Annotated in this window: 47 protein-coding genes (1 of these 47 running past the window's edge); 16 read left to right on the forward strand and 31 right to left on the reverse strand. The window is 71.5% G+C overall.

Going from position 1 to position 57,671, the window contains the following annotated elements; translation table 11 throughout:
* Positions 1-231: hypothetical protein (locus tag AC060L_RS26285; RefSeq protein ID WP_483801394.1), on the forward strand; the 231-nt coding region annotated here is incomplete at its 5' end.
* A gap of 164 nt (positions 232-395) precedes the next feature.
* Here AC060L_RS26285 and AC060L_RS26290 read toward each other — a convergent pair.
* The 3 genes from AC060L_RS26290 to AC060L_RS26300 form a co-directional block, all read right to left on the reverse strand.
* Entirely contained in the window at positions 396-1,226 is an 831-nt protein-coding gene (locus tag AC060L_RS26290) for a DUF3710 domain-containing protein (protein WP_483801395.1), read from the reverse strand.
* A gap of 96 nt (positions 1,227-1,322) precedes the next feature.
* The gene (dut, locus tag AC060L_RS26295) at positions 1,323-1,790 is read right to left on the reverse strand and encodes a dUTP diphosphatase (protein ID WP_483801396.1); all 468 of its coding nucleotides are present in this window, start codon (positions 1,788-1,790) and stop codon (positions 1,323-1,325) included.
* Positions 1,787-2,326, reverse strand: coding sequence for a PaaI family thioesterase (locus tag AC060L_RS26300; RefSeq protein WP_483801485.1), 540 nt, complete (start codon positions 2,324-2,326; stop codon positions 1,787-1,789). Before AC060L_RS26300 ends, dut begins: the two co-directional genes overlap by 4 nt.
* Before the next feature lie 109 nt (positions 2,327-2,435).
* Between AC060L_RS26300 and AC060L_RS26305 the strand changes: the two genes are divergently transcribed.
* Entirely contained in the window at positions 2,436-2,882 is a 447-nt protein-coding gene (locus AC060L_RS26305) for a DUF3093 domain-containing protein (protein ID WP_483801397.1), read from the forward strand.
* A gap of 203 nt (positions 2,883-3,085) precedes the next feature.
* On the opposite strand, the gene AC060L_RS26310 is transcribed toward AC060L_RS26305, so the two are convergent.
* The 4 genes from AC060L_RS26310 to AC060L_RS26325 all read right to left on the reverse strand — a co-directional run bounded on the left by AC060L_RS26310 (position 3,086) and on the right by AC060L_RS26325 (position 7,129).
* Positions 3,086-3,382: a DUF4193 domain-containing protein gene (locus AC060L_RS26310; RefSeq protein WP_483801398.1), complete on the reverse strand. Its 297-nt coding sequence runs from the start codon at positions 3,380-3,382 to the stop codon at positions 3,086-3,088.
* A gap of 497 nt (positions 3,383-3,879) precedes the next feature.
* A complete protein-coding gene (locus tag AC060L_RS26315) occupies positions 3,880-4,860 on the reverse strand; it encodes an acyl-ACP desaturase (protein ID WP_483801399.1) in 981 nt (326 codons plus the stop codon).
* 258 nt (positions 4,861-5,118) lie between these two features.
* Positions 5,119-6,423, reverse strand: coding sequence for a sensor histidine kinase (locus AC060L_RS26320; protein WP_483801400.1), 1,305 nt, complete (start codon positions 6,421-6,423; stop codon positions 5,119-5,121).
* Between the two features lie 52 nt (positions 6,424-6,475).
* Entirely contained in the window at positions 6,476-7,129 is a 654-nt protein-coding gene (locus AC060L_RS26325) for a response regulator transcription factor (RefSeq protein ID WP_483801401.1), read from the reverse strand.
* A gap of 453 nt (positions 7,130-7,582) precedes the next feature.
* On the opposite strand from AC060L_RS26325, the gene AC060L_RS26330 reads away from it, so the two are divergent.
* A complete protein-coding gene (locus AC060L_RS26330) occupies positions 7,583-7,765 on the forward strand; it encodes a hypothetical protein (RefSeq protein ID WP_483801402.1) in 183 nt (60 codons plus the stop codon).
* Between the two features lie 288 nt (positions 7,766-8,053).
* On the opposite strand, the gene AC060L_RS26335 is transcribed toward AC060L_RS26330, so the two are convergent.
* Both AC060L_RS26335 and AC060L_RS26340 read right to left on the reverse strand, forming a co-directional pair.
* On the reverse strand, positions 8,054-8,857 hold the full coding sequence (locus tag AC060L_RS26335) for an inositol monophosphatase family protein (RefSeq protein ID WP_483801403.1): 804 nt from the start codon (positions 8,855-8,857) through the stop codon (positions 8,054-8,056).
* A gap of 95 nt (positions 8,858-8,952) precedes the next feature.
* Positions 8,953-10,089 carry a ferrochelatase gene (locus AC060L_RS26340; protein ID WP_483801404.1) on the reverse strand — a complete coding sequence of 379 codons (1,137 nt, stop codon included), beginning with the start codon at positions 10,087-10,089 and terminating at the stop codon, positions 8,953-8,955.
* 199 nt (positions 10,090-10,288) lie between these two features.
* Here AC060L_RS26340 and AC060L_RS26345 point away from each other — a divergent pair, with 199 nt between their 5' ends.
* Positions 10,289-11,530 (forward strand): MFS transporter, encoded by a 1,242-nt coding sequence (locus tag AC060L_RS26345; RefSeq protein ID WP_483801405.1) that lies wholly within the window; start codon positions 10,289-10,291, stop codon positions 11,528-11,530.
* 175 nt (positions 11,531-11,705) lie between these two features.
* Positions 11,706-13,022, forward strand: coding sequence for a D-arabinono-1,4-lactone oxidase (locus AC060L_RS26350; RefSeq protein WP_483801406.1), 1,317 nt, complete (start codon positions 11,706-11,708; stop codon positions 13,020-13,022).
* A 31-nt stretch (positions 13,023-13,053) separates the two neighbouring features.
* On the opposite strand, the gene AC060L_RS26355 is transcribed toward AC060L_RS26350, so the two are convergent.
* Positions 13,054-14,103: a hypothetical protein gene (locus AC060L_RS26355; protein WP_483801407.1), complete on the reverse strand. Its 1,050-nt coding sequence runs from the start codon at positions 14,101-14,103 to the stop codon at positions 13,054-13,056.
* Positions 14,104-14,646: 543 nt separating this feature from the next.
* On the opposite strand from AC060L_RS26355, the gene sepH reads away from it, so the two are divergent.
* A complete protein-coding gene (gene sepH, locus AC060L_RS26360; RefSeq protein WP_483801408.1) occupies positions 14,647-15,750 on the forward strand; it encodes a septation protein SepH in 1,104 nt (367 codons plus the stop codon).
* Between the two features lie 132 nt (positions 15,751-15,882).
* Here sepH and AC060L_RS26365 read toward each other — a convergent pair whose 3' ends face one another.
* Entirely contained in the window at positions 15,883-16,740 is an 858-nt protein-coding gene (locus AC060L_RS26365; protein ID WP_483801486.1) for a sulfurtransferase, read from the reverse strand.
* A 187-nt stretch (positions 16,741-16,927) separates the two neighbouring features.
* Here AC060L_RS26365 and AC060L_RS26370 point away from each other — a divergent pair, with 187 nt between their 5' ends.
* On the forward strand, positions 16,928-17,704 hold the full coding sequence (locus AC060L_RS26370) for a VOC family protein (protein WP_483801409.1): 777 nt from the start codon (positions 16,928-16,930) through the stop codon (positions 17,702-17,704).
* A gap of 39 nt (positions 17,705-17,743) precedes the next feature.
* On the opposite strand, the gene AC060L_RS26375 is transcribed toward AC060L_RS26370, so the two are convergent.
* From AC060L_RS26375 to AC060L_RS26390, 4 genes are all read right to left on the reverse strand, one after another.
* Complete coding sequence (locus AC060L_RS26375; RefSeq protein ID WP_483801410.1) at positions 17,744-18,403, reverse strand: thymidine kinase; 660 nt, start codon at positions 18,401-18,403, stop codon at positions 17,744-17,746.
* Positions 18,404-18,468: 65 nt separating this feature from the next.
* On the reverse strand, positions 18,469-19,659 hold the full coding sequence (locus AC060L_RS26380; RefSeq protein ID WP_483801411.1) for an alkaline phosphatase family protein: 1,191 nt from the start codon (positions 19,657-19,659) through the stop codon (positions 18,469-18,471).
* A gap of 8 nt (positions 19,660-19,667) precedes the next feature.
* Complete coding sequence (locus tag AC060L_RS26385) at positions 19,668-20,255, reverse strand: DUF5998 family protein (protein ID WP_483801412.1); 588 nt, start codon at positions 20,253-20,255, stop codon at positions 19,668-19,670.
* 105 nt (positions 20,256-20,360) lie between these two features.
* On the reverse strand, positions 20,361-23,156 hold the full coding sequence (locus tag AC060L_RS26390; RefSeq protein WP_483801413.1) for a bifunctional acetate--CoA ligase family protein/GNAT family N-acetyltransferase: 2,796 nt from the start codon (positions 23,154-23,156) through the stop codon (positions 20,361-20,363).
* 224 nt (positions 23,157-23,380) lie between these two features.
* Here AC060L_RS26390 and AC060L_RS26395 point away from each other — a divergent pair, with 224 nt between their 5' ends.
* The 4 genes from AC060L_RS26395 to AC060L_RS26410 all read left to right on the forward strand — a co-directional run bounded on the left by AC060L_RS26395 (position 23,381) and on the right by AC060L_RS26410 (position 28,516).
* A complete protein-coding gene (locus AC060L_RS26395; protein ID WP_483801414.1) occupies positions 23,381-23,662 on the forward strand; it encodes an HPr family phosphocarrier protein in 282 nt (93 codons plus the stop codon).
* Between the two features lie 116 nt (positions 23,663-23,778).
* Positions 23,779-24,519 carry a GNAT family N-acetyltransferase gene (locus tag AC060L_RS26400; protein ID WP_483801415.1) on the forward strand — a complete coding sequence of 247 codons (741 nt, stop codon included), beginning with the start codon at positions 23,779-23,781 and terminating at the stop codon, positions 24,517-24,519.
* Positions 24,520-24,608: 89 nt separating this feature from the next.
* Positions 24,609-25,355, forward strand: a complete 747-nt coding sequence (locus AC060L_RS26405) for an SAM-dependent methyltransferase (RefSeq protein WP_483801416.1) — start codon at positions 24,609-24,611, stop codon at positions 25,353-25,355.
* A gap of 98 nt (positions 25,356-25,453) precedes the next feature.
* Positions 25,454-28,516: an NACHT domain-containing protein gene (locus tag AC060L_RS26410; RefSeq protein ID WP_483801417.1), complete on the forward strand. Its 3,063-nt coding sequence runs from the start codon at positions 25,454-25,456 to the stop codon at positions 28,514-28,516.
* A gap of 70 nt (positions 28,517-28,586) precedes the next feature.
* On the opposite strand, the gene AC060L_RS26415 is transcribed toward AC060L_RS26410, so the two are convergent.
* From AC060L_RS26415 to AC060L_RS26425, 3 genes are all read right to left on the reverse strand, one after another.
* A complete protein-coding gene (locus tag AC060L_RS26415) occupies positions 28,587-29,843 on the reverse strand; it encodes an RtcB family protein (protein ID WP_483801418.1) in 1,257 nt (418 codons plus the stop codon).
* Between the two features lie 433 nt (positions 29,844-30,276).
* The gene (locus AC060L_RS26420; RefSeq protein ID WP_483801419.1) at positions 30,277-31,665 is read right to left on the reverse strand and encodes a M16 family metallopeptidase; all 1,389 of its coding nucleotides are present in this window, start codon (positions 31,663-31,665) and stop codon (positions 30,277-30,279) included.
* Entirely contained in the window at positions 31,662-33,020 is a 1,359-nt protein-coding gene (locus AC060L_RS26425) for a M16 family metallopeptidase (RefSeq protein WP_483801420.1), read from the reverse strand. Before AC060L_RS26425 ends, AC060L_RS26420 begins: the two co-directional genes overlap by 4 nt.
* Before the next feature lie 248 nt (positions 33,021-33,268).
* Between AC060L_RS26425 and AC060L_RS26430 the strand changes: the two genes are divergently transcribed.
* The 3 genes from AC060L_RS26430 to AC060L_RS26440 all read left to right on the forward strand — a co-directional run bounded on the left by AC060L_RS26430 (position 33,269) and on the right by AC060L_RS26440 (position 38,359).
* A complete protein-coding gene (locus AC060L_RS26430) occupies positions 33,269-35,719 on the forward strand; it encodes a DNA gyrase/topoisomerase IV subunit A (protein ID WP_483801421.1) in 2,451 nt (816 codons plus the stop codon).
* 147 nt (positions 35,720-35,866) lie between these two features.
* Positions 35,867-36,769 carry a sucrase ferredoxin gene (locus AC060L_RS26435; protein WP_483801422.1) on the forward strand — a complete coding sequence of 301 codons (903 nt, stop codon included), beginning with the start codon at positions 35,867-35,869 and terminating at the stop codon, positions 36,767-36,769.
* A gap of 333 nt (positions 36,770-37,102) precedes the next feature.
* Positions 37,103-38,359: a C40 family peptidase gene (locus AC060L_RS26440; protein WP_483801423.1), complete on the forward strand. Its 1,257-nt coding sequence runs from the start codon at positions 37,103-37,105 to the stop codon at positions 38,357-38,359.
* A gap of 231 nt (positions 38,360-38,590) precedes the next feature.
* Here AC060L_RS26440 and AC060L_RS26445 read toward each other — a convergent pair whose 3' ends face one another.
* The 6 genes from AC060L_RS26445 to AC060L_RS26470 all read right to left on the reverse strand — a co-directional run bounded on the left by AC060L_RS26445 (position 38,591) and on the right by AC060L_RS26470 (position 45,883).
* Entirely contained in the window at positions 38,591-40,363 is a 1,773-nt protein-coding gene (locus tag AC060L_RS26445) for a solute symporter family protein (protein ID WP_483801424.1), read from the reverse strand.
* A complete protein-coding gene (locus AC060L_RS26450) occupies positions 40,360-40,743 on the reverse strand; it encodes a DUF485 domain-containing protein (protein ID WP_483801425.1) in 384 nt (127 codons plus the stop codon). The genes AC060L_RS26445 and AC060L_RS26450 overlap by 4 nt, the downstream gene beginning before the upstream one ends.
* A 298-nt stretch (positions 40,744-41,041) precedes the next feature.
* A complete protein-coding gene (locus AC060L_RS26455) occupies positions 41,042-41,803 on the reverse strand; it encodes a response regulator (protein ID WP_483801487.1) in 762 nt (253 codons plus the stop codon).
* Positions 41,804-41,896: 93 nt separating this feature from the next.
* Positions 41,897-43,096 carry a sensor histidine kinase gene (locus AC060L_RS26460; RefSeq protein WP_483801426.1) on the reverse strand — a complete coding sequence of 400 codons (1,200 nt, stop codon included), beginning with the start codon at positions 43,094-43,096 and terminating at the stop codon, positions 41,897-41,899.
* Between the two features lie 12 nt (positions 43,097-43,108).
* Positions 43,109-43,597 (reverse strand): DUF1453 domain-containing protein, encoded by a 489-nt coding sequence (locus AC060L_RS26465; protein WP_483801427.1) that lies wholly within the window; start codon positions 43,595-43,597, stop codon positions 43,109-43,111.
* Positions 43,598-43,771: 174 nt separating this feature from the next.
* Positions 43,772-45,883 (reverse strand): DNA gyrase/topoisomerase IV subunit B, encoded by a 2,112-nt coding sequence (locus tag AC060L_RS26470; protein WP_483801428.1) that lies wholly within the window; start codon positions 45,881-45,883, stop codon positions 43,772-43,774.
* A gap of 507 nt (positions 45,884-46,390) precedes the next feature.
* Between AC060L_RS26470 and AC060L_RS26475 the strand changes: the two genes are divergently transcribed.
* Complete coding sequence (locus AC060L_RS26475; RefSeq protein WP_483801429.1) at positions 46,391-46,621, forward strand: DUF7455 domain-containing protein; 231 nt, start codon at positions 46,391-46,393, stop codon at positions 46,619-46,621.
* A 155-nt stretch (positions 46,622-46,776) separates the two neighbouring features.
* On the opposite strand, the gene AC060L_RS26480 is transcribed toward AC060L_RS26475, so the two are convergent.
* The 7 genes from AC060L_RS26480 to AC060L_RS26510 form a co-directional block, all read right to left on the reverse strand.
* On the reverse strand, positions 46,777-47,676 hold the full coding sequence (locus AC060L_RS26480; protein WP_483801430.1) for a S1 family peptidase: 900 nt from the start codon (positions 47,674-47,676) through the stop codon (positions 46,777-46,779).
* A 196-nt stretch (positions 47,677-47,872) separates the two neighbouring features.
* A complete protein-coding gene (locus AC060L_RS26485) occupies positions 47,873-49,495 on the reverse strand; it encodes an RNA polymerase sigma factor (protein WP_483801431.1) in 1,623 nt (540 codons plus the stop codon).
* Between the two features lie 518 nt (positions 49,496-50,013).
* Complete coding sequence (locus AC060L_RS26490) at positions 50,014-50,946, reverse strand: FadR/GntR family transcriptional regulator (RefSeq protein WP_483801432.1); 933 nt, start codon at positions 50,944-50,946, stop codon at positions 50,014-50,016.
* Positions 50,947-51,050: 104 nt separating this feature from the next.
* Positions 51,051-51,785 (reverse strand): hypothetical protein, encoded by a 735-nt coding sequence (locus tag AC060L_RS26495; protein ID WP_483801433.1) that lies wholly within the window; start codon positions 51,783-51,785, stop codon positions 51,051-51,053.
* 4 nt (positions 51,786-51,789) lie between these two features.
* Positions 51,790-53,091: an ATP-binding cassette domain-containing protein gene (locus tag AC060L_RS26500; protein WP_483801434.1), complete on the reverse strand. Its 1,302-nt coding sequence runs from the start codon at positions 53,089-53,091 to the stop codon at positions 51,790-51,792.
* Positions 53,092-53,312: 221 nt separating this feature from the next.
* Positions 53,313-54,056: an NUDIX hydrolase gene (locus AC060L_RS26505; RefSeq protein WP_483801435.1), complete on the reverse strand. Its 744-nt coding sequence runs from the start codon at positions 54,054-54,056 to the stop codon at positions 53,313-53,315.
* A gap of 121 nt (positions 54,057-54,177) precedes the next feature.
* Entirely contained in the window at positions 54,178-56,133 is a 1,956-nt protein-coding gene (locus tag AC060L_RS26510) for a glycogen debranching N-terminal domain-containing protein (RefSeq protein WP_483801488.1), read from the reverse strand.
* Positions 56,134-56,832: 699 nt separating this feature from the next.
* Here AC060L_RS26510 and AC060L_RS26515 point away from each other — a divergent pair.
* Positions 56,833-57,671, forward strand: the 5' portion of a protein-coding gene (locus AC060L_RS26515; protein ID WP_483801436.1) for an alpha/beta fold hydrolase. It continues 472 nt past the right edge of the window; the window shows 839 of its 1,311 coding nt (coding positions 1-839); its start codon is at positions 56,833-56,835; its stop codon lies off the right edge, out of view.

Consider the following 57,671-nt stretch of genomic DNA (forward strand, 5'->3'; position numbering starts at 1 on the left):
ATCTCCAACCCCAGTCATAAGACCGAGGCCGGGGATGTCAACATATCTGGCGTTGACTTTTGGCACGCTGTTGAGTTCTCAAGGAACGGAGACTTCCTTCGAGCTGCTCTCGCAGTCCCTCCGGGCCTTTCGTTCTTTCGTGTTTCAAGCTTATCAGATGTTTCCCGCGCCGTTTCCGGCTTCGAATTTCATTCCGATTTGCTTTCGCCTTTCGGCGCTCCCGAACTCTAGCAGAGTTTCTCGACCCGTTTTCCCCGCTCGAATCGGAATTCGAAACGGAGCCGCGCGGTCGGCGGGGCAACTCGGAGAACATTACGCAGCGGGCGGCCGAGAGTCAAACCGGCCCCGGACAGCTGCGCTGTCCGGGGCCGGCCGACACGGATGAGGCGGGTGTGTCACCGAACCTCGGTGATCTCCGGCCCACGCGCGAACGGGCTCAGCGAGGTGTCGCCGAAGCGCGAGGCCTCGCGCTCGGGCGCCCCGACGCCGCCGTCCGCAACCATCTGGGCGTCCTCGGGCAGCTTCAGCACGATCGGGTCGCGGGGCGCCATCGGCGTCTCGCCACGGACCACCACGGTCTGCCGGAACACCTGCTCCAGCACCTCGGCGGCCTCCGGCTGCACGGCGGCCTGGCCGGAGATGACACCGCGCAGGAACCAGCGCGGACCGTCACAGCCGACGAAGCGGACCAGCTGCACGCCCTGCGTGCCGTCCGGCAGCTGCACCGGAACCTGGGCTCGCAGGTGCCAGCCGAGCGAGCCCTCCTCCTCCTCGACGAGGCCGCCCTGACCGCTGATGCCGCCGGCGATCTCCTCGCGGACCTCGCCCCAGATCCCCTCGGACCGGGGTGCCGCGAAGGCCTGCAACTGGATGGCGCTGTTGCCGAGCACCAGTGTGGCGGCCACGATCGCGTCGCCGGCCACCTCGACCCTCAGCTCCATGCCCTCGACACCGGGGACCAGCAGACCGCCCAGGTCGACCCGGCCATCGTGCGGGCTCTCCAGCTCGGAGAAGTCCCACGGACCGTCCGGGCGCGGGGCCGGCGGCAGACCGACGCGGTCGGCCGGGTCCACCTCCTCCGCGGACTCGTCGCCGGACTCCTCGGCGTCGGTCAGCGTCTCGCTCTCGGCGGAACCTTCGACGTCATCGGCCGTCTCGTCGGCGCTGGTGGCGTCTTCGGCGAGCTGCTCGACAGCGTCCTCGCTCTTGTGGCGACGACGGAACACGGTCACTGTCCTTCCCGGTCCAAGACCGATGCGAATACCTGCTCGGCTACCTGTGTGGGTCAACTGCCGGGCCGAGGCGGCCCGAGCGGCGGCATGCTAAACCGCAGCGTGGCCACCGGTCGACCCGAACCCGCCCTCGGCGCGCGCTGACCCGGGCAGTTCGGCCACCTCGTGGAAGCGGGCCTTTTCGACCTGCTGGATCACCAGCTGAGCGATCCGGTCCCCACGTCGGAAGCTGACCCGCTCGCGCGGGTCCAGGTTGACGACGATCACCTTGATCTCACCACGGTACCCGGCATCGACCGTCCCTGGGGCGTTCACGAGCGCAACTCCGCAACGAGCTGCCAGTCCCGACCGCGGGTGTACGAACGCGGCGTAACCGTCGGGCAACGCGATGGCGACACCGGTCGGCACCACCGCCCGCTCACCGGGCTCCAGCTCGGCGTCGATGGCCGCGAACAGGTCGGCTCCGGCGTCGCCGGGCTGCGCGTAGGCGGGCAGCGGCAGCTCCGGGTCGAGTCGGCGGATCAGGACGTCCAGCTGCGGACGGGCAGTGGTACTCACGGGTTCACCTCGAAGGCTCTGGCGCGCTTGAACAGGTCGGGGTCGTCCAGAGCGGCTTTGATGTCCTCGGGACGACCGTGCGTGGTGAAGTGTTCCAGCTTCACCTGGATGAAGAGCGCCTGCGCCTTGATCGCCACCGGCCCGTCCGGTCCGCCGATCCGGCCCTCGCCGGCGCAGTAGAGCTTGCGGCCGTGCATGCCGGTGGCCCAGGCACTGATGTGCAGCACCGAGTCGACCGGCACCGGGCGCACGAAGTCGGCCTCCAGCCGTCCGGTGACGGAGGCGGTGTGCAGGATCCAGTTGAGCGAGCCGAGCGTCTCGTCCATCGCGGTGACCAGGATCCCGCCGTGGGCCAGCCCGGGACCGCCCTGGTGCAGCGGCTTGACGGTGAACTCGGAGACGACGTCGATGCCCTCGCCGGCTCGGACGTCCATCTGCAGGCCACTGCTCTGCTGCGGTCCGCAGCCGAAACAGTGGTGGTAGTGCGAGCCCAGCAGCATGCCGGGGGCTGGGGCCTCGGGGTGGCGGACGGGCATGACGGCGTCGTCCGGCGGGGTGGTGGGGGAGCTCGGTGCGGTCACGGATCAGACCCTACTCACCAGTAGCCCCGATGCAATGGCCGACTCCTCATGGGGCTGGGACACAATGACCCGCATGTACGACGAACGCCTCACCGCACCCCGCTCCTGGTGGCTGCTGCCGGTCGGCGCCGGCCTCTCGCTCGCGCTGATCCTGCTGAAGTTCGGCGCAGTGCCCGGGCTGATCGGCCTGCTGATCGGGGCGGTGGCCGGGGCGGTCGCGCTGAGCAGCTACGGCTCGGCCCGGATCCGGGTGGTCCAGGGCTCGCTGGTGGCCGGCCAGGCGCGGATCCCGGTCTCGGCACTGGGCGAGTCCCAGCCGCTGGACGCCGCGCAGGCGGTGGCCTGGCGCTCGGTGAAGGCCGACCCGCGCGCCTTCATGCTGCTGCGCAGCTACGTGCGCACCGCGCTCCGGGTGGAGGTCACCGACCCGGCCGACCCGACGCCGTACCTGTACCTCTCCACCCGGAACCCGGAGGAGCTTGCCGCCGCGATCAGCGCGGCGCGCGGCTGACGCGGCGCCGGACCGACGGCGGACAGCACGGAAGGGACGGCCCGCGAATCGCGGGCCGTCCCTTCCGTCTTCGTGTGCGGCCGCGTCAGCGGTCGCGGGTACGGCCTCCGGGCCGGTTGCCCGGCCCGGTCGGGGCGGTGTGCCGGGCCGACGCCCGGCGTGCCGCACCGGGGTCGCTGGCCCGGACCAGGGCCGCCCGAGGCTCAGTCGCAGTCCTTGCAGAAGGCGTTGCCGTCCTTCTCCCTGGCCAGCTGGCTGCGGTGGTGCACCAGGAAGCAGCTCATGCAGGTGAACTCGTCGGCCTGGCGGGGCAGCACCCGGACGGACAGCTCCTCATTGGAGAGGTCCGCGCCGGGGAGCTCGAGGCCCTCCGCCGCGTCGAACTCGTCGACGTCGACCGTGCTGGTCGACTTCTCGTTCCGGCGCGCCTTCAGTTCCTCGATGCTGTCCTCGTTGAGGTCGTCATCGGTCTTGCGCGGGGTGTCGTAGTCCGTTGCCATGTTTCGCTCTCCCCCTCTGGGTGTGTGCGGTATCTCCAGCGCACCTAACGCATGAGGGGCCGGTCTTGTGCCCGACCCGAGGCCGAGATTGTGCCTTACTTCAAGCCCTGTTACTCAATCGACACTCACCGGCGGTCCCGAGCGGGTGATCGGGGGTGCCTTCGAGGGCCTCGCAGACAGTGGCCACCAGGGGGCGGCCGACCGTCCTCATCGAATACGGATGGTGATGGTACGCCCTGTCAGGCCACTGCGCCAGGGCACCCCCGCCCAGGTCGGGGCGGTTTTTCGGAGTGAGCGGAACGGAATGATCCCCACCGGTTCCGGCTACGCTGAGCAATGATCGAGAACTGACAGGCCATCACTCTGCGAGATCATCCGAACGGGTGCCGAGTCCGACTGTGACCTTGGTCACCTTGCGGTATTTATCGGACGAAAAGGTCGGAACCATCCCACTCGAACGGACGTGAGAACGCCCTCGACCTGGCCCCGGTGCAGCCTCAGCCGGCCTTCTTCGCCGCGTTCGCCGCCCGCCGGGCGAGCAGCGCGGCCTGCCGCTCGTCGAACTTGGTCGCCTGGGCGTCCAGACCGTCCAGGAAGAACCCGAGCTCCTCCTGGGCCTGCCGGCCGGCCGGACCGAGACCGGTCACCTCCATCACCTTGAGCTTGCGCAGCACCGGCTGCAGCACGTCGTCGTGGTGGATCCGCAGGTTGTAGATGCCGCCGATGGCGATCTGCGCGGCCGCGCGCTCGAAGCCCGGCATCCCGTGGCCGGGCATCCGGAAGTCGGTCACCACGTCACGAATGGCCTGCATGGCCAGATCGGGGGCGAGCTCCAGTGCGGCCTTCAGCAGGTTCCGGTAGAAGACCATGTGCAGGTTCTCGTCGTTGGCGATCTTGGCCAGCAGCTGCTCGCAGAGCGGGTCGCCGGCGAAGTGGCCGGTATTGCGGTGCGAGATCCGGGTGGCGAGCTCCTGGAAGGCGACGTAGGCCACCGAGTGCAACATGCTGTGCGCGTTGTCGGACTCGAAGCCGGCCTCCATGTGCTCCATCCGGGCCCGCTCCAGCGCCACCGGATCGACCGCACGGGTCGCCAGCAGGTAGTCCCGGATGGCTATGCCGTGCCGGCCCTCCTCGGCCGTCCAGCGGTGCACCCAGGTCCCCCAGGCGCCTTCACGGCCGAACATGGTGGCGATCTCGTGGTGGTAGCTCGGGAGGTTGTCCTCGGTCAGCAGGTTGACCACCAGCGAGACCCGGCCGAGCGGGGTGACCTGGGACTGCTCGACGTGCCACGCCTCGCCGCCGAGCACGCCGTCGAAGTCCCGCCCCCGGCTCCACGGGACGTACTCGTGCGGCATCCATTCCTTGGCGACTGCCAGGTGCCGGTTCAGCTCGCCCTCGACGACCTCTTCCAGGGCGAGGATCAGCCGGGCGTCGGTCCATGCGGTCGAGCCGGTGCGCTGGGCGGGTGCGATGGTCACGGCGGATGCTCCTGAGAGAAGGGCCACTTACGAGTACGTAGGTTACGCCTACGGATGCGTAGGTTACGACACCGTAAGTTGTTCGCACCGGAAATGACAAGCACCCTGGCCAGCCACTTCGTGCAGGTGTTCGTGCAGGTGAAGGGCTGACACAGGGTGCGTGTCGGGTGCGTGCGGGGCGCTGGGCGCCGGTTGGACGGTCGGGGCCGGTGGGGAGGTCGGGCTGCTGCCGGGGCGGCTGCGGCCCGGCACCGGGTTTCAGGCGCCGGGGATCCGGACCCGCATGGTCAGGCCGCCGCCGGGGCGGGGCATCGCCTCGATCGACCCACCGTGCGCGCGGACCACCGAGCGGACGATCGACAGACCGAGACCGACGCCCTTGTCGCTGCGGGTCCGCTCGGCTCCCTTGACCCGGCGGAACGGCTCGAAGATGTGCTCCAGCTCGTAACCGGGCACCACCGGGCCGGTGTTGCTGACCACCAGCTCGCCGATCCCGCCGGGGCCGGGCGCGCTGGTGATCTCCACCCAGCCGCCAGCCAGGTTGTACCGGACGGCGTTCTGCAGCAGGTTGAGCGCGATCCGCTCCAGCAGCACGCCGTTGCCCGAGACGTTGACCGGGTGCAGCTCGGAGCGGACCTCGACCTCGCGGTCACCGGCCTCCGACCGGGTCTGCTCGATCGCCCGGACCGCCACCTCGGACAGGTCGACCGGTCGCCGGTCGATCAGTTCGTTGTCGCTGCGGGCGAGCAGCAGCAGCCCCTCGACCAGCTGCTCACTGCGCTCGTTCGTGGCCAGCAGGGTCTTGCCGAGCTGCTGCAGGTCGGCCGAGGTGGCCGGGTCGGAGAGCTGCACCTCCAGCAGCGTGCGGTTGATCGCCAGCGGGGTGCGCAGCTCATGCGAGGCGTTGGCGACGAAGCGCCGCTGCGAGTCGAACGAGCGGTCCAGCCGGTCGAGCATCTCGTCGAAGGTGTCGGCGAGCTCCTTGAGCTCGTCGTCGGGGCCGTCCAGCTCGATCCTGCGGTGCAGGTCGGAGGTGGCGACCTCGCGTGCGGTGCGGGTGATCCGGCCCAGCGGCCGCAGCACCCGGCCGGCCATCGCGTAGCCGGCGGCGAAGGCGATCACCGAGAGCACGACCAGGACGGTGAGGGTCCTGCGCAGCAGCGCGTCGAGCTCGGCGTGCGCCCGGGCGGCCTGCAGGTTCTGCATGTAGGTGTTGAACTGGTCGCCGCTGATCTGCACGTTGCCGAGGGTGAACCTGATCGACGGATCGACGTTCAACGGCGGCAGCAGCTGATCGTTGAAGGTCTGCCGGACCACCCAGTAGGTCAGCAGCACCAGGACCACGCCGGCCATCAGGAACACGCCGCCGTAGAGCAGCGTGAGCCGGATCCGGATGGTCGGCCGGAAGGGCAGCCAGGCCAGTCCGTCACCGGGCCGGTAGCCGGACACGGACAGCGGCTCGGCGGGGCGCGGCGGTTGATCGGGGCGTGGCGGGTGGTCCGGGCGCGGCGGCACCGTTCGGGAACTGCCGGGGGACCCGCCGAGCGTGGGCGGGTTGGTCATGAGGTCGTCCCTTGGGATGGAAGAGGACTGTGCGAGGAAGTGTGACTGGTGCTCAGATCCGGTAGCCGGAGCCGGGCACGGTGACGATCACGGGCGGATCGCCGAGCTTGCGGCGCAGCGTCATCACGGTGACCCGCACCACGTTGGTGAACGGGTCGGTGTGCTCGTCCCAGGCCTTCTCCAGCAGCTGTTCGGCCGAGACCACGGCGCCGCCGGCCCGCATCAGGACCTCCAGGACGGCGAACTCCTTGGGTGCCAGCTGGATGGACCGGCCCTCGCGGAGCACCTCGCGGCGGCCCGGGTCGAGGGTGATGCCGGCCCGGTCCAGCACCGGCGGCAGCGGTACGGTGGCGCGCCGTCCGAGTGCGCGCACCCGGGCGACGAGTTCGCTGAAGGCGAACGGCTTCGGCAGGTAGTCGTCCGCGCCGATCTCCAGGCCCTCCACCCGGTCGCTGATGTCGCCGGAGGCGGTCAGCATGATCACCCGGGTGGCCAGGCCCTGTTCGACGATGCTGCGGCACACGTCGTCGCCGTGCACCAGCGGCAGGTCCCGGTCGAGCACCACGACGTCGTAGTCGTTGACCGCGATCCGCTGCAGCGCGGCCTCGCCGTCGTACACCACGTCGACCGCCATGGCCTCCCGGCGCAGGCCGGTGGCCACGGCTTCGGCGAGCAGCTGCTCGTCCTCGACGACAAGAACCCGCACAGCGGTTGTCCCTTCTCTGGGGCGCGCGCCGCGGGATCCCAGGGTCCCGCGCGCGGGCCTGCGACTCCGACGGTGCCTCCATCCTGCCTCGAAGCCGGGTAAAGCAACGGTAAGCCGACCCCGCAGGGGCCCCTGACCGGCGGCCGACCGAACGCACTGGCGGCGGGTGAATGTGACGAGGGCAACTTTCTCCGCCACCGGAGGTTTCCCCGCCCTGCCACGGGGGAGGACGAATGCACACCCGCGATCACGCCGTCAGGCCATCGCACCCACCCGCCGCGTGTTCATCCGCACCGGCTGGGAGATCGCGGTCCACGGAGCGGCCCTCTGAGGTCGCAGCCGCGCCGACACCGGAGCCAGCCGACCGGTCAGGCGCAGCCGCTGGGCCACCGCATCCTCCCGTCCGGGGAACGCCCGACCGCGCACGTCCGACACCGCAAGGGGGTCTGCCGCATGGACGCCTTCACCGCCGGAATCCTGCAGCGCATACAGAACGCAGAGCAGGACCTGCACCGCGCCCTGGAATCCGGGGACGATTTCCTGGCCGAAGTGGAACAGTCCGAACTGGACGACCTGCGCCGCATCGCCGCCGACCACGGCGTCGACCCGGTGCACGCTCTGCCCCGCAGCGCCTGACCCGGCGCTCCACCCGGGCCGGTCGACCGGCCCCCAAGACCTCCCGAGCCCCCGTCGCGACCAGCGCCGGGGGCTCGGTGCTTCAGCCCACCGTGTGAGACCCAGGGCCTGTCCGGACAGGGCCTAGGCCGTGTCTCATAATTCCCGCCGGGCGCGCGACGCCGGGCATCCCGCCTGGACGCACCGGCGAAACGCCCAAGTACGACCCAGTACGAGGACGCTTCGCCGGCACGCCCAGCCGGGCGCCCAACGCCGCGCGCTGATCCGACGCGAATTATGAGACACGGCCTAGTCGTGCCAGGCGCCCAGCTCGTCCAGCCGGCTCTGGAGCTGCTCGAAGAGGCCGGGCGGGGCGGCCACCGTCAGCTCGCGCGAGGCCGGCGCGCCGACCCGGCCGCCGGTCAGCATGCCCGCCTCGCGCGCGATCAGCGCGCCGGCCGCCAGGTCCCAGGGGGCCAGCCCGCGCTCGTAGTAGCCGTCCAGCCGGCCGACCGCCACGTCGCAGAGGTCCAGCGCCGCCGCACCGCCGCGCCGGATGTCACGCAGTTCGGGCATCAGCCGGTGCAGCACCTCGGCCTGGTGCACCCGGGCCGACTGCACGTAGTTGAAGCCGGTGGCCACCAGGGCCTGGCCCCACGGCGCGGCCGGGCGGCCGCCGAGCGCCCGGCCGTCCAGCCGGGCACCGCGGCCGAGCACGGCCTGGAACAGCTCACCGCGGGCCGGCGCCGCGACCACGCCGACCACCACCTCGCCGTCCAGCTCGGCCGCCACGCTGACGGCCCAGTTGGGCAGCCCGTAGAGGTAGTTCACGGTGCCGTCGAGCGGATCGACGACCCAGCGCACACCGCTGGAGCTCGGGCGCTCGGTGCCCTCCTCCCCCAGGTAGCCGTCCTGCGGCCGGCGGCCGGTGATCAGCTCGACGATCAGCTTCTCGGAGGCCAGGTCCATCTCGGTCACCACGTCCACCGGGCTGCTCTTGGTGGCGGCGACGCCGAGGTCCGCCGGCCGGCCGTCGCGCAGCAGCGCACCCGCCTGCCGGGCGGCCTCCAGCGCGAGGTCGAGCAGCTCGTCGAGCAGGGTCTGATCAGGCACAACGACATCCTTCGGAGTCCGGCCGGCAGCTCTTGTCGCAGCGCTGCCGGCAACTTTCATGAGTGGGTCGGCCGTTGCGGGTGAGGCGCGGCCGGTCAGCCCTGCGCGGCGGCGGGTCGCGGGGCGCGCGGGTTCGGGCAGCAGGTCGCGGCGCACAGGTCGTGGCTCGGGCCGAGGGCGCCCAGCGCGCAGCGGGTGACCGCGGCGCCGCGCTCGGTGGCCGCGCGCTCCAGCAGCAGCTCGCGCACGGCGGCGGTGAAGCGCGGGTCGGCACCGACGGTGGCGGCGCGGGCCACCGGCAGGCCCAGCTCGGCGGCCTTCGCGACGGCCTCGGTGTCGAGGTCGTACTTGACCTCCATGTGGTCCGAGACGAAGCCGATCGGGACCATCACCGCGGCCGGTGCGCCGGCGTCCCGCAGCTGGGCCAGGTGGTCGCAGATGTCGGGCTCCAGCCACGGGATGTGCGGGGCCCCGCTGCGGCTCTGGTACACCAGCTCCCACGGGCGGTCGGCGACCCCGGTCGCCGCTGCCACGGCGGCGGCGATCAGCGCGGCCACCTCCAGGTGCTGTGCCACGTACGCGCCGCCGGGAGTGTCGCGGGCCGGGTCGTCGGGCGCGCCCGAGCTCGCCGCCATCGCGGTGGGGATCGAGTGGGTGGTGAAGGCCAGCCGCGCACCGGCCCGGGTCTCGGCCGGCAGCTCGGCGAGCGCGGCCAGCGTGGCCTCGATCATCGGCTCGACGAAGCCCGGGTGGTTGTAGAAGTGGCGCAGCTTGTCGACCGTGAGCTCGGGGCCGCCCTCTGCGGCCAGTGTGGCGAGTGCGTCGGCGAGGTTCTCCCGGTACTGGCGGCAGCCCGAGTAGCCGGCGTACGCGCTGGTGGCGAGCACGGCGATCCGGCGGTGGCCGTCCGCGGCCAGCTCGCGCAGCGTGTCCACCAGGTAGGGGGCCCAGTTCCGGTTGCCCCAGTAGACCGGCAGGTCCAGGCCGTGCTCGGCGAAGTCCTTGCGCAGCGCGGCGAGCAGCTCGCGGTTCTGCGCGTTGATCGGGCTGACGCCGCCGAACAGGAAGTAGTGCTTGCCGACCTCGGCCAGCCGTTCCTTCGGGATGCCACGGCCACGGGTGACGTTCTCCAGGAACGGCACCACGTCCTCGGGTGCCTCCGGGCCACCGAAGGAGAGCAGCAGCAGGGCGTCGTACGGGGCGGGGTCGAGGTGCGTGTGCGCGTCGGGCATGCATCGATCCTGCCACTGCGCCACGGGCCCGGACCGGCGGGGCCGCGCGGGCCGACCGGATCTCCGGTCACCGGTATCTCGGTTGCCAGGCTTCGTAAGCTGTATGAGGGAACGATGTTCCTTACCTACCGTGTGCTCATGCGTGCCCTCATGCGTGCACCAGCGGCACACCGCATTCACCGCAGCCATCGGAGCCGTCTTGCTGTCCAGCTACCGCCAGATCTTCACCGCGCCGGGCAGCCTGGCCTTCTCCGTCACCGGCTTCATCTCCCGTCTGCCGATCTCGATGACCGGGATCGGCATCGTCACGATGCTCTCCCAGTTGCGCGGCTCCTACGGTGTGGCCGGTGCGGTGTCGGCCACCATGGCGCTCTCGGCCGCCGCGCTCGGCCCGCAGATAGCCCGGCTGGTGGACCGGCACGGCCAGCGCCGGGTGGCGCTGCCCGCCACCGCGCTGATGACGCTGGCCACCGTCGCGCTACTGCTCTGCGCGCGGTTCGGCGCACCGGACTGGGCGCTCTTCGTCTGCGCGGTCGGCATGGGCCTGCTGCCGAGCACCGGCGCGCTGGTCCGTGCTCGCTGGGCGCACCTCTACCGGGACGATCCGGCGAAGTTGCACACCGCGTACTCGCTGGAGTCGGTGGTCGACGAGATGATCTTCATCGTCGGGCCGATCCTGTCGATCGGGCTGGCCACCTCGCTCTTCCCGGAGGCCGGCGTGATGATGGCCGGGCTGCTGTTGGCCGTCGGCGTGGTGCTCTTCACCGCCCAGCGGCGCACCGAACCGCCGGTGCACCCGGCGGCCCACCACGCGGGCGGCTCGGCGATCAGTTCGACCGGGCTGCGGGTGCTGGTGCTGACCTTCGTCGCGACCGGTGCGATCTTCGGCTCGGTCGAGGTGGTCACGGTGGCCTTCGCCCAGGAGCAGGGGCACACCTCGGCGTCCAGCCTGGTGCTGGCCGTCTACGCGCTCGGCTCGGGGCTGGCCGGCATGGTCTTCGGCGCGCTGCGGCCGCGCGGCACGCTCGCGCGGCGGTTCCAGTCCGGTGTAGGTGTGATGGCGGTCAGCCTGGTGCCGCTGGTGCTGGTCGCCATGTTCTGCACCGGGGTCGCGGGCCTGTTCGCGCTGGCCGGGGCGCTCTTCATAGCCGGGCTCTCGATCGCGCCGACCATGATCACCACGATGGCGCTGGTCGAACGGCTGGTGCCGGCCGCCCAGCTGACCGAGGGCATGACCTGGACCGGCACCGGGCTGGCGCTCGGCCTGGCGGCCGGCTCCTCGGTGGCCGGCCTGGTGGTCGACTCCTCGGGTGCGGCCGCCGGCTACTGGGTGCCGTTCACCGCGGCCGTGTTCGGCGCGGTCACCGCGCTGGCGGGCGGGCGCTGGCTGCGGACCCGGGACGCCGAGCCGGCCGGCGAAGCCGTACCGGCCGGGCACTGAGCGCTGAGCAGTACTGAGTCGGGCGCTGAGCGCTGAGCAGTGCTGAGTCGGGCGCTGAGCAGGAGCGGGCCGGGGCCGGGTCGGTTCGAGGCGTAGACCAGTCGGGCGCGCGTGGCTAGGCTCCGTTCCCACTACCGACCGGTAACGCGCTCAGCCCGTCGCAGGAGGTCTACGCATGCCCGCCACCGTCACCGCCGGCCGCTGGAGCAACTGGGCGGGCAACCAGAGCGCCGACCCCGCCGAGGTGACCGTCCCCGGCTCCACCGAGGAGCTGGCCGCGGTGGTCCGGCGGGCCGCCGAGCAGGGCCGCGCGGTGAAGGCGGTCGGCTCCGGGCACTCCTTCACCGCGATAGCCGCGCCCACCGACGCCGTCCTGGTCCGCCCGGACGCGCTGACCGCGGTGCGGGAGCTGAACCGCGAGGCCGGGACCGTCACGGTCGAGTCCGGCCTGCCGCTCGCCAGGCTCAACCGGCTGCTCGCCGCGGCCGGCCGGTCGCTGACCAACATGGGCGACATCGAGGTGCAGACGGTGGCCGGCGCGACCAGCACCGGCACCCACGGCACCGGCCGGGACTCCGCCTCGCTGGCCGCGCAGATCCGCGCGCTGGAGATCGTGCTGGCCGACGGCACCGTCCGGCACTGCTCGCCGACCGAGGAGCCCGAGCTGTTCCAGGGCGCCCGGCTCGGCCTGGGTGCGCTCGGCGTGATCAGCGCGATCACCCTCGCGATCGAGCCGGCGTTCCTGCTGACCGCGCACGAGATGCCGATGCCGTTCGACCGGGTGATCCAGGACTTCGAACAGCTGACGGCGGTCAACGAGCACTTCGAGTTCTACTGGTTCCCGCACACCGACCGCTGCAGCACCAAGCGCAACAACCGCAGCCAGGGGCCGGCCGCGCCGCTGCCCGCCGTCAAGGCCTGGCTGGACGACGACTTCCTCTCCAACACGGTCTGGGAGGCGGCCTGCCGGGTCGGCCGGGCCGTGCCGAAGAGCATCCCGACCATCGCGGCGGTGGCCAGCCGGGCCTGGTCGGAGCGGACCTACACGGACGTCGCCTACAAGGTCTTCACCAGTCCCCGCAAGGTGCGATTCACCGAAATGGAGTACGCCGTGCCACGCGCGGCGGCCGTCACCGTGCTGCGCGAGCTGAAGGCGCTGGTCGAGCGGAACGACTGGCAGATCAGCTTCCCGGTGGAGGTGCGCACGGCGCCCGCCGACGACCTGTGGCTCTCCACCGCGAGCGGGCGCGACAGCGTCTACATCGCCGTCCACCTGTACCGCGGCACCGCCGACCAGGGCTACTTCACCGCGGTGGAGCAGCTGATGACGGCACATCAGGGCCGCCCGCACTGGGGCAAGCTGCACACCAGGGACGCCGAGTACCTGGCCGGCGTCTACCCGCACTTCGGCGACTTCACCGCGCTGCGCGACCGGGTCGACCCCGAGCGCCGGTTCGCCAACGACTACCTGCGCCGGGTGCTCGGCAAGTAACGGCACCGGCCGGGACGAGGCCGGGCGGGGCTCAGGACGCCGCGGCGCCGGGCGTGGCCCCGGCGGCCGGGGGTGCCTGCCGGGTTCCCTGACCGGCGCCGGTCGGCGCGCCGGACGCGGCGCCGCCCGCGGTGCCCGGCGCCGGCGTGCCCCGGTCGGGCGTCGCAGCCGGGCTCGTGCCGGCCGGTGTGCTCGGCGTCGCGGACCCGGTCGGCGGCGGCGTCGTGCTCGGCGACACCGACGGAGTGCCGCTCGGCGAGGTGCTCGGCGTGCCGCTCGGCGAGGTGCTCCGGGTGGTCGAGGGGGTCGCGCCGCCCGAGGGCGTCGCGTCCGGTGCGCCGGAGCCGCGGGGCGCGCTCGGCGCTCCCGACGAGCCCGGGATCCCCGACGGCGAGGCCGCCGCGCCGCCACCGGGGACGACGGGCTCCGGCCGCGGCTTCTGCCCGCGCGGAAGGATCGAGGTGCCGCCGCCGTCCTCGCCGGTGGTGATGGAGTGCAGGTTCTTGCCCGCGGCGAGCTCGACGACCACGATCGGCGTCATCGCCAGCGCGAAGACCAGCGCGGAGACCGCGGCGTAGCCCTTCCAGCCCCAGCGGCGGCCGGCGCGCTGCACCGTCGCCTCGTTCCAGGCCCCGTCATTCCAGGACGCGTCGTTCCAGGACCCGTCCGCGACGGGCTGCGCGTCCGGCCCGGTCGGCGCGTCGGGCAGCCAGGCGGCCGGCAGCGGGGCTGTCTCGGTGAGCGGCACCTGCTGGAGCCCGTTCACCGTCCTGGCAGGGCCGCGATCCGTCACCTCGCGCAGTTGCTCACCGGTGCGGCGGAACAGGTGCTGGAAGACCGCGCCACCGGTGGTGGCGCCGATGCTGACCACCGCCGCACCGATGATCGTCCCGTACACACCGAGCTCGGAGGCCAGCACGGCGCCGACCACGGCCGCCAGCGCACTCGCCGCGACCTGGGCCACACTGAGTTCGATCCGCCGACCGCCGGAGGAGTTCTCACCGGTATTCCCCCCACCCGGCGAGCGTTCCTGCTCCCCGGCAGCAGTGCGCTCCTTCTGCTCCCCCTTCTGCTCCGGCATCAGTGCCCCTCGGTCCACAGTCCTGATCCACACATCGTCAAGTTCGTCCATCAATCAGATAAGCCCGCCCATTGTGCACAAAGAAGGACACAAGGGTCGAAAATCCGGTTCCTTGCGGTCGATATATGTGAAGATGATCACCGTCAACTGATCGGCGACCCCCCATCGGAGTCCTCACTCTTGAGATTCCCGTGAATCGCGGGAGACTTGAGCGGCGAGCCGCCCCTGTGGATGCCACGAATGGAGTACTGTTCGTGGAGCCTGAGCCTTCGGTCATCCTCTCGACTGCCATTCGACCGGCATTCGCTACGGGGACCGCAGTACCGGGCACGCACGGCGGCGCTCGACCCGAACCGTCGCTCCACATCCACGTGCGGGGAAGGGCCGGAAGGCTCTGACGCGGCGTCACAGTGCGACGCGGCGAACAGGCCACCGTGCCACAGCGGTGTGACCGGACGGAAGTCCGACACGCCGAAGAACTCTGCAAGGTTGTGGCAACTCGCCAGTGGGCAGGCCACACTCAGTACGGGAGCAGCGACGCAGGTGACGTCGGCAGGCACCACCCGGGAGGTAACCGTGCCCGAACTGCGGGTTGTGGCCGTCAGCAACGACGGCACACGGCTGGTGCTCAAGGCTGCCGACAGTACGGAGTTCACCCTCCCGATCGACGAGCGCCTACGCGCCGCGATCCGCGGCGACCGGCCGCGCCTCGGCCAGATCGAGATCGAGGTCGAGAGCCACCTCCGTCCGCGTGACATCCAGGCGCGGATACGAGCCGGTGCCTCCGCGGAGGAGGTCGCCCAGGCCGCCGGCATCTCCGTCGATCGGGTGCGCCGCTTCGAGGGCCCGGTGCTGGCCGAGCGTGCCTTCATGGCCGAGCGGGCCCGCAAGACCCCGGTCCGCCGCCCCGGCGAGTCCACCGGCCCGCAGCTCGGCGAGGCCGTGGCCGAACGCCTGGTGCTGCGCGGTGCCGAGAAGGAGACCGAGCGCTGGGACTCCTGGCGTCGCGACGACGGCACCTGGGAGGTCTCCCTCTCCTACCGCTCGGACGGCGAGGGCCGCACCGCGTGCTGGACGTACGACCCGCCGCGGCGACTGGTCCAGCCGAACGACGACGAGGCCCGCGCGCTGATCGGCGAGAACGTCGAGCGCGAGGAGGAGTCGGTCTTCCCGTTCATCCCGCGGATCGCCCGGCTCCCGCACGACCGCCCGCTGCGTCCCATGATCGAGCGCCCCTCGGCGGACCGGATCATGTCGGCGCCCGATCGGCTGCCGGCCCGCGAGGCCACCGCGACCGCGGCGACCGCCGAGGCCCGTGACTCGCTGACCAGCCTGCTGGACGTGGTCCCCGCCTTCCGCGGCGACCTCGCGGTGAGCCCGTCCGCGATCGAGGCCGCCCCGGTGGTCGAGGAAGGCGAGGTGGTCGAGGAGCCGGCCGCCGCCGCTGCGGCTGCCGCACCCGTGGTCGGCGCCGGCTCGGCGTACGCGGACATCCTGATGCCGCGCGCGGTCGCCCCGCACCGCGAGCGACTGGTCGGTACCACCGACCGGCAGGCCGAGGCGGACGGCGTCCGGCCCGGCCGCCGGGCCACCGTGCCCAGCTGGGACGAGATCGTCTTCGGCAGCCGCCGGAAGAAATCCGACTGACCGACTTCTCGGAGCTGCCGGCTCGGCCACCCGTGAGAGCGAGGGCGGCCGAGCCGCTTCTGCCGCTTGCGGCCGCCCTGTGCCGGTCTGCTCTACGGTCAGCCGTGCTCTACGATCAGCCGCGCTCTGCGGTCAGCCGCGCTCGGCGCCGGTCGCGGCCGGGCGCTGCGGGTCGCGCGACCACTCGCTCCAGGAGCCCGGGTACAGCACCGCCTGACGCCCGGTCAGCTCCAGCGCCAGTGCCAGGTGGGCCGCCGTCACGCCTGAGCCGCAGTAGACCCCGACCTGCGGGTCCGCGTCAGGCTCGACCCCCAGCGCCGCGAAGCGCTCGGCCAACTCGGCGGCGGAGCGGAACCGGCCGTCCGGGCCGTTGTTCTCGAAGGTCGGCGCACTGACCGCACCGGGGATGTGCCCCGCACGCGGGTCCAGCGGCTCGACCTCACCGCGGTAGCGCTCGCCGGCCCGGGCGTCCAGCAGCAGCCCGGTGCGCGCGAGCTCCGCCGCCTGGTCCGCGTCCAGCGTCGGCAGCCCACCGGGCACCGGCTTGAAGTCGCCCTCGGCCGGCCGCGGCTGCTCGCTGCTCACCGGCTGCCCCGCCGCCCGCCATGCGGCGAGCCCGCCGTCGAGCACCCGGACCTCCCGGTGGCCGGCCCAGCGCAGCAGCCACCAGGCGCGGGCGGCCGAGGTCGCCGGCCCCGCGTCGTACACCACCACCGGGCGGTCGGCCCGGACACCCGCGCGGCGCAGCGCCGCGCCGAGCAGCTCCGGATCCGGCAGCGGGTGCCGGCCGGCAGCGCCGGGCGGGCCGGCCAGGTCGCGGTCCAGGTCGAGGAAGGACGCGTCGGGCAGGTGCCCGGCCGCGTACTCGTCGGCGCCGGACGGGGCGCCGCCCGCCATGGCGGCCAGCTGGTAGCGGATGTCCAGCAACACCGGCGGGCGCTCGCCCGCCAGCACGCGGGCCAGCTCTTCGGCGGAGATCAGCGGAGAGATGTTGTCCATGTCCGCCATTCTGCTGCCTGATGCACTCCGATGGCGGTCGCCGGGTGGCGCTCCGTGCTCCTTTGTGCGCTCTTTGCCATGATTTCCGCCCCGTCGCCCGGTGTGTCGCTCCCCCAGGTGGGACCATCTGGGCCTGGGGCCCGCGCCGCCGGGCCGGATGCCCCGCGAGGAGGCTGTGATGACTGCGGTGAAGGTCCGGGTGGCGCACGGTTCGCCCTGCTGGGTGAGCCTGATGGTCCATGATCTCGAACACGCCGAGCGGTTCTACGGCGCACTGCTCGGCTGGAGCTTCACCCCCGGGCCGACCGAGCTGGGCTGCTACGTCCGGGCCAGCCTGAACGGGGCCAAGGTGGCCGGCATCGGTGTGGCGCCGCCGGAGCTCGCGCTGCCGACCGAGTGGACCACCTACTTCGCGGTGGACAGCGCGGACGAGGTCTCGGCGCGGGTGCGCGAGTGCGGCGGCACGGTCGCCGTCGGGCCGCTGCAGTCCGAGCAGGCCGGACGCCTGACCATCGCGGCCGACCTGTCGGGCGCGTTCTTCGGCCTCTGGGAGGGCGAGGAGCACCTCGGCTGGGAGGTGGTCGGCGAGCCGGGCGCGCCGGTCTGGAACGAGCTGGTGACCAACGACGAGCCGCTGGCCGCCGCGTTCTACGGCTCGGTGCTCGGCCGCGCGGTGGTCCACGCGGACCCCTCCGCAGTGGCCCGCGGCGAGGAGGACGCCACGCTCCAGGTGGAGGGACACCGCGTGGCCGGGATCAAGCAGACCACCGACCTGCGGGACGGCCCGCCGCGCTGGCGGGTCTACTTCGCGGTCGGCGACGTGGACCGGACCGTCCGCCAGTGCCTGGAGCTGGGCGGCGCGCTGCTGGTGGAGCCGCACGACACGCCGTACGGCCGGGTCGCCAGGCTGGCCGATCCGGAGGGCGGGCGGTTCTCGATCGTGCGGCTGCCGTAGGTCCTGTCCGGCCGGAGCCAGTCAGTACTTCTCGTGCTTCTAGTTCTTCTCGGACTTCTCGAACGGCAGCACGTCCGGGCTCAGCGTGGCTGCCCGGGCGGTCGCGGCGGTGAGCCGGCGCCGGTGGTGGCGGCGGCAGAGCACCTCGTAGCCGACCTCGTCCTCGCTCACCGCGACGTCGCCGACCACCACCTGCGGTCCCTCGACGACCATCACGCCGCCGACCGTACGGGCGTTGTGGGTCGCTCGGGCTCCGCACCAGCAGAGCGCCTGGACCTGCAGGATCTCCACCCGGTCGGCCAGTTCGAGCAGCCGCTGCGAGCCGGGGAAGAGCCGGGTGCGGAAGTCGGTGGTGATGCCGAAGGTGAAGACGTCGATGCCCAGCTCGTCGACGACCCGGGCGAGCTGGTCCACCTGCTCGGCCGTGTAGAAGTTGGCCTCGTCGCAGATCAGGTAATCGACCTTGCCGCCCGCCGAGAGCAGCTGGACGACGTAGTGCTGGAACTCGAACCCCTCGGTCACCTCGACCGCCTCGGCGCGCAGGCCGAGCCGGCTGGAGATGGTGGAGGCGCCGGCCCGGTCGTGCCGGGCGAAGATGATCCCCTGCCGGCCGCGGGCGGCATGGTTGTGGTTCATCTGCAGCGCGAGCGTCGACTTGCCGCAGTCCATCGTCCCCGAGAAGAACACCAGGTCAGCCATGGGTGGAGCGTGGGCCTTTCGTCAGGCGGGGGAACAGCGGGCAGATCAGGGGCAGCGCGGCACCGTCAGGTGCGCACTTCGAGCAGCGGCACGAACTGCTCGACCGGGGTCATCGAACCGTGCAGCCCGGTCATCGCGGACTCCCCCGGCTCGCCGCGCGAGGCGATCACCGCGACGTCGTCCCGGGCGGCCGCCACCACGTCGCCGATCCGGTGGTACACCCGGTCGTCCACCGCCGGGCCGAACCAGCCGGCCTCGATCGCCTGGTCGCGGGTGGCCACCCACATCCGGTCGCCGAGCACCTCGCTCCAGACCGTGAACACGTCGGCGGCCGCGCCCGGCACCGCGTAGACGTGCCGGGCGCGGGCCTCGCCGCCGAGCAGGGCGACGCCCGCACTCAGCTCCCAGTCGTCGTCGAAGTCGATCCGGTCCTCCGGGGCGATGTCGATCATGCCGTGGTCGGCCGTCACGTACAGCGCCGAACGCGGCGGCAGCTGCTCGGCGAGACGCAGCGCGAGCCGGTCGACGGTGTTCAGCATCATCCGCCACTCGTCCGAGTCGACCCCGTACCGGTGGCCCATGCCGTCCAGCTCGCTGACGTACGTGTAGACCAACGCTCGGTCACTGGCGGCCAGTTGACTGGCCGCCAGGTCCATCCGCTCCTCGCCGGTGGTGCGGCCGAGGAACTGGCCGCCGGAGAGCGCGATCCGGGTCAGCGGGGTCTGCGCGAAGAGCGGCGAGGAGACCTGGCTGGCCGACACGCCGGCCGCGTGGACCCGCTCGAAGACGGTCGGGTACGGCTGCCACTCCCGCGGATCGACCGGGGGCTGCCAGCGCAGCTGGTTCATCAGCTGGTTCCGGCCCGGGATCGCGACCGTGTAGCCGGCCAGGCCGTGCACGCCCGGCGGCAGCCCGGTGCCGACCGAGGCGAGCGAGGTCGCCGTGGTGGACGGGAAGCCCGCGGTGAGCGGACGCCCGGTCCCGCCGAGCGAGCCGCCGAGCAGCGAGTGCAGGAACGGGGCGTACTCCGGATGGCGACGGATCAGCTCCCAGCCCATGCCGTCCACCAGGAAGACGCAGACCCGGTCGGCGGGGGCGATCGGCAGCGTGCTGGTGAACCCGGGCACGCCCAGGCCCGCCGCGACCGAGGGCAGCAGGTCGCTCAGCGAGCCGCTGCCGTATCCGGGGGCGGGCGCGTCGGCCGGGTCGAGCAGCTCGAAGGCGTCGTGTTCGTAAGGCAGGTGGTGCGACGTCATGTGGGTGATCAGGCCCCGCTGATGGTGGCCTCGGACAGCGCCCGGGCGAATACCAGCGCCTGGGCCACCGTCTCCGGACCGTCCCCCGCCTCGCTGACCCGCAGCGACAGGTCGTCGGCGGTGGACGAACCGGTGTAGCCGTGGTCCGCCTCGCAGTTCGGGTCCGAGCAGCCGGCCGGCTCCAGGTCGATCCGCTGCACGGCGCCCCAGCCGATGGTCAGCACCACCTCGCGCGGCAGCGTGCCGGGGGTGTACGTCTCCGGATTGGCGACCATCCGGCTGAGCACCACCGAGCCGATCCGGTCCAGCCGCACGCTCTCCGTCGAGGTGGTCGCGTACGGCACCGGGCTGGTCGCGTCGGCGGCCTGCTCGTCGGTGTGGCTCACCACGAACCGGGTCGGGGTCAGCACCAGGACGGTGACGTGTCGGCGGACCTCGTTGGCGTCGAAGGTGGTCTCCTGGTGGACCAGGTAGGAGGTGATCGGCTCCGGGCCCACCGCGGACTCGACCGCCTCGGAGACCAGCGCCGGGTAGTAGCCGCTGCGCTCGATCGCCGAGCGCAGGTCCTGCGTGGTGGTGGTACCGGTCTTCGCCATAACTCCATCCTGGCATGCCCCGCCGACGCAGCGGGCCGAACTGCGCCGGTCTTCCGCACCGGCCGGGCAACCGGCCGCCGGACGGAAGGGCGCAACCCAGGAAGGTTACAGGGTGCTCATGCTGCGCGGGCCCAGATCGCTGCGGACCGGCAGCGGCGCCAGTTGTACTCTCGCCGCCAGCACCGCCAGCCCGTGCCGGGCCACCACGACCGGTTCGAGCTCGACTGCGGCCACCTCGGGCAGCTCCTCGACCAGCTGGGAGACCCGCAGCAGCAGCTCCTCCAGGGCGCCGGTGTCCACCGGGTCGGCGCCGCGCCAGCCGAACAGCAGCGGGGCCGCCCTGACCTCGCGGACCAGCGCCGCGACCTCGGCGTCGGTGGCCGGGATCAGCCGGTGCGAGACGTCCCCGAGCAGCTCGGCCGGGGCACCCGCGAGCCCGAACGAGAGGATCGCGCCGACCGCCGGGTCCAGCGCCGCGCCGATCACCGTGTCCACCCCGCGGGCGGCCATCCGCTGGATCACCAGCTGGGCCCGGGCCGCGCCGCCGAGCCGGGCGGACAGCTCCTGGTAGGCCCGGCGCAGCCCGTCCTCCTCCATCAGGTCGAGCCGGACGCTGCCCAGGTCGGGGCGGTGGCGCAGGTGGGGGGCGGTGGCCTTGAGCGCGACCGGGTAACCGAACCGGGCCGCCGCCTGGACGGCCGCCTCCTCATCGGGCGCGGGCAGCGCCTGCTGGACGTCGATGCCGTAGCAGCCGAGCAGCTCGGCCGCATCGGCGTCGGGCAGCGTGAAGCGGGCGCCGCCGGGCTGGGTGCGGGCGGCCGTGGCGGTCCGGGTGTCCAGTGCCCGCTCGACCAGCCGGCGGGCGGCCTGCGGGTCCGTCCGGTCCAGCTCGGGCACCCGCGCGGTCTGCTCGGCGGCCTCGTAGCCACGCCGCCAGGCGCCGTAGCGCACGGCGTGTGCCAGGGCGTGCACGGCCCGCTCGGGCGCGGGGTAGGCCGGGACGGGGGCGTCGGCGGCGGCCAGCAGCGGCGGCAGGTCGGCCAGCGCGAGATGGGTGAGCAGCAGCGGCTTGTCCAACTGGTGCGCGACGGCCGCGGCGGCCAGCAGGCCCTCGCCGACCTCCGGGTCGGTGCCGGGCAGCGTCGGCTCGTCCCGGTAGGCGACGCTCGGCGTCGCGAGCGGCGGGATCGCGACCGCGATCACCGCGTCCACCGCCGGGTCGCGCAGCGCGGTCTCCAGCGCGATCCGGAAGTTCTCGCCGGTGGCCGCCGTGGTCAGGTCCACCGGCGTGCGCGGGCGCAGCCCCGCGCTGAGGCAGGCGTCGTGGGTGAGCAGGCCGAGCGAGTCGGAGTTGCCGACCACCGCGACCCGGTCGCCGGCCGGCAGCGGCTGGCGGGCCAGCAGCTCCCCGGTGTCGAAGAGCTCGGTGATGGTGTCCACCCGGATCACCCCGGCCTGCTGGAAGAGCGCGTCCACGGTCGCGTCCTGCAGACCGGTGGCGGTCGGCGGCACCGCGTGGCCGGGCGGCAGGCTGCCGGTGTGCCGGGCCCCCTTGACCACCACGATCGGCTTGGTCGAGGCGAGGCGGCGGGCGATCCGGGTGAACTTGCGCGGATTGCCGAAGGACTCCAGGTAGAGCAGCACCACCCGGGTGGCCGGGTCCTCCTCCCAGTACTGCAGCAGGTCGTTGCCGGAGACGTCGGCCCGGTTGCCGACCGAGGCGAACGAGGAGACGCCCAGCCCGCGCCGGTGCGCCGCCTCCAGCAGCGCCACCCCGATCGCGCCGGACTGGCAGAAGATCCCGAACGGCCCCGCCGCGGGCAGGATCGGCGCGAGCGAGGCGTTCAGCGGATGCTCGGGCGCGGTGTTGAGCAGCCCGAAGGCGTTCGGGCCGATCACCCGCATGCCGGCCGCGCGGGCCTGGCGCACCAGGGCGCGCTGGCGGTCACGTCCGGCCGGCCCGGTCTCCGCGTAGCCGGCCGTCACGACGACCAGGCCGCGCACCCCGTGCGCGCCGCACTCGCCGACCACCCGCGGAACGGCCTGCGCGGGCACCGCGATCAGCGCGAGATCCACCGGCCCCGGGATCTCCAGCACCGAGCGGTACACCTCGAAGCCGTCCAGCACCGCGCCGGGCGGGGCGGAGCTGTTCACCGCGTACACCGGGCCGGTGAAGCCGCCGGCCAGCGCGCGCAGCAGCGCACGGCCGGCGGACAGCTCGTTGCGGGAGGCGCCGATCACCGCCACCGAGCGAGGGGCGAGCAGTCGCTGCACCGAGTGGGCCTCGGCCCGGTGCTCGCGGGCCCGCATGACGGCGAGCGAGGCGGCGGTGGGCTCCAGGTCGAACTCCAGGTGCACCACACCGTCGGCGAAGCTGCGGCGCTGGGTGTAGCCGGCGTCGGTGAAGACCTTCGCCATCTTCCGGTTCTCCGGCAGCACCTCGGCGACGAACCGGCGGATGCCGCGCTCCTGGGCCACGGCGCCGATGTGTTCCAGCAGCGCGGAGGCCACGCCGCGGCCCTGGTGGGCGTCCTGCACCAGGAACGCGACCTCGGCCTCGGTGCCGTCGGTGCTGGGGCGGCCGGTGGCGTCGATCCGGTCGTAGCGGACGGTGGCGATGAAGCGGTCGCGGACGACCACGGCGAGCCCGACCCGGTTCACGTAGTCGTGGTGCGTGAAGCGCTGGACGTCGCGCGCCGAGAGCCGGGGATAAGGGGCGAAGAAGCGGAAGTACTTCGACTGGTCCGAGACCTGCGCGTAGAACTCCACCAGGCGATCGGCGTCGGCGGGGGTGATCGGCCGGATCCGCGCGGTCCCGCCGTCACGCAGCAGGATGTCGGCCTCCCAGTGCTGGGGGTAGCCGTGCGGGTCGTCGGGCTGCGCGCCGTGCGGGTCGTCCACAGGCGCCAGGCTATCCGGCGGCGGGGCGGATGGCTTGCCGCCGGCGGGCGCGGCAGGCTGGAGGGGCCGGCCGCTCGGCAGTCTCCGGTGAGGCGGCCCGGCAGGGCGGTCCGGGTAGGGCGGTCCCGGTTGCCTGCCACCCGTGCCAGAATGGTCTAGACAACATGTCGTTAGTACCGGACAAGCAGTACCGGACAAGCAGCACCACCTGAAAGGCACGTCTCATGGCTGAGCGCCGCGTCACCATCGGTTGGCCCGAGGGCCTGCACGCCCGTCCCGCCTCGGTCTTCGTGCGGGCGGCCGCCGCCGTCGGCGTGCCCGTCACCATCGCCAAGAACGGCGGCGCCCCGGTCAACGCCGCCTCGATGCTGGGCCTGCTGGCACTGGGCGCCGAGGGTGGCGAGGAGGTCGTGCTGGCCTCCGACGCCGACGGCGCGGACGCCGCGCTGGACCGGCTCGCCAAGATGGTCCGGGAGGGCCTCGACGCGCTGCCCGAGGCGGTCTGACCGAGGTGCCCTGACCAAGGCGGTCTGACCGACCGACCCGCGTTCACGGGTTTCCGAAGGGGCGTCCCGCCGAAAAGGCGGGGCGCCCCTTCGACGTCTACTGGCACACTCGTCCGATGATCGAACTCCAGACGCCGACCGCCCTGCGTGAAGCCGCCGAGGACGACGGCCTGCTGCTCTGGGCCGGCCAGGGCCTCACCGTGCCCGGCGTCCGCGCCTGGGCGCTGGACGGCGCGGTGGCCGTCGCCTCCCCCGCGCTCTCCGGTCCCAACCGGCTCGCCGTCCGCGGGCCGGTCGCCGCCGTCGCGAAGCTGGTCCGGCACGCGCTGGCCGAGGCGGGGCCGACGTACCGCGTGATCGCCGACGCCGCGCTGGTGGCCGAGCTGCTCCGTGAGCTCCCCGAACTGCGCGACGTACCGCCGTTCCACTGGATGGAGCTCGCCGGGGACGGCCTCGCCGTGCCCGGTGGCGTCCGGCTGCTGGAGCGCTCCGAACTCACCGGGGCCGGCGAGCTGATCGACCGGGTCTTCCCCACCTCCTACGCCCACCCGCTGCGCCCCGGCGCCACCGCCTGGGCCGGGGTGCACGACGAGACCGGTCGGCTCACCGCGCTCGCGGCCGACGCCTGGAGCGCCCCCGAGATAGGTCTGCTGGCGGGCGTCGTCGCCGACCCCGAGTACGGCCGTGGCCGCGGCCAGGCCGAGGCCGCCTGCCGCCTCATCCTCGACGCGATGCTCCGGCGCTGCGGCCGGGCCGGCCTGATGGTGCACGCGACCAACGCGGCCGCGATCCGCCTCTACGAACGCCTCGGCTTGCGCCGGCGCGAGATGTCGGCGGCCTACGTGGACGGCGCCTGAGCGCCTACCCGGATGGCACCTGACCGGCCGTCAGTCACGGTGCGGCGAAATCGGGTGCGGGGCCGGCGGACGGCTGGGAGGCTGGAGTGATGGACACTTCGAAGCGCTTCCGGATCACTCACGCCGATCACCCCATCGCCGCGCCGCTGAGTGACGAGAGCGTCGCGACCCTGCTCAGGCGAGCCGTGCGGCGCGGCGACGAGCGCGTCCTCGACCTCGGCTGCGGCGAGGCCACCTGGCTGATCCGTGCCCTGGCCACGCACCCGCAGCTGACCGCCGACGGCGTCGACATCGACGCGGCCGGCCTGACCGCGGCCCGCGAGACCGCCGAACGCGCAGGGGTGATCCGGCGCCTCGGCCTGCACCACCGGCCGGCCGCCGAGTACACCGCCGCGCACCCCTACGACCTGATCCTCAGCGTCGGCGCCACGCACGCCTTCGGCGGCCTGCTCCCCACCCTCGACGCAGCCCGCCGCCACCTCGCACCCGGCGGCACCGTCATGGTCGGCGAGGGCTACTGGCAGACCCCGCCCACCGAGGCCGCCGCCGCAGCCTTCGGCGGCGCCATCGACGAGTTCGACAACCTCGCCACCCTCGTCGACAAGGTCACCGCCGCCGGCTGGGTCCCCGTCTACGGCCACCAGAGCACCCAGCACGAACTCGACGACTACGAGTGGTGCTGGACGGGCTCGCTGGCCGCCTGGGCCCTCGACAATCCCGACTCCCCTGACGCCGCCGAGGCGATGGAGATCGCCACCGCCCACCGCAACGGCTGGCTGCGCGGCTACCAGGGGACGTTCGGCTTCGTCACGCTGCTGCTGCGCCGGGCGGACTGACGCCTCCTCACATCCGTCCCCGCCTGGCGGCGGATGTCGTACCCTGCTGCAATGACTGCCGGTTTTGCCGTGAACTTGCTTGCAAAGGCGCGTACTTGATGGACAGTCGGCACTCATCCGCTGACACCCACAATGAGTTCTCCGGCAGCCATGCCGACATCGTGGTCCAGGCGCGCACGATCTACGGCGGTGTGCACGTCTCCGTCGACGCCCAACAAGTGCCGATCTCCCGACGGGCCGCGGCGGCATGGTTCGCCGTCGCGGCCGTTCTTGTCGCCTTCGGAGCGGCACCGCTCTGGCAAGGAGCGACACACATCAACAAGGGGGGCGGCTACCTGCTGCTCGCCGCAGGGTTGGTCTCCTGGGCAGTGGCCATCCGGATCGTTCAGGTGACCTGGCAGTGGCGCAAGCTCTACCAGCGGCCCGAGTTGCTGCGGCGAAGGCTGGCCCTGGCCGCGGAGGGACTGGCCGAGGCACTGAAGGAGCAGTGGGAACAGGAGGTCCTGTTACGCCGCCTGCAGGATCCCACCCTGCTCACCGTGCGCTGGCACTCCGCCGACCCGTCCCTGGCGGACCACTGGGCCAACGTCCGCGGAGATGACGCCGGTGAACTGCCGCTCGACCTGGGCGGGGAGGTGAGTGGCATCGTCAGCGTGTTCCAGCAGGTGCCGTCGCGGCGGCTGGTCGTGCTCGGGCCGGCAGGGGCCGGCAAGAGCGTGCTGGCGCTCTGGTTCGTCCTGGACTATCTGAAGCAGCGCCAGAGCGGTGATCCGGTGCCGGTACTCCTGGGGCTCGCCTCCTGGGATCCGGCCGCCCTGAGTCTGGACGCGTGGGTGGCCGGCCGTCTGGCGGTCGAGCGGCCGGAGTTGGCCGCACTGGCTGCCTCCGGGCGCACGATGGCCGAGGAGTTGGTCCGGTCCCGGCGACTGCTTCTGGTACTCGACGGCCTGGACGAGATGCCGCGACAACGGCAGCCGGAAGCCCTGAGGACGCTCAGCAGATTCCTCAGCCGCGACAGCCCCTTGCTGCTCACCAGCCGGACCGAGGAGTACCAGGCTGCGGTGGAGGAACTGCAGGCCGTCATGAGCGCCTCGGCGGTCGTCGAGCTCAGTCCGCTGACGCTGGCCGATCTGGGCCGATACCTACCGCGCACCACGCGCAGGCTGCCGGGCGACACCTCTCACACCAAGTGGGATCGGGTCCTTGAACGTCTACGTCAGGAGCCGGGAGACCGCCAAGTCCAGCTGCTCAGCGAGGTGCTGTCCACGCCGCTGATGACCGCACTGGCCCGGACCGCTTACAGCGACAGCACCGCCGACCCGTTCGAGCTGTTGGATGCCGAGCGGTTCCCCGGAAAGGAAGAGCTCGAAAACCATCTGCTCGACCAGCTGATCCCGTCGGTGTACGTGGACTTGCCGCCTGATCCCGGGAAGCGTCGCGAGTGGCGGGCCCAGGAGGCTCAGCGGTGGCTGACCTGGCTCGCCCGTGACCTGAGTGATCGAGGTTCCCGGGACATCGCCTGGTGGGAGTGGAGTCCGGCCACCCAGCGGGCCTTTTCGGCGCTTGGGCTGCTGACGGCCTGCGGCCTGGCTGTGTTTTTACTCGAGTGGCTCGCGATTCCCACATCGGTCGAGCTACGGGGTGTGCACATGCCACTGTGGCTGGGGATTTCCGTTTGGTATGCCCCCCTTGTCGCCCTCGAATTACTCGCCGCGCTACGCCATGCTGCGGCACCGATCCGATATGGGCTCCGACCGGACTGGGTGGCGATGCGTAGTGCCACGCTCGCCGTCCCAGGCCTGTTCATTCTCGAAGACGTTCTTCTGGCGAATTTTGCGGCACCACTCTGGGTCATCATCGGAATCAGTGTTTCCCTGCTGGCGCTACGCGTCGTATCCAACGCCCCCACTGATGCATCCAGGGCCAACAGCCCGGCATCGCTCATGCGGGCTGACCGGCGGATTGCTCTGGCATTCGGCTCGGTCGGCATTTTTTGCGGGCGGCACCCCAGGTGGCGGTTGGCGATGATGCTGATCGGGCCCTTGGGGGTGCTGCGGATCTCACAGGTCAACGGCTTGGAGACGGGGAACGCCACACAGTGGGGCGTGACCGCAGTCGTGACGGCGTTGGCCTTCTTCATCTCCGGACTTTCGTTCTCCGCCTGGGGGAGATTTACCGCAACCCGCCTGGCGCTGGCCGTGAGGGGAAGGCTGCCATGGTCGGGCATGGCGTTCCTCGCGGACGCCCATCGGCGCGGCGTTCTACGACAGACCGGTGGCACGTACCAGTTCAGACACGGCCGCCTACAGGACCGGTTGGTCACCTTGTCGGGCTCCGGGCCGCCAGGCCGACTGCTGCCCGTCGGGCACACAGCCGCGCGGCCAGCGCCTCGTTCTTGGTGGCATGACCCAATCAGGTTCTCCACTCAATATCAGAACATGTCTGCGCAGCTCCATCGGCGGCTCCCGAAAAGGACGCTGATAGCCGGGAAGACACTGGTTGCACTTCTTCCCGTGGCCATGTTGACACTCGGCGGCGAAACAGTCACCACCGCGGTGCAGAGAACGCCGGTTCCACGTGTGGAGGCCAGGCTTGGAGTCCAGGATTGGGGAACCACACTGGCCCCGCACGGGAGCCCTTACCAGAGCGTGGCCGCGCCCTGCACGCTACTGGACGAGGCGACCCTGGCACGACTCGATACCGTGGGCGACCTGCGGTTCCCCACGAGCGATGGGTACGGCTGTCACTGGGCATCCTATAAAGAGGGTGGCTTGGAGCTGATTCAAGCCATAGATCTCAGCTTCGCGCTACAGTCCCCTGTAGGAGGGAACAGTGCCGTCAAGCAAGCCATCCGCTTCTACAGGGCGACTGCGGAATACCAGAGCCTTCAGGGATTGTGCAACGAAGCCTCCGAACGAACGCTCAAAGTGTCTGTTCACGACGCCCTGGTGACAGACGTCGAGGTCTACGCGCAATGTGGAAATCTCCTTGCGAAGCTTGGCTTCATATCACCCGACGCCAATATTTCCCGGATAACCGAGATTGCCGAGATACTGACGAGGACAGCCCTGATGAACGCACTGGGACCCAGTGTGGTTCATGAGGCCAACGGGCCAGGCAAGAGCATCAGCATGCGGTCACTGGCGCCTGTCGGCGGGTAGCCCGGATTCCTCAGACACGTGAAGAAGGGCCCCGGCAACCACCGGAGCCCTCCCCTGAGCGGGCGCAACCTCACCCCTTCACGCAAACGACCTGCTTCAGCTCCGCCACGATCTCCACAAGGTCCCGCTGCTGCTCCATGACCTTGTCGATCGACTTGTACGCCCCCGGGATCTCGTCCACGACGCCCGCGTCCTTGCGGCACTCCACGCCCTTGGTCTGCTCCTCCAAGTCCCGCGTGGTGAACCGCTTCTTCGCCGCCGTCCGGCTCATCTTCCGGCCGGCGCCGTGCGAGGCGGAGTTGAACGAGGCCGGGTTGCCCAGCCCGCGCACGATGAACGAACTGGTACCCATCGAGCCGGGGATGATCCCCCACTCCCCCGAGCCCGCGCTGATCGCGCCCTTGCGGGTGACCAGCAGGTCGGCGCCGTCGTACCGCTCCTCGCTCACGTAGTTGTGATGGCAGCTGATGACGCCCGGGCGGTACTCGACCGTCGTCGGCGCACCCTGACCGTCGTCATGCCGGCTGGTGACGACCTCGTCGAACGTGACCTTCGCGCGCCGGAACTCGCTGCGGACCACGTCCTGGAAGAGCGCCATCATGACCGAGCGGTTGTACTTGGCGTACTCCTGCGCCCAGAACAGGTCCTGGCGGTAGGCGTTCATCTGCGGTGTGTCCGCGATGAAGACGGCGAGGTCGCGGTCGACGATGCCCTGGTTGTGCGGCAGGGAGCGGGCGACCGTCATGTGGTGCTCCGCGAGCTCCTTGCCGATGTTGCGCGAGCCGGAGTGCAGCATCAGCCAGACGGAACCCTCACCGTCGAGACAGAACTCGACGAAGTGGTTGCCGGATCCGAGCGTTCCCATCTGCTGGGTGGCACGTTCGAGCCGGAACTTGACCGCAGGGGCGATCGCTTCGGAGCGGCCCCAGAAGTCGTCCCACCGTGCCGAGCCGAAACCGTGCAGCCGGCGCGGGTCCACCGGCTCGCTGTGCAGGCCGCGCCCGACCGGGATCGCCTGCTCGATCTTCGAGCGCAGCCGGCTCAGGTCCTCGGGGAGGTCGTTCGCGGTGAGCGAGGTCTTCACCGCGCTCATCCCGCAGCCGATGTCCACGCCGACGGCGGCCGGGCAGACGGCGCCCTTCATCGCGATGACCGATCCGACGGTGGCGCCCTTGCCCAGGTGGACGTCGGGCATCACGGCCAGGCCGTGCAGCCAGGGCAGGGTGGAGATGTTGCGCAGCTGCTGCATGGCCGCGCCCTCGACGGTGGCCGGGTCGGCCCACATCCGGATCGGGACGCGAGCGCCGGGTACCTCGGTGTACGACATGGTGGAAGGACCCCCTGAGTGTCGACAAGTCCAGCCTAGGACTCGTCGTGGTTTCCGTGACCGGTGAACTGGTGCGTCGGTCAGCTGGTGAATCGGTGGTGCCACGCGAAGCGTCCGGCGTGGCTCGGGAAGTACGGGGTGGGCGCGCAGGCTGGTGGGCGGCGCGCTCAGGCGGTGCGACGGCGACGGCGCAGCGAGAGGCGGGACAGCCTCGGGGAGCGCTGGGCGCAGACGCGCCTGGCTGGGTGCTCGACCCGCATGGTGACCGCCTCCTCTCCGTCCGTCCGTTCGGCTGCCGCGCGGTGCGACGGGGATATCAACCCACGACGCCGCAGGGGCGCGCAACGGAATTTCGGCGAACGGGTGAGGGCCCGGCAGACACTGCTGCCGGGCCCCCAAAGCTTTCCTCGGATGCCACTCGGAGGAGGTCGCGTCAGCTGGTGACGACGGTGACCTCGCCGATGCCGAGCTCCTTGACCTGGTCGGCGATCACCGAGGCGTCCCCGACCAGCACGGTGACCAGCCGCTCGGGCGGGAACGCGGCGAGCACGGCGTCGGTGGCCGCGCCGGTGCCGAGCTCGGCGAGCCGGCGGTAGACCTCGGCCTGGAAGTCGTCGGGCAGGTGCTGCTCGACCTGGTCGGCCAGCGTGCCGGCGACCGAGCCGGCCGTCTCGTACTTCAGCGGCGCGACCCCGACCAGGAACTGGACGGCCTCGTCGCGCTCGGCGTCGGTGAGGCCCTCGGCGGCCAGCGTGCGCAGGATCGTCCAGGTGTCGGCCAGCGCGGGGGCGGTCGAGGCGGTGTCCACCGAGCCGCTGATCGCGAGCAGCGCGCGGCCGGTGCCCTCGGCGTTGGAGCGCAGCGGCTGGGCGAAGGCGCGCACGCCGTACGTGTAGCCCTTCTCCTCGCGCAGCACCCGGTCCAGCCGGGAGGTGAGGGTGCCGCCGAGGCAGTAGGTGCCGAGGCTCTGCGCGGCCCAGCTCGGGTCGTGGCGGTCGGGGCCGACCCGGCCGATGAGCAGCTGGGTCTGCACCGAGCCCGGCCGGTCGACGATGATCACGCGAGCGGAGTCGTCCGCGGTGACCGCGGCGCTGACGGAGGCCTCGGCCGGCTCGCCGGTCCAGGCGCCGAGGGTGCTCTCGAGCAGCGCGGGCAGGTCGATGCCGGTCAGGTCGCCGACCACCACGACCGTGGCCGTCGCGGGGCGGACGTGGGCCGTGTAGAACGCCTGCACGGCCGCCCGGTCGATGCCCTTGACGCTGTCGGCGGTGCCGGCGCGCGGCCGGGAGAGCCGGTCGTCGGCGGCGAAGAGCTCGGCGTAGAGCGCCTTGGCGGCGCGCCGGGCCGGGTTGGCCTGCTCGTGGACGATCTCGTCCAGCCGGTTGGCGACCAGGCGCTCGATCTCGTCGGCGGGCAGCGCGGGTGCGCGCAGCGCGTCGGCGAGCAGCGTGAGGCCACGCTCCAGACGGGAGGCGGGGACCTCCAGGACGACCCGGATGCACGGGTGGTCGGCGTGCGCGTCCAGGGTGGCGCCGGCCCGCTCGAGCTCGCCGGCGAACTCCTCGGCGGTGAGCGTGTCGGTGCCCTCGGTGAAGGCGCGGGACAGGATGGTGGCGACGCCCTCCAGGCCGGCGGGCTCGGCCGCGAGCGGCGCGTCGAGAAGGACCTCGACGGCGACCAACTGCTGGCCGGGCCGGTCGCAGTGCAGCACGGTGAGGCCGTTGGCGAGCGAGCCGCGGACCGGCGCCGGGAACGCCCAGGGGGTGGGCGTGCCGGGCTGCGGCTGCGGGTGGAAGGTCATGGTGGGAACGATGGCACTCATGCCGCGTCCTCCTCGTCGGTGCCGGAGGCGTCGTCGGCGTGGTCGGAGTTGTCGGAGTCGGTGGCGGTGAGCGGCTCGTAGACCAGCACCGCGCGGTTGTCGGGCCGCAGCCGGGCCGCGGCGACGGCCTGCACCTCGTCACGGGTGATGTCCAGGACCCGGCCGAGTGCACCGTTGACCAGCTTCGGGTCGCCGAACAGCACGGCGTAGCGGCAGAGTTCGTCGGCGCGACCGCTGACGGTGGTCAGCCGGTCGAGCCACTCGCGCTCGATCTGGGCCTGGGCCCGCTCGAGCTCCTCGTCCGTCGGGCCCTCGGCGGCGAAGCGGGCGAGCTCCTCGTCGACCGCGGCCTCGATCTGCTCGATCGTCGCCTCGCCGGAGGTCTTGATGTCGAGCCAGCCGAGCGACGGGGCACCGGAGAGCCGGAGCAGACCGAAGCCGGCCGAGACGGCGGTGCGGTCGCGACGGACCAGGCGGTTGTACAGGCGGCTGGACTCGCCGGACCCGAGCACGGTCAGCGCGAGGTCGGTGGCGTCGGCCTCCCGGGTGCCGTCGTGCGGCAGCCGGTAGGCGGCCATCAGGGCGCGGGAGGGGACCTCCTCCTCGACCACCTGGCGGATCTGCTCGCCGATGATCTCGGGCAGGCTGCCGTCGCGCGGCGGCTGCTTGCCGTCGTGCCCGGGGATGCTGCCGAAGTACTTCTCGACCCAGGCGATGGTCTGCTCGGGGTCGATGTCGCCGACCACCGAGAGCACCGCGTTGTTGGGCGCGTAGTACGTGCGGAAGAACGTGCGGGCGTCCTCCAGCGTGGCGGCGTCCAGGTCGGCCATCGAGCCGATCGGGGTGTGGTGGTACGGGTGGCCGTCGGGGAAGGACAGCGCGGTCAGCTTCTCGAACGCGGTGCCGTACGGCACGTTGTCGTACCGCTGGCGGCGCTCGTTCTTGACTACGTCGCGCTGGTTCTCCATCGAGGTCTCGTCGAGCGCGGCGAGCAACGAGCCCATCCGGTCGGCCTCGAGCCAGAGGGCGAGTTCGACCTGGTGGGTCGGCATGGTCTCGAAGTAGTTGGTGCGCTCGAAGCTGGTGGTGCCGTTGAGCGAACCGCCGGCGCCCTGAACCAGCTCGAAGTGCCCGTTGTTCGAGACGTTGGCCGAGCCCTGGAACATCAGGTGCTCGAAGAGGTGCGCCAGCCCGGTGCGGCCCTTGACCTCGTGACGGGAGCCGACGTCGTACCAGAGGCAGACCGCGGCGACCGGGGTGAGGTGGTCCTCGGAGAGCACCACGCGCAGGCCGTTGGCCAGGCGGTGCTCGGTGATGGCGATGCCTCCGGTGGAGGCGGGGGCCGGGTTGGCCATGCGCTCGGGTCCTTACCGTCGGTTGGATCGGGGGTGTCTACGGCCCCCATTGTGGTGTAACGCGTAGGGTGCCGGGATGTGCCCGCGCGGACCGCGCGTTCGCCACCGGCGGAAGCGGATACGAGCGGCCGGGCCTGCCGGGACCTCGGGTCGCAGATCCGGCCCTGGGCGGGGAGTGTCCGCGTGAGGGTCCACAATGGGGTCGCCGTACCCAGAACTACTGACAGACGTAAGGGAGCCCCGCCGCGATGGCCCGCCGCAGTTCGCCGACCCCGCCGCCCGGAGACTTCGAGGAGCGGATCCTCGACGTCGACGTCGTTGACGAGATGCAGGGTTCCTTCCTGGAGTACGCCTACTCGGTCATCTACTCGCGTGCCCTGCCGGACGCGCGGGACGGACTGAAGCCGGTACACCGACGGATCCTGTACCAGGCCAACGAGATGGGCCTGCGCCCGGACCGCTCGCACGTGAAGTGCGCGCGCGTGGTCGGCGAGGTGATGGGCCGGCTGCACCCGCACGGTGACGCCTCCATCTACGACTCGATCGTCCGGATGGCGCAGCCGTTCTCGATGCGGGTGCCGCTGATCGACGGTCACGGCAACTTCGGCTCGCTGGGCAACGACGACCCGCCGGCCGCGATGCGTTACACCGAGTCGCGGCTGACCGCGGCCTCGATGGCGCTGGTGGAGTCGATCCACGAGGAGACCGTCGACTTCGGGGCGAACTACGACGGCAGCGAGCAGGAGCCGGTCGTCCTCCCGGCAGCCTTCCCGAACCTGCTGGTGAACGGCGCGACCGGGATCGCGGTCGGCATGGCGACCAACATGCCGCCGCACAACCTCTCCGAAGTCGTCGCCGCCGCACGGCATCTGATCAAGCACCCGCAGGCCGACCTGGAAACCCTGATGCGGTTCATCCCCGGCCCCGACCTGCCGACCGGTGGTCGGATCGTCGGACTGTCGGGCATCCGGGACGCCTACGAGAGCGGCCGCGGCACCTTCAAGATCCGCGCCACCGCGACGATCGAGAACGTGACGGCCCGCCGCAAGGGCATCGTGGTCACCGAACTGCCGTTCACCGTCGGCCCGGAGAAGGTGATCGCGAAGATCAAGGACCTGGTCAACGCGAAGAAGCTCCAGGGCGTCGCGGACGTCAAGGACCTGACGGACCGTTCGCACGGCCTGCGGCTGGTGATCGAGGTCAAGAACGGTTTCGTGCCGGAGGCCCTGCTGGAGCAGCTCTACAAGCTCACCCCGCTGGAGGAGAACTTCGGCATCAACAACGTCGCGCTGGTGGACGGCCAGCCGCTGACGCTGGGGCTGAAGGAGCTGCTGGAGGTCTACGTCGACCACCGCTTCGAGGTGGTCCGGCGGCGCAGCGAGTTCCGGCGGCGCAAGCGCCAGGAGCGGCTGCACCTGGTCGAGGGCCTGCTGGTGGCGCTGGTCGACATCGACGAGGTCATCGCGCTGATCCGGTCCAGCGACAACGCGGCGCAGGCCAAGGAACGCCTGATGGAGCGCTTCTCGCTCTCCGAGGTGCAGACGGCCTACATCCTCGACACCCCGCTGCGCCGGCTGACCCGCTTCGACCGGGTCGAGCTGGAGACCGAGCAGGAGAAGCTGACCGCGGAGATCGCCGAGCTGACCGAGATCCTGGAGTCGGACAGCCGGCTGCGCAGCGTGGTCTCGAACGAAATGGGCGCGGTGGCGAAGCAGTTCGGCACTGAGCGCCGCACGGTGCTGCTGGAGTCGGGCGCGCTCCCGTCGGCCGCGCTGTCGGTGCCGCTGGAGGTGGCGGACGACCCGTGCCGGGTGCTGCTCTCCTCGACCGGCCTGCTGGCCAGGACGGCCGACGGCGAACCGCTCACGGCCGGTGACAACCGTTCCAAGCACGATGTGATCGTCTCCTCGGTGCCGGCGACCGCGCGGGCCGATGTCGGTGCGGTGACCTCGGCCGGGCGGGTGCTGCGACTGCCGGTGATCGACCTGCCGGCGCTGCCGCCACAGCCCTCACTGTCGTTGGCCGGTGGGGCCCAGGTGAGCGAGTTCCTGCGGCTGGAGGCCGGCGAACGGCTGATCGCGCTGACCACGCTGGACGAGTCCTCGCCGGGGCTGGCGCTGGGCACGGTGCAGGGCGTGGTGAAGCGTGTGGTGCCGGAGTGGCCGGCGAACAAGGACGAGTTCGAAGTGATCGCGCTCAAGGACAGCGACGAACTGGTCGGCGCAGTGGAGCTGCGCACCGGCGAGGAGGACCTGGTCTTCGTCACCAGTGACGCGCAGTTGCTGCGCTACCCGGCGGGCCAGGTCCGGCCGCAGGGCAGGCCGGCCGGCGGTATGGCCGGGATCAAGCTGACGGACGGCGCGCGGGTCCTCTCGTTCACCGCGGTGGACCCGGCGGCCGACGCCGTGGTCGTCTCGGTGGCCACCGCCTCGGGCACGCTGGCGGGTGCCGAGCAGACCAGTTGGAAGGTAACGCCGTTCGAGCTCTACCCGCGCAAGGGCCGGGCCACCGGCGGGGTGCGCTGCCAGCGGTTCCTGCGTGGCGAGGACGGGTTGGCCTTCGCCTGGGTGGGCGCGGCGCCGGCCCGGGCCGCGGCAGCGAACGGCTCGCCGGTCACGCTGCCGGAGCACGACCCGCGCCGCGACGGCTCCGGAACCCCGGTCAGCACGCCGATCGCCGCGGTGGCGGGACCGGCCTGAGTCACCACGCGCACCGTGCGGGGCCCGCACCGAACCGGGCCCCGCACGGTGCGGGGCCCGTGGGCAGTCGGCGGTCCCCGGCGGGTGCGGGCAGCAGCGGAATTGTGGCCACCGGATCGTCCGATCACACGACGGTAGGCTGAGCTGGTGATCACCTGTGCGAGTGCGTCGAGCGACCTGGCCGAGCCGCTGGCGGCGACCGCCGCGACTGCGACCACCTGGCTGCTGATCGAGCAGTCGGGGCCCTGGGGTGCGAAGGCGCTCACCGAGAGTCACCTGGAGCCCGAACTGGGCCGGGCACTGGACGCGGCCTGCGCCGGGACGGGTGTGCGGGTCGCTCTGATCCGCACACCGGGCCGGCACGCCGACTCGGAGTCGGCCGGCAGCCACCAGGTGATCCTGGCCCACACCGTCCCCAACCGCAGCTGGATCCGGCGCACCGAACTCGTCAACCTGGCCGAGCTGCTGACGCTGGATCTGGCGTCGATCGGGGCCGGCGAGCACGGTGGCTTCGGCCGCCCGCACACCGGTGGGCCGATGGCTCTGGTGTGCACCAACGGGCGCCGGGACCGCTGCTGCGCGCTGCTCGGGCGCCCGCTGGCCGCCGACCTCGCGGCGGCCGCACACAGCGAGGTCTGGGAGGTGACCCACCTGGGGGGACACCGCTTCTCCCCCACCATGCTGGTGCTGCCGTTCGGCTACACGTACGGGCGGCTGACCGACGCCGCCGCCAAGGAGGTGCTGGCCGCGACCGCCGCCGGGCAGACCGTGCCCGGCTACTCGCGCGGCCGTTCCTGCTGGGACCGGCCCGCCCAGGCCGCCGAGCAGGCAGTCCGCGAGCTGACCGACGAGTGGGCGGCGGAGGCCCTGGTCGTCCAGCAGGAGTCAGCGGGCGAGGACGCCTGGCACTGCGTGGTGCGGCACTCGGACGGTCGGCGCTGGCAGGTCGAGGTGGCCCAGGTGCGCAGCGAGCCGGCCCGTCCGGAGAGCTGCGGCAAGGCTCCGGCCACACCGACCCGGATGGACGTCCGCTCGGTCACACCCGCGTAGCCACGCACCGGGGATCCGATCCTCAAGCAGCTGGTCACCCGGCGGCCGAGCACCGGACTGCTTCCGGCACCCCGTAGGCCAAGCGGCGCCTGGGCCGACGCCCGATCGTCACCGAGCGGTTACACCCCTTCGGCGGAATCCACGGCGCCGTTCAGGGGCGCGGCCGCCTAGCGTAACGGCCGTGGGACCACCCACGCGTACGGCTTCCGCACTAGAGCTCCAGCTCGTCGTTCGAAAGTCGGAAGCCGCAGTGCTGTGCGGAGCGGGCCGCTGCCGGTCCCGCCTCCGCCGTCCCGGCCGCCCGGCCGAGCGCACGGAAGGACTGCACCGGATATGAATTCGGACCAGAAGACTCCCGCCAAGCCCGCCCCGATGGACCCGGCGAACCTCGTCACGCTCCTCGACGCCCTCGACGTGGTCGACCCGAACGACCCGGCGGACGCGGTCGCCCCGGACGGCCCGGCCGCCCTGGTCGACGTACCGGACGAGCTCCCCGAGGCCCTCCTGACCGAGCAGTCCGCCCACCTCGACGGGCGTGCCGCCCGCCTGCGACGCCGGGCCGGCCTGGCCGCCGCGATCGTGGCCGGCGCGGGCTCGATCGCCATCGGCGCCAACGTCGCGAACGCAGCTCCGGCCAGTGCCCGGCTTGCCCTGCGCCCGGGCCTGGTCAGCGCCGACGACCCCGGCACGGACGACGGCTCCGATGACGCTACGGACTACGCCACCGACGACGGCCCTGACTACGGCAACACCGACTACGGCGCGACGGATTACAGCAACTCCGACTACAGCAGTTCGGACTACAACAGCTCGGACGCCTCCGGCGGCGACACGAACTACTCCGACTCCGGATCGGCCTATTCCGCCGATGACGCAGCCGGTGACGACGCGACCGGTGACGACGGCAGCGCCAACACCGACCAGGGCACCGCTCAGGACACCAGCCAGGACACCGGCACCAGCGGCACCAGCGGCGACAGCGGTGACGGCGACAGCAGCGGACAGGCTCGCGTAGGCGGCCCCGGGCACCAGGGCTGGGACGGCTCGGTCTACTGGTTCCAGAACAGCAGCGGCGTCTGGCGCTACACGGCTCATTACGACATCTACCTGAGCCGCATCAGCTCGTCCGGCTCGTCCGAGTCGTCGAACTCCTCCGGCGGGAGCTCCTCCGGCGCCGGGTCCTCGTCGAGATCGGCCCATGAGACGCCCGCCCCGGCCGCCTCCACCGGCAGCGCCGAGACCGCCGTCGACTTCGCGCTCGCCCAGCTCGGCAAGCCCTTCGTGATGGGCGGCAACGGCCCCAACGGCTACGACTGCTCTGGGCTCATCCAGCAGTCCTACCTGCGCGCCGGCCTCTCGCTGCCGCGGATCGCCAACGACCAGTACGAAGCCACCACGCCGATCAACGCCGGACAACTGCGGCGCGGCGACCTGCTCTTCTGGTCCTACGACAGCAGCGCGGGCGACATCCATCACGGCGCGATCTACCTTGGCGACAATCAGTACATCGAGGCAGCGCACCCCGGCACCAACGTGCGGATCTCGACGCTGAACCACGGCAACTGGCCGACCCACATGAGCCGCCCCTGACCATCGCGATCCGTCGCGATCGTCGCCCCCCCCATCACTGGAGTGCGGCTGACGCATCGCCGGTTGTGACCCAGGGCCCCTGCCCGCCACCACGCGGTCAGGGGCCCTGGGTGTGCAGAACCATTGGAGCGTCCCAGTTTTGCTGAGCCAACTCACCGAGTCCGGCTCAGGGTTGCCCCGCCGACAGTCCGTTCCGGAAGTCCGTCCAGGAAGTCCGCTCAGGAGGTCCGTTCAGACCGCACCGGCGCCGGTGAGCGAGCGCACCTCCAGCTCGGCGAACTTGTCGGCGTCTGCTCGTTCCTCGCCGCTGACCGTGCCGACCCAACCGAGCAGGAAGCCGAGCGGGATGGAGATCAGCCCTGGGTTCTCCAGTGGGAACCAGTGGAAGTCCACCCCGGGGAACATCGCGGTCTTGCTGCCGGAGACGACCGGCGAGAACAGCACCAGACCCAGCGCCGGCACCAAGCCGCCATAGGTCGCCCACAGCGCTCCCCTGGTGGTGAAACGGCGCCAGAAGAGGTTGTAGATCAGCGTCGGCAGGTTGGCGGAGGCCGCGACCGCGAAGGCGAGGCTGACCAGGAAGGCGACATTGAGCCGCTGCGCGAAGAGGCTGAGCACGATCGCCAGCCCGCCGATCACCACCGCCGCCATCCGCGCCATCACGACCTCCTGGTGATCGGTCACCGGCGGCTTGTTCGGGCTGCGGAACGCCTTGGCATAGAGGTCGTGGGCGAAGGAGACCGAGGAGGCCAGGGTCAGCCCGGCCACGACGGCGAGGATCGTGGCGAACGCGATCGCCGAGGTGATGGCGAAGAAGAGGGTGCCGCCGGTGCTGCCCTCCCCGCCGCCGAGCTTGAGCGCGAGCAGCGGAACCGCGGTGTTACCGGCCGAGTTGGCCGCCTTCACGGCCTTGGAGCCGACCAGTGCCGTGGCTCCCAGCCCCAGCACGATGGTCATCAGGTAGAAGCAGCCGACCATTCCGATCGCCCACATGGTGGAGCGGCGGGCGGCTCGGGCGGTGGGCACCGTGTAGAAGCGGGACAGGATGTGCGGCAGGCCGGCCGTGCCCAGCACCAGGGCCACGCCGAGGCTGACGAAGTCCAGCCGGCTCGTGGTGGAACCGCCGTACTTGAGCCCGGGCTCCAGGTATCGCGGACCGGCTCCGCTTGCCCGCGCCGCGGCGTTCATCAGATCGGCCAGATCACCGTGGAACCGGATCAGCACGCCGATCGTGAGGATCACGGCGCCGGTCATCAGCATGCCCGCTTTGACGATCTGGATCCAGGTGGTGGCCCGCATCCCGCCGACCGTCACATAGATGATCATCAGGCCGCCGACGGCGACGATCGTCCAGGTCTTCGCGGCAGCGCCCGTGGTCCCGAGCAGCAGCGCGACCAGACTGCCCGCACCCACCATCTGGGCGATGAGGTAGAGCAGCGTGACCACCACGCTGGCGGTACCGGCCGCGGCCCGGACCGGACGCTGGCGCATCCGGGTGGCCAGCACATCGGCCAGCGTGTACCGACCGGTGTTGCGGACGAGCTCGGCCACCCACATCAGCACCACCAGCCAGGCGACCAGGAAGCCGATGCTGTAGAGCACGCCGTCGTAGCCGTAGAGCGCGATCAGGCCGGTGACTCCGAGGAAGGAGGCGGCCGACAGGTAGTCGCCGGAGAGCGCGATGCCGTTCTGCAGCGGCCCGAAATCGCGGCCGCCTGCGTAGAAGTCCTCGGTCGCCTGGCCCCGGCGACCCACCCAGAGCGTGATCGCCAGGGTCACGACGACCACCAGCGCGAAGAGCACGATGGCCAGGCTGTGGTGCTGGCCCCCTGCCACCGGAGCCGAGTGGTGGACGAGCCGCACCTCCCCGAGCGGAGCGGACTGCGCCGGTGCGATCGGGTTGCCCGGCGCGAGGGAATGCCCGACCGGTTTGGGCAGAGCGGGCGTGGCAGCTGGTACGGGCAGGTTCCCGCCGGAGTGCGCGGCCGCGTCGGTGAGGTTCATCGGAGCTGGTCCTGGGTCTCCCAGCGCAGGCCGAGGGCGGCTCGGTCGCGCTTGGTGCGGGCGTTGCGGGAGTAAAGCCAAGTGATCAGGAACGTCGAGACGAATTGCAGCAGACCCAGCAACCATGCGACGCTGAGCGGGCCGACAATCTGAATACGCATCAGTTCCGGTGCGACGGCCTGGGCAATCACATAGAGCAAGTACCAGCCGAGGAAGATGGCGGTGGCGGGGAAGACGAAACTCCGGTAACTACGACGGATCTCCAGAAAGGCCGCACTCTGCTGGACCTCCCGATAGACCTCGGCGGCCGCTGGATCCGTCGGCGGTTCGACCGGCTGTGAGGGCCGCTGGGCCGGGATGACGGCCGGCTCCGCGTTCACCTGGGCGGGCACCTGGCGACTCGCCGCACTACTGGCCCCAGGCGTGGACCACCAGTCGAACCGCTGTCCCCGTCTGGGCATTCGACCGACTGGTCCGGTGACTTCCTGCTGTGCCAAAGCTGCTCCTGGCCCGGAAGACGCCACCCGGCGGTGGGCGTCGACGTCGGCACCGAAGCACTCCGGACGGCCCGCCCCGAAGATCCAATCGGCGTACCGACGGCGCCCTGACGGTTCCATGATGCCGGGTCAGAATTCGACTTGAAGCATTCAGCCGGACTTTTCACCCGATGTGGTGAGTTCAGTGACTTCCCGGATTACGGGAAAGACCATGTCGAAACGCATAACTGACCGCTTGTGCACGATCTCGTACACCCGTCTTCGCAAAGAGGTTGTTGATGTGTGTCTTCACCGTCGACGGCGTGACGAAGAGAGACGCAGCGATCTCCGTGTTGGAGAGTCCGTCCGCGATCAACGTGAGCACCTCGGCCTCGCGAGCCGTCAGACCGTCCGGGAGCGCCTGCTGGTCATGCCCGGCTGAGGGCCGCTGCGCGCTCCGGGGCCCAGTCGCCTCCGGCTGCGCCACCTGGCCGAGCTTCCCGGCCGTGGCTTCGTTCGGCTCGGGCGCCGCGGCCGGCCCGGCAAGTCGCTCCAGCAGCCTGCGCTGCACCTGAGGGGAGAGCCCAGCCGCACCGGAGCGCACGTCGGAGATGGCTCGGGCGATCTGCTCGGCGCCGGCGTCCTTGGTGAGGTACCCCCGCGCACCCGCCTGCAGGGCCGCGAAGAGCGAGTCGTCATCGGCATAGGTGGTGAGCACCACGACCTCTGTGCCCGGGTACTCGGCACGGATTCGACGGGTGGCCTCCACCCCGTCGCAGCGCGGCATCCGAAGATCCATCAGGACGACGTGCGGGGCCTGCTCCGCGACCAGCCGAACGGCCTCCTCGCCATCGGCTGCCGCCCCGACAACCTCGATCCCGGGCAACAGGCCGAGCAGCATCACGATGCCCTCGCGCACCACGGTCTGATCGTCCGCGACCAGCACCCGGGTCGCCGCGGCCATCCCCTCGGTGGGACCGCTCCCGCCGCCCACGCCTGCCGCACGGTCGCCCTGCTCACTCATCCGGCTGTTCCACTCCGCTCGCCTCGCGCCACTTCACCCCGGCAGCCGCAGCATCACCGTCCAGCCGCCCTGCTCCGGACCAGCCTCCAGGCTGCCGCCAAGCAGTTCCGCCCGCTCGCGCATCCCCAACAGACCGTACCCGCTGCCACTCTCCGCCAGCTCGCCCGGCACCACACCCGCCGGGGCGCCCGCATTGCGGATCTCCAGCTCCACCCCGTGCTCCAGGTAGTGCATCCGCACCGAGCACCGGCTGCTGGGCGCATGCTTGCGGACGTTGGTGAGCGCCTCCTGCACCGTCCGCCGGACCGCCAGGCCAACCTCCGCGACGAGCGGGCGCGGCGTGCCGGTCACCGTCAGCTCGACTCCCTCGTGCTGCGTCAACTCAACCAGGAACTCACCGACCGGAGTGAACTCGCCACGCAGCGCGGACAGCGCCTGCTTGGTCTCCGCGAGTCCCTCCTGGGCCATCCGGCGGGCCGCCACCACGCGCTCGCGGATCTGCTCCCGCTCGGCTCCGCTCTCGAGCATCAGCCTCGCCACATCCAGGTGGACCAGCTGCGCGGAGAGGCTGTGTGCGAGCACGTCGTGTATCTCGCGGGCGATCCGGGCGCGCTCGGCCAGCGCCGCGCTCTCCGCCTCTGCGGCCAGCACTGCGCGCTCCTGCTGGAGCAGTCGCTGTGCCGTCGCCCGGGCCTCGGCGTCCAATCGGAGCAGGTAGCCAAGCAGGGCCAGCCCGACGGCGGTGGCCACGATGGCGAGGAAGCCGTCGCCGCTCAACGCGGCGTAGGAAGCGAGCGCCGCTGCTCCGCACGGCACCGCTGCCACGAGGGGCAGCCGCAGCAGTGCGACCACCCCGACAAAGCACCAGATGAAGTTGGCAAGGAGCGTGGCGCCCAGGTCATGAGCCAGGGCCGCGAGAACCAGGAGCTGTACGACGGCGGCCAGCGCCCAGGAGAGCCGGCCCCTGCGACTGGACCGGACGAACAGATAGGCGAGCAGACCCGAGGCTGTCAGGACCGCGGCGGCGAGAACCGCTCGCCAGCCGCTGTAGTTTCCAGGCCCGAAAGTCCCCAGCGTGACGGTCAGGAAGATCGCCAGGCGGCCTGCGAAGAAGAGCACCAGTCCGGGCCGGGAGCGCTGTTCACGGGCGAGCGCCTCACGCGCGGGCCATCGTGTCCAGTCCTCCAACTGCACTGGTGCTCCTTCCAGGGTCCTGGTGATCGCGACTGACATACTGATCGACCGTCAGTTCAGCACGGGCCGACCGGCCGGAGCGTCATCCAGCATGCGGACCCTCCAGTTGACCACAACACCGCGGACCAGCAGCAGGACGCCGAGGGTCAGCAGCAACGCGTTGGTGTCCTGGTGCACGTGCAGGGCGGCGCCGGTCGCGTACAGGCCGACCCGGATGGCTATCAGGCCGACCCAGGCACCGATGGTGGCCGCAGTGCCCTTGAGCCAGACCGTACCGTCGCCGGCCCGCCAGATCCTGACCGTCCAGGCCCAGACCGAGCCCATCGCGATCACCACGATCACCGAGGCCGCCAGCAGGCCGATGGCCACGCCCTTGTGGGCCGGATCGATCAGATGCGGATCGCGCAGGGCCAGGGCACCGAGAATCACCGGCAGCAACCAGAAGCGGCGCTCCGTGTTGACCTGTTGCGCCCGGAACTGGCGGCGGGCGATGAGGACAATCACCGCAAGAATCACGAGGATGTTGACGACGCCGGTCATCGGAGTCTCCGTCCCGACTGAAGGGGTTTTCTGACACCGACGACGCTACGGATCGCGGGACGCCGAGTGATCGGCTCAGGGGTGGAGCCAGGGTGGACTCACAGCGAAGGGGGCTCTCCACCCACGGGTGGAGAGCCCCCTTCGGCCCGGACTACGACGCGATCGGCGGGACGGTCAGGCGTCGATCCGCGAGCGGTCCAGCGTGGCCGCCGAATCGACGATGAACTCCTTGCGCGGCGCCACGTCGTTGCCCATCAGCAGGTCGAATACCTGCTCCGCGGCCTCCAGGTCGGCCAGGTTGATCCGCCGCAGGATCCGGTGGCGCGGGTCCATGGTGGTCTCGGCCAGCTGGTCCGCGTCCATCTCACCAAGGCCCTTGTAACGCTGCACCGGCTCCTTCCAGCGCAGCCCCTTGCCCTGGAACTCCAGCATGGTGCGACGCAGCTCGGCGTCGGAGTACGTGTAGTGGTACTTCTCCTGGCCGCGCTTGGGGTTGGTGAGCTCGATCCGGTGCAGCGGCGGGACGGCCGCGAAGACCCGGCCCTGCTCGATCATCGGACGCATGTAGCGCTGGAAGAGCGTGAGCAGCAGGGTGCGGATGTGCGAGCCGTCCACGTCGGCGTCCGCCATGAAGATGACCCGGCCGTAGCGGGCCTGGTCGATGTCGAAGGTCCGGCCGGAGCCCGCCCCTATCACCTGGATGATCGCCGCGCACTCGGCGTTCTTGAGCATGTCCGAGACCGAGGCCTTCTGCACGTTCAGGATCTTGCCGCGGATCGGCAGCAGCGCCTGGAACTCGGAGTTGCGGGCCAGCTTGGCGGTGCCGAGCGCGGAGTCACCCTCGACGATGAAGAGCTCGCTGCGCTCCACGTCGTCGCTGCGGCAGTCGGCCAGCTTGGCCGGCAGCGAAGAGGTCTCCAGCGCGGTCTTCCGACGCTGCGCCTCCTTGTGCTGGCGAGCGGCGACCCGGGTGCGGGCGGCCGCCACGACCTTCTCCAGCACGGCGCGGGCCTGGACCTTCTCGTCCTTCTTGCTGGAGGTCAGGAAGGCCTTCAGCTCGCGCGCGACCACCGCCGCGACGATCCGGTTGGCCGCCGAGGTGCCGAGCACCTCCTTGGTCTGCCCCTCGAACTGTGGTTCGGCCAGCCGGACGGTGACCACGGCGGTGAGGCCCTCGGTCGCATCGTCCTTCGTGATGTCGTCCTCGGCGACCCGCAGCAGCTTCGCCGCACGCAGCGCCTCGTTGACGGTCTTGGCCAGCGAGCGCTCGAAACCGGTGACGTGGGTGCCGCCCTTAGGGGTGGCGATGATGTTCACGAAGGCGCGCAGCGTGGTGTCGTAGCCGGCGCCCCAGCGCAGCGCGATGTCCACCCCCAGCTCGCGGGTGACCTCGGTGGGCGTCATGTGGCCGAGCTCGTCCAGAACCGGGACGGTCTCCTTGAACGTGCCCTCGCCACGCAGCCGCAGCACGTCGCAGACCGGCTTGTCGGGTGCCAGGAACTCGCAGAACTCACCGATGCCGCCGTCGAAGCGGAAGGTGGACTCCTCGACCTTGTCGCTCTCGGTCAGCCGCTCGTCACGGACCACGATGGTCAGGCCGGGGACCAGGAAGGCGGTCTGCCGGGCCCGGCTGTGCAGGTTCTCCAGCGAGAGCTTGGCCTCCTTGAGGAAGATCTGCCGGTCGGCCCAGTAGCGGATCCGGGTACCGGTCCGGGTCCTGGGCACCTTGCGGGTCTTCGCGAGGCCGTTGGCGGGGTCGAACGGGGCATCCGGGCTCAGCTCGGTGAACATGCCCGGGGTCCCACGGCGGAAGCTGATCGCGTGGGTGTGGCCGTTCCGATCCACCTCGACGTCGAGCCGGGCCGAGAGGGCGTTCACCACGGAGGCGCCGACGCCGTGCAGACCGCCGGAGGCGGCGTAGGAGCCACCACCGAACTTCCCGCCGGCGTGCAGCTTGGTCATCACGACCTCGACGCCGGACAGGCCCGTCTTGGGTTCGACGTCCACCGGGATGCCGCGGCCGTTGTCGCGCACCTCCACCGAGCCGTCGTCGTGCAGGATCACGTCGATGTGGTCGCAGAACCCGCCGAGGGCCTCGTCGACCGCGTTGTCGATGATCTCCCACAGGCAGTGCATCAGCCCCCGACTGTCGGTGGAGCCGATGTACATACCGGGCCGCTTGCGGACCGCCTCCAGCCCCTCGAGGACGAGCAGGTGCCGAGCGGTGTAGTTGGATCCGTCATCCGCGGCACGCAGGGCGGACGGCACGGTCGTTTCGGCACTCACGCGGTGCACTCCTCCAAAGTGACATCTGACTCGATCCGGGGGCAGCTGTACGAGCGCTCCGCGGCGAGGCCGCCGCCGGCGCAGCCGGCCGGCCACTGCACACTCCGCCCCGGCTCCGCAGCTTGTACGCGCTGCGCGAACACGGGTCGAGCCCGGCCCGGTCGGCGGGAGCGCCATCTCGCCCGTACCCGACGGGTCCTGGCGGACCGTCGAGCCGACCGCGAGCGCTGGAACTGCCGAGATGCAGGCTACCGGTGCTCGGGGCGGGGCTTATGCTCCAACCCAGTAGGGGATTATGCTACGCCCACCCTCGGACAACAGTTCGAAGATGCGTTCGAGTGATAGACAGGTCGCGGTTTCCGGCAGGCATGAACCACCGGCGCCCGGGGCACGTCCTCATCAACACTGCAGAATCCTCAAAGAAGAAAAGCCACGAGCGGGAACGTTTTCGGCCTGGTTGGATGTTGACCCTGGTACGACAGCTCGTCGAGCTAGAGAAGAGGCGACGTGACTACTGTTCTGACACCTGCGAGCCCGCTCACCGCGGCTGACCGCTGCGACCGCTGCGGCGCCCAGGCATACCTGCGCGTCGTGCTGGCCAGTGGCGGAGAGCTGCTCTTCTGCGCCCACCATGGGCGGAAGTTCGAGCCGGAGCTCAAGAAGATCGCCGTGGAAATACAGGACGAGAGTGGTCGTCTCGCCACCACGGCGGCCTCGGCCGAACAAGACGAGCGCTGAGCGTTCGACGCTCCCTTGAAGCGCTGAGGTCGGCCCTTGCGGGCCGGCCACTGGGCGGCAGGCCGCACGGCCTGTCGCCCAGCGTTGTACTCAGCGCGGACGCGGAGTGACCAGCCGGTCACTCCCGTCACCTGATCGCCGCCGCCAGGCGACGGTCACAGCTGGGCGTTGACCGCGTCCGCGACGGCCGCCAGCCGGGTGTAGACACCCGGGTGGCGCGCTTCCGCGCATCCGGTGCCCCAGGAGACCAGTCCGACCAGCCGGCCGCCCACCACCAGCGGGCCGCCGCTGTCGCCCTGGCAGGCATCCTTGCCACCATCCGTTTCACCCGCGCAGACCATGCCGCGTGCGTCGAACGCACCGTCGGATCCGCCCGGGTAATCACGCGCGCACGTCGAGTCGGCGATGATCGGCACTTCGACGCCGTGCAGGGTCCTGGAGTAGTTGGCCCGCCCCGTGGTGTCACCCCAGCCGTACACCTGGGCGAGCGTGCCCGGCGCATACGGCGCCGTCTCGCCCTGTCCGACCATCGGGAGCACCGCCCTGCCCTCCTGCGGGGCCGCCAGGGTGAGCACCGCCACATCCTGCATGTTCTGCTCGAACGAGTACTCCGGGTGGATCCAGACGGCACGGACCGGCACCTCGACGCCGCCGCGACCGCCGAGGTCGGTGCGGCCGACGATCACCGTCAGCCCCGGCCGATCAGTCTTCTGCCCGTACTCGTCGTACAGGCAGTGAGCGGCCGTGACCACCTTGGTCGGCGCGACGAGCGTGCCGCCGCAGAACTGCCCCGAGCGCGCATCCCCGAACTGGGGCCGACTGGCCACCGCCACCACCCACGGCTTCTGCACCGCGCTGTCCTGCCAGCCGCCGACGATCCGTCGCTCGGCCTGCGCCGGAGCGGCTCCGAACGAGACCAGCGCCGCAGGTAGCACCGCCAGCACGGCGAGTGCGGCCGCCCGCCGACGCGAGCGGCTCGGCCGGGCAGCCGACCCGGTGCGGTCGGTCCCGACCCGCTCGGCACGACGGCCCTGCGGGACGGACGAGGTGAGCATCACAAGGCACTCCAGGCGGCTCGACGGCAGGCAACCGCCAAATCGTAGTCGCCCTGTCACCCTGAGTGCTCAAGAGTTTGCGTTTCTACACTCGGACGAGGGACCGGCGAGACCGCCGGATGACGCCGGAAGGCCCGGGGCAGTGACTGCCCCAGGCCTTCCGGTTCGTGCCTCGATCGACTCCGCGAGCCGGTGATCAGTCCAGGTAGTCGCGCAGCACCTGGGACCGCGACGGGTGACGCAGCTTGGACATGGTCTTCGACTCGATCTGGCGGATGCGCTCACGGGTGACCCCGTAGACCTTGCCGATCTCGTCCAGCGTCTTGGGCTGACCGTCGGTGAGGCCGAAGCGCATCGAGACGACGCCGGCCTCGCGCTCGCTCAGGGTGTCGAGCACCGAGTGCAGCTGCTCCTGGAGCAGGGTGAAGGAGACCGCGTCGGCCGGGACAACCGCCTCGGAGTCCTCGATCAGGTCACCGAACTCGCTGTCGCCGTCCTCGCCGAGCGGGGTGTGCAGCGAGATGGGCTCGCGACCGTACTTCTGGACCTCGATGACCTTCTCAGGGGTCATGTCGAGCTCCTTGGCCAGCTCCTCCGGGGTGGGCTCGCGGCCCAGGTCCTGGAGCATCTGGCGCTGGACGCGGGCCAGCTTGTTGATGACCTCGACCATGTGCACCGGGATACGGATGGTGCGGGCCTGGTCGGCCATCGCTCGGGTGATCGCCTGGCGGATCCACCAGGTCGCGTAGGTCGAGAACTTGTAGCCCTTGGTGTAGTCGAACTTCTCGACCGCACGGATCAGACCGAGGTTGCCCTCCTGGATCAGGTCCAGGAAGAGCATGCCGCGACCGGTGTAACGCTTCGCCAGCGAGACCACCAGGCGGAGGTTGGCCTCCAGCAGGTGGTTCTTGGCGCGGCGGCCGTCCTCGGCGATGATCTCCAGCTCACGCTTGAGCTTGGGCGCCAGCTTGTCGGCCTGGCTCAGCTTGTCCTCGGCGAACAGGCCGGCCTCGATGCGCTTGGCGAGCTCGACCTCCTGCTCGGCGTTGAGCAGCGGGACCTTGCCGATCTGCTTCAGGTAGTCCTTGACCGGGTCGGCGGTGGCGCCGGCGACGGCGACCTGCTGAGCCGGCGCGTCGTCCTCGTCGTCGTCGGAGAGGACGAAGCCCTCCGACTCCTCCTCGGGCTCGGCACCCTCGGCCTCGGTCTTGGCACCGGGAGCGGCCGTGTCCTCGAGCAGCTCGTCCTCGCCGAGCAGCTCGTCGTCGCCCTTGTCGGACTTACCGGCGGTCTTCTTGGCAGCCGTCTTCTTGGCAGGCGCGGCGGCCTTCTTGGCGACGGCCTTGCGCGCGGGAGCGGCAGCGGCGGTCTTCTTGGCGGCCGTGGTCACCGACTCGCCGAGCGGGGAGTCCAGCGAGGCCTCGACGGTGACCGAAGTCACCGAGGTCACTGCGGGAACGGCGATGGTGGCAGCGGGGGCGATCCGGACCGGCGGCTTGGTCGGGCCGGTCGGCGTACGCGTGGTGACCGCCTTGGTGGCGGTGCGCTTGGTGGTGCTCTTGGCAGCGACGCTCTTGCGCTTGGCAGCGGACGGCTCGGCCGCGCTGACCATCAGGTCCACCCCTTCCTCAATCAGAACCTGGTTGAGGCTGCGCATGACGTTCTTCCACTTGGTGACCGGGATCTGGTCCGCCTCGAATGCCTGACGCACGTCGTCACCGGCGATCTGCCCCTGGGCCTTGCCCCGCTCGATGAGCGCCAGCAGGGCCGCGGACTCTGCGATCTCGGGGGGGAGCGAACGGGATGTGCTGGCCGACACGAACAACCTCTCGGACGATGAGTGGACTCGAACCCGTACCGGACCGCCCGAGAGGGCGAGGAAGGAGCACGTGCCGCGGGGCACGACGTCGGTTCCGACCGGCTCGGACTTGAGGGATTGGGTTTGCAGAACGTTGGGTTTGTAGGGCGGCAGCAGCGCCGCAGACCAACACAGCATTCTGACATGGCGCGGGTATTCCGGAGCTGCTTCCGCTCCGTACACATCGCTGCCGCTCCCCAAGTGTTACGCATGCCGCCCGTGGCACAGGTCACACGCCTCCCCGGCGGGGTCCCGCGGTCCACGGCAGCAGGCCCCCCGGGTGGGCTGCGGCGCTTCGCGCGCCGGGCTCCGGAGGGCTCTGCTCGGTCTCCACGGGTCCGTGGCCGTCCTCACTCGATGCTCGCTCACGGCTCACCCGGGCGCGCCGGTGGATTCGCTGGTGGCCGGTGGCGTTCGGTGGTTGATCTTCGGTTTCGTGTTTCGTGTGATTTCGACGATGCTGCCCGGCGGGGCCTCGCTCAGTGCTCGCGCGGAGCGGGCACCGAGTGTTCGACGTCCGGGTGGACCGTCAGCAGTGCGCGCATCGCCGCCTCCGCCGCCGTGCCGTCACCGGTGCCGAGCGCGTCGACCAGACGGGCGTGCACGTTCACCGAGGTCTCCGTCGGCCGCTCACAGGCGGTGGCCGGACCGCCACTGACCTGCAGTGCCCCCCCGACGATGCTCGACAGGTGCTCCAGCATCCGGTTGCCGGCCATCTGGAGGACCAGCGAGTGCAGCTCGGCGTCGGCCCGCGAGAAGGTGATCAGGTCACCCTGGGTGGCCGCGTGGCTCATGATCTCGGTCATCTCGGCGAGCCGCTGCTGAACGTCCTCACGGCCGTGGCCGGCCGCGAGACGGGCCGCCAGCGGCTCGATCGCCCAGCGCATCTCGAACAGCTCGCGGCGCTGCTCGTCGCGCTGCGGACCGAACGCCCGCCACTCGATGATGTCGGGGTCGAGCAGGTTCCAGTCACCGACCGGGCGCACCCGGGTGCCGACGTTCGGCCGGGCGCTGACCAGGCCCTTGGCCTCCAGCACGCGCAGCGACTCACGCACCACGGTGCGCGAGACCTCGAAGCGCTGGCCGATCTCCTCCGGAACCAGGGGCCGGTCGGCCCCGAGGTCGCCGGAGACGATCATCTGGCCGAGCTGCTGGACGAGCTGACCGTGCAGCCCGCGGCCCCGGCTGCTGGCGGTCTTGCGGCCGACCCGGGCGAGATCACTCTCCGCCCCCTCCCATCGAGGGACAGGCGGGGTCGGCCGATCGGCGTAGGAGAAACGGTCGAGCTCGGCGGTGCCGGGCACAGCGGCCTCGGCGTTGCGGGCGACGGTCATGGCGGGGTGCGCAAGGGTACTCACATGTCCTTTGTCGGCGATCCGCGGGCTCGGCTTGAGGATTCTCCTGAAAAGCACACGAAAGGGTGATCGCCCATGGCTGGATAATTGACTTCTTATCGGGATGAAAGGCCCATAACGCCCGATGGAGTGATGGACAATCAGAAGTCGATGAGTGCCTGTCAGAACGAGCGGCGACGGGCCTGGGCGAGAAGGCACGCACCGAACAGCAGCGCGGCCGGGAGCAGCAACATGGCGATCGACAGCGAGTGCCCAGACTGGAACTGCATGCCGGCGTACCGGAGCCCTTCGGCGATCCGCGGCCGAGGCAGCGCATCGACCAGCAGCGGCAGCGCGCCGAGCAGCAGGACCCCGGCCAGCCCGCTCCGGGTCAGCGCGGCGGCCAGGACGCCGGTCCAACCGACCACGACCAACAGGGCCGCGGAGGCGGCCAGGGCCAGCAGCGGGCGATGGTCGGTGCGCAGCTGATCCGATGCGAAGGCGTGGGCAGCCGAGGTCGCGGGCGGCAACGCGAACCGCACAGTCACCGCATCCGCCAGCAATGAGCAGACGGCGAGCGCGGCCGCGACGGCTCCGATCAGAGCGAGCTTGGCGAGCAGCAGGCGCAAGCGGGCGACGTACCGTGTCTGGGAGGCGACCAGACCGGGGTGGCGGACCTCGTGCGCGGAGGCGAGCGCGCCGAGCACGCCGACCGCCAGCGCTGCGAGCGGGATCGGCAGCGACGGGACGGCCGCTGTCAGCAGGCGCACCGCATCGGTTGTCGCCAGCGGACCGGGGGATGCCTGGCGGGCCATCACAACCGTGACGACCGCGTTGGAGAGCAGCGCCACAGCCAACAGAACCCAGGTCGAACGCAGGCCGAGCAGACGTCGGCTCTCGTAGGCCAGGACGCGCATGAGGTCACCCGTTCCAGTGGTCGGGCCCGGTGAGGGGCTCGGGACGGCGGTCGGCATCGGTCGCGGGGTGGTCGGCGGAGCGGGTGGGTGTCGGACGATCGACGAAGGCCGTAACGCCGGCCGACAGCTCCGATGCCGTGGGTCTCGCGATGATCGCTGCGGCAACGGCGGGCGACTGAGGACGACTGGGCACCTCGCTGTGTGCCGGAGCATCATGCGGTGGCGCCTCGCGTTGGGCGGGCGCAACGGACTGGACGGACCCGCCGGGGCAGGTCGGCGCGGCCTGGTGGGCGGCCGCCCGCTCGTCGGCGTGCGCGGTAGGCAGCGGCCGGCCGTGCGGAAGCGCCTTGCTGAGTGAGCTCGCGCCGACTGCAGTGATCCGTCGCAGCCGGACGGCCGGGACGACGGCCGGCACCGTGATCGGCTTCGCACGCGGCGCCGGCTGTTCGATCACACGGTCGGCCAGCTCGTGCAGCAGGATTCCGCTGCGGTAGGCGAGTTCGCCGATCTCGGTGCGCTCCAGGCCGCTGACGGCCAGGCCGGCTCCGCCGTCCTGGCGGACCTGCGCGCCCTGTGCCACCAGCAGATCGGCCAGCCGGGCCATCTGCGGCCCTCGCACGGCCACCTCCGGCTGCAGCCTGGTCCGGCAGAACGCACTGACCGGCTGGTCGCCGACGACCCGCCCCTCGTCGAGAGTGAGCACCCGATCGGCGAGCGAGGCCGCCTCCTGCGGGCTGCGCGTGGTCAGCAGTACCGTGCCGCCGTTGACCGCGAAGGCCCGGATGAAGGCGTGCAGCCACTCGGCGTTGCGCGGTGACAGGTCCTCGGCCGGAGCGTCGAGCAGCAGGGTGTCCGGGTTGCCGAGCAGTGCAACGGCGAGCGCGAGGCGGCGGTTCATCCCCGGTGAGAACGCCCGCAGCCGGTGCTCGGCGACCGAGGCCAACCGGGTCTGCTCGAGCAACTCGTCCGCACGGCGCTGCGGCGCCCCGACTGCGGCAGCCAGCATCCGCAGATGCGCGCGAGCGGTGCGCCCCGGGTGGCCGGCCGCCTGGTACGCGGTCGGCAGCAGCGCCCCGACCTCGCGCTCGGGGCGGCGCAGCTTGCGGTACGTCCGACCGTTGAACAAGGTGATGCCCTTGCCGTGCTCCAGGCCCAGCATCAGCCGAAGCGCGGTCGTCTTCCCCGCGCCGGGCGGCCCGAGCAGGGCGGTGACCGATCCTGCTCCGGCATCGAAGCCGAGATCGAGCAGGGCCGGACGCCGGGCGCGGCGATAGACCTTGGTGAGTCCGTTGGCCTGGATCGTCACTGGCTGCTCCCACGCGCTCGGTTGCCCTGGCGGCGCGGCGCGGCCGCTCCGGTTTCAGCACCCTAGGACGAGCCGTGGGAGATTCCGGGCGGCGCGGACGCTGCGGCGGCCCGGCTCACTCGATCAGGGGACAGCTGCTGAGGCAGCGTCAGTAACGTGCGCGAGCAGTATCGTTCCGACCCTCGCCGGGAGCAGTGCCAGGCGAGTTCCGCGGACGACCGTCAGGACTCCGGACGCAGCATCGGCGGGTTCAGGACCGTAGCCCCACCGGCCTTGAAGAGCTGCGCCGGGCGACCGCCCTGACGGGTGGTCGTGCCACCGGACGGGACCAGGAAACCCGGTGTGCCGGTGACCTTGCGGTGGAAGTTGCGCGGGTCGAGCACGACGCCCCAGACCGCCTCGTAGACCCGGCGGAGCTCACCGACCGTGAACTCCTCGGGGCAGAAGGCGGTGGCCAGCGCGGAGTACTCGATCTTGGATCGGGCGCGCTCGACTCCGTCCGCGAGAATCAGCGCGTGGTCGAAGGCGAGTGGCTCGTGGTCGGCCGCTCCCGGTCCGAGGAGTTCGGCAACCGGCGCCCAGCGAGCTCCACGGGCGTCGCCACCGGGCTTGGGTGAGGGCAGGTCCGGCGCGAGAGCCAGGTGAGCCACGCTGACCACACGCATCCGCGGGTCGCGCTGCGGGTGGCCGTAGGTGGCGAGTTGCTCCAGGTGGGCACCGGCCGTGGCCTGGCCGGAGGATGAGTGGGCACGGAGGCCGGTCTCCTCGGCCAGCTCCCGGGAGGCCGCCTCGCCGAGCCCCTCGTCCGGGCGCACAAAGCCGCCGGGCAGTGCCCAGTAGCCCTGGAAGGGCGGTTCGCCCCGGCGGACCAGCAGCGCGCAGAGCTCGTGCTCCCTGACCGTCAGCAACACCAGGTCGACCGTGACTGCGAACGGGGGAAAGGCCGACGGGTCATAGCGCGACATGACGCCGATCATAGTCGTCCTTCTGACGATAAACACGAGGTCGGGTTGAAGCGGCCCGGAGACGAGCGAGGAACGGTTGGACCTGCGGCTTTCCCCACAGACCCGGACGCCTCGGGCGGCTTCAGCGCGCACCCAACTGCAGATCCGAGGACGCCTCCTCCACCACGGCCACCCCGATCCGGCTGACCCGGACCGAGAACGGCTCGCCGGCCACCCGCAGCCCGGCGAGTTCGAGCTCACCGAGTGGTGCCGTGCTGGCGGGGCGCACCACCACGCGTCGAGCCGGAACGTCCGGCCGCACCCCGGCCAGTGCGAGGACGGCGTGTGCGGCACCGGCCGCGGAGCCGGCGGCCGGCCGACAGGCGGCCGGGTGCGGCACCGGCGGGCAGTCCGGCAGGCGCTGCTCGCCCGCGTACATCTCCGGAAGCCGGCCGGCGAAGTGGGCGGACGCGGCCAGCAGCCCCTCCAGCAAATCGCCGGCTTCGCGCTCGAAGCCCGCCTCGGCGAGTCCCGAGACCGCCATCGCCGTCTCCTGCACACGGACTGCCCCGCTGCGGTGGCCCAGTGGGTTGAAGCGGGCCGACTTCGCGCTCAGGGTTCGAAGCCCCCAGCCGCAGTCCAGTTCCGGGGCGGCCAGCCGCTGGGCCAGCAGCCTGGTCTGCTCCCGGTCGAGCAGGCCGGGCAGCGCAGCGCCCTCCGCGCCCAGACCGAGGTCGAGCAGGTGGACGAAGGAGCCTGTGACGGCGGGCAGTGCTCGCTCGTCAGCGGTCAGTGCGGCGGCCGGCCGACCCCCCGAGAGGTCGTCCACCCAGAACCGTTCACGGAACCGGGTGCGCAGGCCGGCCGCCCAGTCCCGCCAATACGTCGCTCCCGGGCGGCCGAACGCCTCCAGCAGCTCAGCCCCGTGCAGGGCGGCTCGGTGTGCCTGAGCCTGGACCTCGCTGCGGGCTGCGGCGGGCTGGCCCGGGCGGTCCTCAGCGATGCGGCTGAAATCGGTGACGAAACCGTCCACTCCGCCGAGTTCGGCGGCCGTCCGCAGGACGCCGAGCGCGCGTTCGGCGGCCGGCAGCAGCTCCAGCACCTCCTGCCGGGGCAGACCCCAACGCCACGCCTCTGCCAACACGGTGACGAAGAGCAGAGTGGCCTCGGTCGCCGTGCACGAGGGGGGAAGTTCGGGTCCGCCATGGCGCAGCGGGCCCGGAATGATCCCCTCCCCCCGACCGCCCGCAACAGCGGTCGTCTGCTGACGGCGTGCCAGGGCACGCAGCGTGCCGGCCGCGACTTTGACCCCGAGCGGCAGGGTGAGCCGCGCCGCCCACAGCGCGTCGGCCGGCGCCAGGCCGAACCGCCAGGGTGCTCCTGACGCGGTGTAGAGATCGGCAGGCCGGTCGGAGTCGGCCAGCAGCAGGCCGCTCAGGGCGTCCAGCGAGCGCGAGACGAGCAGCTCGGCCCGGGGGTCGTCGCAGCGGATCCTCAGGTCGGCCCACGGGGCCGGCACTCCAGCGCCCCGCCCGATCGGCGGGCGAGCCTGGGCCGAGGCCGCGGGCTCCAGCTCCACCCGGAGCTCCACCGACCAGCGGGCTCCGGGCTGCACCTCCAAGTCCCAGCGGAGCACGCCGGCGCCGGCCAGCACGGCGTGCGGTGACGGGCGGGCGGAGACCGTCGCGCTGTGGCCTTGCCCGATCCAGCGCAGGCCGGCCGACTGGACCTGACCCGGGATGTCCGGCGAGCGCCGGCCGGCACCGATCTCGGCGAGGCTGCCCAGATCGGTGCCGAGCGCGATTTCGAGCGGGAGGCGGGCCGGGCGGCTCCCGGCGTTGCGCACCGTGACGGTCTCCGCCCCGTCAGCGTGCCGAATCCGCTCCACGGTCAGCGCCGGGTCGGGGTCCATTTCGCCGGGGACGCGCAGCGCAGCCAGGAAGCGAGCCTGCGCAGCCGAGGTCAGGTCGCCCTGCAGGGCGAGCGGTTCGACCCCGCCCAGCCTGATCTCCATCCGACTCAGGACCCGGATGCCGGAACGGAAGAACCCGTGCAACCCGTCGCCCCGCAACTGCCCGTCGGCTCCGGACGCCGCCATGGCCGGAGCGTTGACGCAGAGCACGTCGCCATGGGCGGCCACCGGGCCCCGGCGGGCCTGGGCCGCCTGGCGGGTGGAGCCGGCAGGCCCGGGCTCGGGCCTGGCAGGCACGGCGGGCCGAGAACCGGCGACCGTCTCAAGCGGCATCGCGGTCTGTGCTGGCCTGGGGGCCGTCACCGGGTCTCCTCCTGTCGGCCGGCAGGGCGGGCCCGAAGGCCACGGCTGCCGTGGATCGTCTCTCACATCCGGGCTCGGCCGGGTGTCTCCCGGTGGAGCACCGGGATCACGGTAGGCCAGGCGCGGCTGCGCCGAGCCGTAATTCCGCCAAGAGCGGCACCGCCCACGGCGGCCCCGATGGCGCCGCCCAGTGTGAACGCGGTGCACGGCACCCAGGTCACGCCCGGGCGCTCGACGGATCGGTCCGGAGGGCGAGGCGGCGCGACGCGTGACCGTCGGCAGCGCCGGGCTCGATGTGCCGGCCGGGCTGCCGCCAGAGCGTGCTCGCCCCCTGCTGACAGGCGGCACCGGTGCCACCCGCGCGGCGCCAGGATACGGTGCCCGAGTGGCGCCGACCGTACCGGAAGGGCCACCGGTCGACGCCGACCCACACCTGCGGCCAACCCTGATGGCACGGTGCGGCGCCGGCACGTACGGCAGAAGGCGACCACCCGTCGCACCGAGCACAGACCGAGGAGTCTCATGTCCGTCGTGAACCGACAGCCCGGGGTCGTCCTGACCGATCACCTCTTCCAGGTTCCGCTGGACCACTCGGCGCCGCAGGGCGAGCAGATCGAGGTCTACGGCCGTGAGGTGGTCGCGGCGGGCAAGGAGCGGGACGACCTGCCCTGGCTGCTGTTCCTGCAGGGCGGACCCGGGGGACGGGCAGGCCGGCCGCTGGGACGGGACAGCTGGCTCGACCGCGCGCTGGACGACTACCGGGTCCTGCTGCTGGACCAGCGTGGCACCGGCCGGTCCACCCCGGCCACGCGTCAGACGCTGCCACTGCGTGGCGGGGCGACCGAGCAGGCCGAGTACCTCACCTGCTTCCGGGCAGACTCGATCGTCCGTGATGCCGAGCTGATCAGGCGCCAACTGATCGGCGATCAGAAGTGGAGCCTGCTCGGCCAGAGCTTCGGCGGCTTCTGCACACTGACCTACCTCTCGCTGGCGCCCGAGGGCCTGCGCGAAGCCCTGGTGACCGGTGGTCTGTCCGGTCTGCGGAGCAGCGCGGCGGACGTGTACCGCGCTGCGTACCCGCGAGTGATCCGCAAGAACGCAGCGCACTACGCCCGCTACCCGCAGGACGTCGAGGCGGTTCGCCGGATCGTCGAGCACCTCGCCGCGGCGCCCGCCCGACTGCCCGACGGCGGCCTCCTGACCGTGGAGGCGTTCCAGTCCCTCGGCCTGATGCTCGGTTCCGGGACGGGCTCGGACGCCCTGCACTACCTGCTGGAAGACGCTTGGGTCCGTGGCAGTGCAGGGCTCGAACTGTCCGACACCTTCCTGGCCGGTGCGCAGTCGCGGCTCTCCTTCTCGGA

Source organism: Kitasatospora sp. NEAU-69, assembly GCF_057158765.1.

Bases quoted from the DNA above. Each gene is read 5' to 3' on its own strand.
- AC060L_RS26300 (WP_483801485.1), bottom strand. From the start codon at position 2,326: ATGCCCGTCCGCCACCCCGAGGCCCCAGCCCCCGGCATGCTGCTGGGC.
- AC060L_RS26305 (WP_483801397.1), top strand. From the start codon at position 2,436: ATGACCCGCATGTACGACGAACGCCTCACCGCACCCCGCTCCTGGTGG.
- AC060L_RS26310 (WP_483801398.1), bottom strand. From the start codon at position 3,382: ATGGCAACGGACTACGACACCCCGCGCAAGACCGATGACGACCTCAAC.
- AC060L_RS26320 (WP_483801400.1), bottom strand. From the start codon at position 6,423: ATGACCAACCCGCCCACGCTCGGCGGGTCCCCCGGCAGTTCCCGAACG.
- AC060L_RS26330 (WP_483801402.1), top strand. From the start codon at position 7,583: ATGGACGCCTTCACCGCCGGAATCCTGCAGCGCATACAGAACGCAGAG.
- AC060L_RS26340 (WP_483801404.1), bottom strand. From the start codon at position 10,089: ATGCCCGACGCGCACACGCACCTCGACCCCGCCCCGTACGACGCCCTG.
- AC060L_RS26350 (WP_483801406.1), top strand. From the start codon at position 11,706: ATGCCCGCCACCGTCACCGCCGGCCGCTGGAGCAACTGGGCGGGCAAC.
- AC060L_RS26355 (WP_483801407.1), bottom strand. From the start codon at position 14,103: ATGCCGGAGCAGAAGGGGGAGCAGAAGGAGCGCACTGCTGCCGGGGAG.
- AC060L_RS26370 (WP_483801409.1), top strand. From the start codon at position 16,928: ATGACTGCGGTGAAGGTCCGGGTGGCGCACGGTTCGCCCTGCTGGGTG.
- AC060L_RS26375 (WP_483801410.1), bottom strand. From the start codon at position 18,403: ATGGCTGACCTGGTGTTCTTCTCGGGGACGATGGACTGCGGCAAGTCG.
- AC060L_RS26380 (WP_483801411.1), bottom strand. From the start codon at position 19,659: ATGACGTCGCACCACCTGCCTTACGAACACGACGCCTTCGAGCTGCTC.
- AC060L_RS26385 (WP_483801412.1), bottom strand. From the start codon at position 20,255: ATGGCGAAGACCGGTACCACCACCACGCAGGACCTGCGCTCGGCGATC.
- AC060L_RS26395 (WP_483801414.1), top strand. From the start codon at position 23,381: ATGGCTGAGCGCCGCGTCACCATCGGTTGGCCCGAGGGCCTGCACGCC.
- AC060L_RS26400 (WP_483801415.1), top strand. From the start codon at position 23,779: ATGATCGAACTCCAGACGCCGACCGCCCTGCGTGAAGCCGCCGAGGAC.
- AC060L_RS26405 (WP_483801416.1), top strand. From the start codon at position 24,609: ATGGACACTTCGAAGCGCTTCCGGATCACTCACGCCGATCACCCCATC.
- AC060L_RS26410 (WP_483801417.1), top strand. From the start codon at position 25,454: ATGGACAGTCGGCACTCATCCGCTGACACCCACAATGAGTTCTCCGGC.
- AC060L_RS26415 (WP_483801418.1), bottom strand. From the start codon at position 29,843: ATGTCGTACACCGAGGTACCCGGCGCTCGCGTCCCGATCCGGATGTGG.
- AC060L_RS26420 (WP_483801419.1), bottom strand. From the start codon at position 31,665: ATGAGTGCCATCGTTCCCACCATGACCTTCCACCCGCAGCCGCAGCCC.
- AC060L_RS26425 (WP_483801420.1), bottom strand. From the start codon at position 33,020: ATGGCCAACCCGGCCCCCGCCTCCACCGGAGGCATCGCCATCACCGAG.
- AC060L_RS26430 (WP_483801421.1), top strand. From the start codon at position 33,269: ATGGCCCGCCGCAGTTCGCCGACCCCGCCGCCCGGAGACTTCGAGGAG.
- AC060L_RS26440 (WP_483801423.1), top strand. From the start codon at position 37,103: ATGAATTCGGACCAGAAGACTCCCGCCAAGCCCGCCCCGATGGACCCG.
- AC060L_RS26445 (WP_483801424.1), bottom strand. From the start codon at position 40,363: ATGAACCTCACCGACGCGGCCGCGCACTCCGGCGGGAACCTGCCCGTA.
- AC060L_RS26455 (WP_483801487.1), bottom strand. From the start codon at position 41,803: ATGGCCGCGGCGACCCGGGTGCTGGTCGCGGACGATCAGACCGTGGTG.
- AC060L_RS26460 (WP_483801426.1), bottom strand. From the start codon at position 43,096: ATGTCAGTCGCGATCACCAGGACCCTGGAAGGAGCACCAGTGCAGTTG.
- AC060L_RS26465 (WP_483801427.1), bottom strand. From the start codon at position 43,597: ATGACCGGCGTCGTCAACATCCTCGTGATTCTTGCGGTGATTGTCCTC.
- AC060L_RS26480 (WP_483801430.1), bottom strand. From the start codon at position 47,676: ATGCTCACCTCGTCCGTCCCGCAGGGCCGTCGTGCCGAGCGGGTCGGG.
- AC060L_RS26495 (WP_483801433.1), bottom strand. From the start codon at position 51,785: ATGCGCGTCCTGGCCTACGAGAGCCGACGTCTGCTCGGCCTGCGTTCG.
- AC060L_RS26505 (WP_483801435.1), bottom strand. From the start codon at position 54,056: ATGTCGCGCTATGACCCGTCGGCCTTTCCCCCGTTCGCAGTCACGGTC.
- AC060L_RS26510 (WP_483801488.1), bottom strand. From the start codon at position 56,133: ATGGCGGCGTCCGGAGCCGACGGGCAGTTGCGGGGCGACGGGTTGCAC.